Annotated in this window: 53 protein-coding genes, 1 pseudogene and 1 other annotated feature (2 of these 55 only partly in view); of the genes and pseudogenes, 38 read left to right on the top strand and 16 right to left on the bottom strand. The window is 56.1% G+C overall.

Translation table 11 applies throughout. The features are described 5' to 3' along the window. Positions 1-138: the 5' portion of a YtjB family periplasmic protein gene (locus AC2T6E_RS11440; RefSeq protein ID WP_120159180.1), read on the bottom strand. It extends 507 nt beyond the left edge of the window; the window shows 138 of its 645 coding nt (coding positions 1-138); the start codon lies at positions 136-138; the stop codon falls past the left edge of the window. Between the two features lie 117 nt (positions 139-255). Between AC2T6E_RS11440 and serB the strand changes: the two genes are divergently transcribed. Genes serB through nadR form a run of 3 tightly spaced genes read left to right on the top strand, consistent with a single transcriptional unit; the run spans position 256 to position 3,889 of the window. Continuing rightward, positions 256-1,224, top strand: a complete 969-nt coding sequence (gene serB, locus AC2T6E_RS11435) for a phosphoserine phosphatase (RefSeq protein WP_427353443.1) — start codon at positions 256-258, stop codon at positions 1,222-1,224. Between the two features lie 11 nt (positions 1,225-1,235). Then, positions 1,236-2,621, top strand: coding sequence for a DNA repair protein RadA (radA, locus tag AC2T6E_RS11430; protein WP_214605945.1), 1,386 nt, complete (start codon positions 1,236-1,238; stop codon positions 2,619-2,621). 35 nt (positions 2,622-2,656) lie between these two features. Continuing rightward, a complete protein-coding gene (nadR, locus tag AC2T6E_RS11425) occupies positions 2,657-3,889 on the top strand; it encodes a multifunctional transcriptional regulator/nicotinamide-nucleotide adenylyltransferase/ribosylnicotinamide kinase NadR (protein ID WP_010427112.1) in 1,233 nt (410 codons plus the stop codon). Between the two features lie 65 nt (positions 3,890-3,954). On the opposite strand, the gene AC2T6E_RS11420 is transcribed toward nadR, so the two are convergent. Continuing rightward, positions 3,955-4,956 carry a zinc-binding alcohol dehydrogenase family protein gene (locus tag AC2T6E_RS11420; protein ID WP_214605944.1) on the bottom strand — a complete coding sequence of 334 codons (1,002 nt, stop codon included), beginning with the start codon at positions 4,954-4,956 and terminating at the stop codon, positions 3,955-3,957. A 108-nt stretch (positions 4,957-5,064) separates the two neighbouring features. Here AC2T6E_RS11420 and AC2T6E_RS11415 point away from each other — a divergent pair, with 108 nt between their 5' ends. After that, a complete protein-coding gene (locus tag AC2T6E_RS11415) occupies positions 5,065-5,964 on the top strand; it encodes a LysR family transcriptional regulator (RefSeq protein ID WP_486691793.1) in 900 nt (299 codons plus the stop codon). 91 nt (positions 5,965-6,055) lie between these two features. On the opposite strand, the gene ettA is transcribed toward AC2T6E_RS11415, so the two are convergent. Continuing rightward, positions 6,056-7,723, bottom strand: coding sequence for an energy-dependent translational throttle protein EttA (gene ettA / locus AC2T6E_RS11410; RefSeq protein ID WP_042716511.1), 1,668 nt, complete (start codon positions 7,721-7,723; stop codon positions 6,056-6,058). Between the two features lie 226 nt (positions 7,724-7,949). Here ettA and sltY point away from each other — a divergent pair, with 226 nt between their 5' ends. Further along, positions 7,950-9,887, top strand: a complete 1,938-nt coding sequence (sltY, locus tag AC2T6E_RS11405) for a murein transglycosylase (RefSeq protein WP_214605942.1) — start codon at positions 7,950-7,952, stop codon at positions 9,885-9,887. A 55-nt stretch (positions 9,888-9,942) separates the two neighbouring features. Next, complete coding sequence (trpR, locus tag AC2T6E_RS11400) at positions 9,943-10,269, top strand: trp operon repressor (RefSeq protein ID WP_021240574.1); 327 nt, start codon at positions 9,943-9,945, stop codon at positions 10,267-10,269. Here the strand turns inward: trpR and yjjX are convergent. Continuing rightward, entirely contained in the window at positions 10,266-10,781 is a 516-nt protein-coding gene (gene yjjX, locus AC2T6E_RS11395) for an inosine/xanthosine triphosphatase (protein ID WP_108417134.1), read from the bottom strand. The genes trpR and yjjX overlap by 4 nt on opposite strands. A gap of 49 nt (positions 10,782-10,830) precedes the next feature. Between yjjX and gpmB the strand changes: the two genes are divergently transcribed. Continuing rightward, entirely contained in the window at positions 10,831-11,478 is a 648-nt protein-coding gene (gpmB, locus tag AC2T6E_RS11390; RefSeq protein WP_008502057.1) for a 2,3-diphosphoglycerate-dependent phosphoglycerate mutase GpmB, read from the top strand. Here the strand turns inward: gpmB and robA are convergent. After that, entirely contained in the window at positions 11,475-12,344 is an 870-nt protein-coding gene (robA, locus tag AC2T6E_RS11385; protein WP_010427100.1) for an MDR efflux pump AcrAB transcriptional activator RobA, read from the bottom strand. The two genes, gpmB and robA, sit on opposite strands and share 4 nt — an antisense overlap. A 211-nt stretch (positions 12,345-12,555) precedes the next feature. On the opposite strand from robA, the gene creA reads away from it, so the two are divergent. Genes creA through creD form a run of 4 tightly spaced genes read left to right on the top strand, consistent with a single transcriptional unit; the run spans position 12,556 to position 16,563 of the window. Continuing rightward, positions 12,556-13,026, top strand: a complete 471-nt coding sequence (creA, locus tag AC2T6E_RS11380; RefSeq protein ID WP_108417133.1) for a protein CreA — start codon at positions 12,556-12,558, stop codon at positions 13,024-13,026. 14 nt (positions 13,027-13,040) lie between these two features. Continuing rightward, complete coding sequence (gene creB, locus AC2T6E_RS11375; protein WP_260662853.1) at positions 13,041-13,730, top strand: two-component system response regulator CreB; 690 nt, start codon at positions 13,041-13,043, stop codon at positions 13,728-13,730. Then, positions 13,730-15,154, top strand: a complete 1,425-nt coding sequence (gene creC, locus AC2T6E_RS11370) for a two-component system sensor histidine kinase CreC (protein ID WP_260662854.1) — start codon at positions 13,730-13,732, stop codon at positions 15,152-15,154. The genes creB and creC overlap by 1 nt, the downstream gene beginning before the upstream one ends. A gap of 56 nt (positions 15,155-15,210) precedes the next feature. Beyond that, the gene (creD, locus tag AC2T6E_RS11365) at positions 15,211-16,563 is read left to right on the top strand and encodes a cell envelope integrity protein CreD (protein ID WP_260662855.1); all 1,353 of its coding nucleotides are present in this window, start codon (positions 15,211-15,213) and stop codon (positions 16,561-16,563) included. A 46-nt stretch (positions 16,564-16,609) separates the two neighbouring features. Here creD and arcA read toward each other — a convergent pair whose 3' ends face one another. Then, entirely contained in the window at positions 16,610-17,326 is a 717-nt protein-coding gene (gene arcA, locus AC2T6E_RS11360) for a two-component system response regulator ArcA (protein WP_003856501.1), read from the bottom strand. Between the two features lie 95 nt (positions 17,327-17,421). Between arcA and yjjY the strand changes: the two genes are divergently transcribed. From yjjY to AC2T6E_RS11325, 7 genes are all read left to right on the top strand, one after another. Further along, the gene (gene yjjY / locus AC2T6E_RS11355; RefSeq protein WP_085928893.1) at positions 17,422-17,562 is read left to right on the top strand and encodes a YjjY family protein; all 141 of its coding nucleotides are present in this window, start codon (positions 17,422-17,424) and stop codon (positions 17,560-17,562) included. A gap of 399 nt (positions 17,563-17,961) precedes the next feature. Further along, entirely contained in the window at positions 17,962-18,648 is a 687-nt protein-coding gene (locus AC2T6E_RS11350) for a tRNA/rRNA methyltransferase (RefSeq protein WP_148401104.1), read from the top strand. A 211-nt stretch (positions 18,649-18,859) separates the two neighbouring features. Beyond that, on the top strand, positions 18,860-18,928 hold the full coding sequence (gene thrL, locus AC2T6E_RS11345) for a thr operon leader peptide (RefSeq protein WP_015572623.1): 69 nt from the start codon (positions 18,860-18,862) through the stop codon (positions 18,926-18,928). Further along, positions 18,867-18,983, top strand: a sequence feature (Thr leader region). It overlaps the preceding gene by 62 nt. Positions 18,984-19,007: 24 nt before the next feature. Continuing rightward, positions 19,008-21,470 (top strand): bifunctional aspartate kinase/homoserine dehydrogenase I, encoded by a 2,463-nt coding sequence (gene thrA, locus AC2T6E_RS11340; RefSeq protein WP_174341073.1) that lies wholly within the window; start codon positions 19,008-19,010, stop codon positions 21,468-21,470. A 1-nt stretch (position 21,471) separates the two neighbouring features. Continuing rightward, positions 21,472-22,401, top strand: coding sequence for a homoserine kinase (gene thrB / locus AC2T6E_RS11335; protein WP_119935609.1), 930 nt, complete (start codon positions 21,472-21,474; stop codon positions 22,399-22,401). A 3-nt stretch (positions 22,402-22,404) separates the two neighbouring features. Further along, positions 22,405-23,691: a threonine synthase gene (gene thrC, locus AC2T6E_RS11330; protein WP_120159192.1), complete on the top strand. Its 1,287-nt coding sequence runs from the start codon at positions 22,405-22,407 to the stop codon at positions 23,689-23,691. Between the two features lie 249 nt (positions 23,692-23,940). Beyond that, a complete protein-coding gene (locus AC2T6E_RS11325; RefSeq protein WP_089599221.1) occupies positions 23,941-24,243 on the top strand; it encodes a DUF2502 domain-containing protein in 303 nt (100 codons plus the stop codon). A gap of 32 nt (positions 24,244-24,275) precedes the next feature. On the opposite strand, the gene yaaA is transcribed toward AC2T6E_RS11325, so the two are convergent. Next, positions 24,276-25,049, bottom strand: coding sequence for a peroxide stress protein YaaA (yaaA, locus tag AC2T6E_RS11320; RefSeq protein ID WP_278435195.1), 774 nt, complete (start codon positions 25,047-25,049; stop codon positions 24,276-24,278). A 66-nt stretch (positions 25,050-25,115) separates the two neighbouring features. Next, entirely contained in the window at positions 25,116-26,546 is a 1,431-nt protein-coding gene (locus AC2T6E_RS11315; RefSeq protein ID WP_454539788.1) for an alanine/glycine:cation symporter family protein, read from the bottom strand. A gap of 262 nt (positions 26,547-26,808) precedes the next feature. Between AC2T6E_RS11315 and tal the strand changes: the two genes are divergently transcribed. The 3 genes from tal (at position 26,809) to AC2T6E_RS11300 (ending at position 29,905) form a co-directional block, all read left to right on the top strand. Then, entirely contained in the window at positions 26,809-27,762 is a 954-nt protein-coding gene (tal, locus tag AC2T6E_RS11310; RefSeq protein ID WP_120159195.1) for a transaldolase, read from the top strand. A gap of 110 nt (positions 27,763-27,872) precedes the next feature. Beyond that, positions 27,873-28,460, top strand: coding sequence for a molybdopterin adenylyltransferase (mog, locus tag AC2T6E_RS11305; RefSeq protein ID WP_010427076.1), 588 nt, complete (start codon positions 27,873-27,875; stop codon positions 28,458-28,460). Positions 28,461-28,582: 122 nt separating this feature from the next. Beyond that, the gene (locus AC2T6E_RS11300) at positions 28,583-29,905 is read left to right on the top strand and encodes an MFS transporter (RefSeq protein ID WP_042716550.1); all 1,323 of its coding nucleotides are present in this window, start codon (positions 28,583-28,585) and stop codon (positions 29,903-29,905) included. On the opposite strand, the gene satP is transcribed toward AC2T6E_RS11300, so the two are convergent. Further along, on the bottom strand, positions 29,882-30,448 hold the full coding sequence (satP, locus tag AC2T6E_RS11295) for an acetate uptake transporter (protein ID WP_486691769.1): 567 nt from the start codon (positions 30,446-30,448) through the stop codon (positions 29,882-29,884). The two genes, AC2T6E_RS11300 and satP, sit on opposite strands and share 24 nt — an antisense overlap. Positions 30,449-30,744: 296 nt before the next feature. Here satP and dnaK point away from each other — a divergent pair, with 296 nt between their 5' ends. From dnaK to nhaR, 4 genes are all read left to right on the top strand, one after another. Beyond that, positions 30,745-32,658, top strand: coding sequence for a molecular chaperone DnaK (dnaK, locus tag AC2T6E_RS11290; RefSeq protein ID WP_486691767.1), 1,914 nt, complete (start codon positions 30,745-30,747; stop codon positions 32,656-32,658). An 84-nt stretch (positions 32,659-32,742) separates the two neighbouring features. Then, on the top strand, positions 32,743-33,888 hold the full coding sequence (gene dnaJ / locus AC2T6E_RS11285) for a molecular chaperone DnaJ (RefSeq protein WP_010427068.1): 1,146 nt from the start codon (positions 32,743-32,745) through the stop codon (positions 33,886-33,888). Between the two features lie 173 nt (positions 33,889-34,061). Further along, positions 34,062-35,237, top strand: a complete 1,176-nt coding sequence (gene nhaA, locus AC2T6E_RS11280) for a Na+/H+ antiporter NhaA (protein ID WP_486691762.1) — start codon at positions 34,062-34,064, stop codon at positions 35,235-35,237. Positions 35,238-35,295: 58 nt separating this feature from the next. Next, positions 35,296-36,195 (top strand): transcriptional activator NhaR, encoded by a 900-nt coding sequence (gene nhaR, locus AC2T6E_RS11275; protein ID WP_003856462.1) that lies wholly within the window; start codon positions 35,296-35,298, stop codon positions 36,193-36,195. 57 nt (positions 36,196-36,252) lie between these two features. Here nhaR and rpsT read toward each other — a convergent pair whose 3' ends face one another. Further along, positions 36,253-36,516, bottom strand: coding sequence for a 30S ribosomal protein S20 (rpsT, locus tag AC2T6E_RS11270; RefSeq protein ID WP_003856458.1), 264 nt, complete (start codon positions 36,514-36,516; stop codon positions 36,253-36,255). A 101-nt stretch (positions 36,517-36,617) separates the two neighbouring features. Between rpsT and AC2T6E_RS11265 the strand changes: the two are divergent. The 13 genes and pseudogenes from AC2T6E_RS11265 to folA all read left to right on the top strand — a co-directional run bounded on the left by AC2T6E_RS11265 (position 36,618) and on the right by folA (position 51,984). Beyond that, positions 36,618-36,836: pseudogene (locus AC2T6E_RS11265) on the top strand (DUF2575 domain-containing protein). A 7-nt stretch (positions 36,837-36,843) separates the two neighbouring features. Next, complete coding sequence (ribF, locus tag AC2T6E_RS11260; RefSeq protein WP_010427064.1) at positions 36,844-37,770, top strand: bifunctional riboflavin kinase/FAD synthetase; 927 nt, start codon at positions 36,844-36,846, stop codon at positions 37,768-37,770. Positions 37,771-37,815: 45 nt separating this feature from the next. After that, entirely contained in the window at positions 37,816-40,632 is a 2,817-nt protein-coding gene (gene ileS / locus AC2T6E_RS11255) for an isoleucine--tRNA ligase (protein ID WP_486691759.1), read from the top strand. Beyond that, the gene (gene lspA, locus AC2T6E_RS11250; protein ID WP_108417119.1) at positions 40,632-41,132 is read left to right on the top strand and encodes a signal peptidase II; all 501 of its coding nucleotides are present in this window, start codon (positions 40,632-40,634) and stop codon (positions 41,130-41,132) included. The genes ileS and lspA overlap by 1 nt, the downstream gene beginning before the upstream one ends. Positions 41,133-41,250: 118 nt before the next feature. Continuing rightward, the gene (fkpB, locus tag AC2T6E_RS11245; RefSeq protein ID WP_015572634.1) at positions 41,251-41,700 is read left to right on the top strand and encodes an FKBP-type peptidyl-prolyl cis-trans isomerase; all 450 of its coding nucleotides are present in this window, start codon (positions 41,251-41,253) and stop codon (positions 41,698-41,700) included. 1 nt (position 41,701) lies between these two features. Next, a complete protein-coding gene (gene ispH, locus AC2T6E_RS11240; RefSeq protein ID WP_010427054.1) occupies positions 41,702-42,652 on the top strand; it encodes a 4-hydroxy-3-methylbut-2-enyl diphosphate reductase in 951 nt (316 codons plus the stop codon). 205 nt (positions 42,653-42,857) lie between these two features. Continuing rightward, positions 42,858-43,679: a 4-hydroxy-tetrahydrodipicolinate reductase gene (gene dapB / locus AC2T6E_RS11235; protein ID WP_486691747.1), complete on the top strand. Its 822-nt coding sequence runs from the start codon at positions 42,858-42,860 to the stop codon at positions 43,677-43,679. 454 nt (positions 43,680-44,133) lie between these two features. Continuing rightward, entirely contained in the window at positions 44,134-45,282 is a 1,149-nt protein-coding gene (gene carA / locus AC2T6E_RS11230) for a glutamine-hydrolyzing carbamoyl-phosphate synthase small subunit (RefSeq protein ID WP_010427050.1), read from the top strand. An 18-nt stretch (positions 45,283-45,300) separates the two neighbouring features. Next, positions 45,301-48,525, top strand: a complete 3,225-nt coding sequence (gene carB, locus AC2T6E_RS11225) for a carbamoyl-phosphate synthase large subunit (RefSeq protein ID WP_024907428.1) — start codon at positions 45,301-45,303, stop codon at positions 48,523-48,525. Between the two features lie 139 nt (positions 48,526-48,664). Continuing rightward, positions 48,665-48,898: a YgdI/YgdR family lipoprotein gene (locus AC2T6E_RS11220; protein ID WP_010427047.1), complete on the top strand. Its 234-nt coding sequence runs from the start codon at positions 48,665-48,667 to the stop codon at positions 48,896-48,898. Positions 48,899-49,001: 103 nt separating this feature from the next. Continuing rightward, the gene (gene kefF, locus AC2T6E_RS11215; RefSeq protein WP_108417116.1) at positions 49,002-49,532 is read left to right on the top strand and encodes a glutathione-regulated potassium-efflux system oxidoreductase KefF; all 531 of its coding nucleotides are present in this window, start codon (positions 49,002-49,004) and stop codon (positions 49,530-49,532) included. Next, positions 49,525-51,390, top strand: coding sequence for a glutathione-regulated potassium-efflux system protein KefC (gene kefC, locus AC2T6E_RS11210; protein WP_108417115.1), 1,866 nt, complete (start codon positions 49,525-49,527; stop codon positions 51,388-51,390). Before kefF ends, kefC begins: the two co-directional genes overlap by 8 nt. Positions 51,391-51,504: 114 nt before the next feature. Further along, positions 51,505-51,984 (top strand): type 3 dihydrofolate reductase, encoded by a 480-nt coding sequence (folA, locus tag AC2T6E_RS11205; protein ID WP_003856431.1) that lies wholly within the window; start codon positions 51,505-51,507, stop codon positions 51,982-51,984. A 39-nt stretch (positions 51,985-52,023) separates the two neighbouring features. Here the strand turns inward: folA and apaH are convergent, their stop codons facing one another. The 6 genes in view from apaH to lptD are tightly spaced (at most 53 nt apart) and all read right to left on the bottom strand, a layout consistent with a single transcriptional unit that may run on beyond the window. Continuing rightward, positions 52,024-52,872 carry a bis(5'-nucleosyl)-tetraphosphatase (symmetrical) ApaH gene (gene apaH / locus AC2T6E_RS11200; RefSeq protein WP_029484936.1) on the bottom strand — a complete coding sequence of 283 codons (849 nt, stop codon included), beginning with the start codon at positions 52,870-52,872 and terminating at the stop codon, positions 52,024-52,026. 4 nt (positions 52,873-52,876) lie between these two features. Continuing rightward, positions 52,877-53,254, bottom strand: coding sequence for a Co2+/Mg2+ efflux protein ApaG (apaG, locus tag AC2T6E_RS11195; protein ID WP_089599206.1), 378 nt, complete (start codon positions 53,252-53,254; stop codon positions 52,877-52,879). A gap of 3 nt (positions 53,255-53,257) precedes the next feature. Continuing rightward, positions 53,258-54,079, bottom strand: a complete 822-nt coding sequence (gene rsmA / locus AC2T6E_RS11190) for a 16S rRNA (adenine(1518)-N(6)/adenine(1519)-N(6))-dimethyltransferase RsmA (RefSeq protein ID WP_010427042.1) — start codon at positions 54,077-54,079, stop codon at positions 53,258-53,260. After that, positions 54,076-55,062, bottom strand: coding sequence for a 4-hydroxythreonine-4-phosphate dehydrogenase PdxA (gene pdxA, locus AC2T6E_RS11185; RefSeq protein WP_042717204.1), 987 nt, complete (start codon positions 55,060-55,062; stop codon positions 54,076-54,078). The genes rsmA and pdxA overlap by 4 nt, the downstream gene beginning before the upstream one ends. Beyond that, complete coding sequence (gene surA / locus AC2T6E_RS11180) at positions 55,062-56,348, bottom strand: peptidylprolyl isomerase SurA (protein WP_108417113.1); 1,287 nt, start codon at positions 56,346-56,348, stop codon at positions 55,062-55,064. The genes pdxA and surA overlap by 1 nt, the downstream gene beginning before the upstream one ends. A 53-nt stretch (positions 56,349-56,401) precedes the next feature. Further along, positions 56,402-57,060 carry the final stretch of an LPS assembly protein LptD gene (gene lptD / locus AC2T6E_RS11175; protein WP_126815994.1) on the bottom strand. Its footprint extends 1,693 nt past the window's final position, so the window shows 659 of its 2,352 coding nt (coding positions 1,694-2,352); its start codon lies off the right edge, out of view — the gene reads right to left on this strand; it ends in the stop codon at positions 56,402-56,404.

Raw genomic sequence — 57,060 nt, 5'->3', positions numbered from 1 at the left:
TTCAAACTGCGGGTTACGTTGCCGTTGATGGTTTTGGCTAAACCACGATGCCCCTTGCATCAGCGCCACCAGAAGTGCGAGACAGATCAGGACAATCACGGCGCGATGAAGCCGGAATTTCAGTTTTGCGCGAGCCATATTCCACCTGCTGAAAATTTACGGCTTAATGTTGCCAGAAGTGATGGTTACAGGGTAGCCTCATGCGTTATTTTCCCTCTGGAACCTTCCGGCGCGAACGAATTTACAGGAGCTTTAATGCCGAACATTACCTGGTGCGACCTGCCAACGGATGTCTCTTTATGGCCAGGATTGCCGCTCTCTTTAAGTGGCGATGAGGTGATGCCTCTGGATTACCACGCCGGTCGTAGCGGCTGGCTGCTGTACGGACGCGGTCTGGACAAGCAACGCCTGACCCAGTACCAAAGCAAACTGGGGGCTGCGATGGTGATTGTCGCCGCCTGGTGTGTGGAAGATTACCAGGTCATCCGCCTTGCGGGTTCCCTGACGCAGCGCGCAACGCGTCTGGCGCATGACGCCGGGCTGGACGTCGCGCCGCTCGGTAAAATTCCGCACCTGAAAACCCCAGGTCTGCTGGTCATGGACATGGACTCTACGGCGATCCAGATCGAATGTATCGACGAGATTGCGAAGCTGGCGGGCAGCGGCGAGCTGGTGGCGGAAGTCACCGAACGTGCGATGCGCGGCGAGCTGGATTTCACCGCCAGCCTGCGCCAGCGCGTGGCGACCCTGAAAGGGGCCGACGCCAACATCCTGCGTCAGGTGCGCGACGTGCTGCCGCTGATGCCAGGGCTGACGCAGCTGGTGCTGAAGCTGCAGTCCCTCGGCTGGAAAGTAGCGATTGCCTCTGGTGGCTTCACCTTCTTCGCGGATTATCTGCGGGAAAAACTGCACCTGACCACCGTGGTGGCCAATGAGCTGGAGATCATGGACGGCAAGCTGACCGGCCAGGTGGTCGGCGATATCGTGGATGCCCAGTACAAAGCCAATACGCTGACGCGTCTGGCGGAAAAATATGAAATTCCGGTCGTCCAGACCGTCGCCATCGGGGACGGCGCGAACGACCTGCCGATGATCAAAGCGGCCGGGCTTGGCATTGCCTACCACGCCAAGCCAAAAGTGAATGAAAAGACGGAAGTGACTATCCGTCACGCTGACCTGATGGGGGTGTTCTGCATTCTCTCCGGCAGCCTTAATCAGAAATAACGAGGTAAACCGTGGCGAAAGCTCCAAAACGCGCATTTGTCTGTAATGAATGTGGTGCGGATTATCCGCGCTGGCAGGGGCAATGCAGCGCCTGTCATGCCTGGAACACCATCACCGAAGTGCGTGGTGTGGCGGCTTCGCCGAGCGTGGCCCGCAACGAGCGCCTGAGCGGCTATGCCGGTAACGCGGGCGTAGCGAAGGTGCAAAAGCTCTCGGACATCAGCCTGGAAGAGCTGCCGCGCTTCTCCACCGGCTTCAAAGAATTTGACCGCGTGCTCGGCGGCGGCGTGGTGCCGGGCAGCGCCATCCTGATTGGCGGTAATCCGGGCGCGGGTAAATCGACCCTGCTGCTGCAAACGCTCTGCAAGCTTGCCGAACAGATGAAAACCCTGTACGTCACGGGCGAAGAGTCACTTCAGCAGGTGGCGATGCGCGCGCACCGCCTGGGTCTGCCAACCGCCAACCTGAACATGCTCTCCGAAACCAGCATCGAGCAGATCTGCATGATCGCCGAAGAAGAGCAGCCGAAGCTGATGGTGATCGACTCCATCCAGGTGATGCACATGGCGGACATTCAGTCCTCGCCGGGCAGCGTCGCGCAGGTGCGTGAAACCGCGGCATACCTGACGCGCTTTGCCAAAACGCGCGGCGTGGCGATTGTGATGGTCGGCCACGTGACCAAAGACGGCTCGCTGGCCGGGCCGAAGGTGCTTGAACACTGTATCGACTGCTCCGTGATGCTTGACGGCGACGCGGATTCCCGCTTCCGTACCCTGCGCAGCCATAAAAACCGCTTTGGGGCGGTGAACGAACTGGGCGTGTTTGCCATGACCGAACAGGGGCTGCGCGAAGTCAGCAACCCGTCGGCCATCTTCCTGAGCCGTGGCGATGAGATCACCTCCGGCAGCTCGGTGATGGTGCTGTGGGAAGGGACGCGCCCTCTGCTTGTCGAAATTCAGGCGCTGGTGGATGTGTCGATGATGGGCAACCCGCGGCGCGTGGCGGTCGGTCTGGAACAAAACCGTCTGGCGATCCTGCTGGCGGTACTGCACCGTCACGGCGGGCTGCAGATGGCGGATCAGGACGTTTTCGTCAACGTGGTCGGCGGCGTCAAAGTTACTGAGACCAGCGCAGACCTGGCGCTGCTACTGGCGATGGTCTCCAGCCTGCGCGACAGACCGCTGCCGCAGGATCTGGTCGTCTTCGGCGAAGTGGGCCTGGCCGGGGAAATCCGTCCGGTGCCCAGCGGTCAGGAGCGTATCTCCGAGGCGGCAAAACACGGCTTCCGCCGGGCGATCGTTCCCGCCGCCAACGTGCCGAAAAAAATCCCGGAAGGGATGCAGGTATTTGGCGTGAAGAAACTCGCAGATGCGTTAAATGTCTTTGACGACTTATAATTACGTATTCGATTTTGCAGGAGGCACCGTAATTTATGTCATCATTTGACTATATCAAGACCGCAATCCGCCAGAAGGGCTGCACGCTGCAGCAGGTGGCGGACGCCAGCGGCATGACCAAAGGCTACCTGAGCCAGCTGCTGAACGCCAAAATCAAAAGCCCCAGCGCGCAGAAGCTCGAAGCGCTGCACCGCTTTCTCGGACTGGAATTCCCGCGTATGCAAAAGAACATCGGCGTGGTGTTCGGCAAGTTTTACCCGCTGCATACCGGGCATATCTATCTGATCCAGCGCGCCTGTAGCCAGGTAGACGAGCTCCACATCATCATGGGCTACGACGAAACCCGCGACCGTCAGCTGTTCGAAGACAGCGCCATGTCGCAGCAGCCCACGGTGTCAGACCGCCTGCGCTGGCTGCTTCAGACCTTTAAGTATCAGAAAAACATTCGTATTCATGCCTTTAACGAAGAGGGCATGGAGCCGTATCCGCACGGCTGGGACGTGTGGAGCAACGGTGTAAAAACCTTTATGGAAGACAAGGGGATTGCGCCGAACTGGATCTACACCTCTGAAGAGTCCGATGCGCCGCAGTTCCGCGAGCATCTGGGCATCGAGACGGTGCTGATCGATCCGAAACGCACCTTTATGAACATCAGCGGGGCGCAGATCCGCGAAAACCCGTTCCGCTACTGGGATTACATTCCGACCGAAGTGAAGCCGTTCTTTGTGCGTACGGTGGCGATTCTGGGCGGCGAGTCGAGCGGCAAATCAACGCTGGTCAATAAGCTGGCGAACATCTTCAACACCACCAGCGCGTGGGAGTACGGCCGCGATTATGTCTTCTCGCACCTCGGCGGCGACGAGATGGCACTGCAGTATTCCGACTATGACAAAATCGCGCTTGGTCATGCCCAGTACATTGATTTTGCCGTGAAATATGCCAACAAGGTGGCGTTTATCGATACCGATTTCGTGACCACGCAGGCGTTCTGTAAAAAGTACGAAGGGCGCGAGCACCCGTTCGTGCAGGCGCTGATTGACGAATACCGCTTTGACCTGGTGATCCTGCTGGAGAACAACACCCCGTGGGTGGCTGACGGCATGCGCAGCCTCGGCAGCTCCGTGGACAGGCGGGAATTCCAGTCCATGCTGGTGGAGATGCTCAACGAAAACAACGTTGAGTTTGTGCATGTGGAAGAGTCGGACTACGACTCCCGTTTCCTGCGCTGCGTCGAGCTGGTGAAGGAGATGATGGGGGAGCAGGGGTAAAAAACTAACCCCTCACCCTAACCCTCTCCCTTTGGGAGAGGGCCGGGGTGAGGGCATCAAACCACTCAGAACTCAACCACCACTTTCCCACGCATATGCCCCTCCAGCACTTTGCGGTGCGCCTCGGTAATGCTTTCCACGCTCAGCCCGTGCAGCGTTTCGCTAAGCGAGCTTTCGACCACGCCGTTATCCACCAGCTTCGCGACCTCGTCTAAGATCTCTCCCTGACGCGCCATATCCGCCGTCTGATACATGCTGCGGGTATACATAAATTCCCAGTGCAGCGCGGCGGATTTGGATTTCAGCTTGTCCTGGTTCAGCGGATGCGCATTCTCGACGATGGAACAAATATGCCCCTGTGGCGCAATCAGTTCGCTAACTGCATCCCAGTGCCCGTCGGTGTCGTTGAGGATGAAAATGTAATCCACGAAGGTCAGCCCCTGTTTCGCCAGCTCGCCTTTCAGGTCGCGGTAGTTAACGACAACGTCAGCCCCGCGATCGCGACACCACTGGGCAGAATCTTCTCGCGAAGCGGTTGCGATGATTTTCACCCTGCTGTTGTGTTTCGCAAAGGGGATCGCCAGCGATCCCACGCCGCCCGCGCCGCCAATGATCAGCAGCGTTTTGTCCGCCCCTGCATCCTGAATGTTCAGCCGTTCAAACAGGCCTTCCCACGCGGTGAGCGCGGTTAAGGGCAGTGCGGCGGAAGCCGCCCAGCCCAGGCTTGCAGGCTTGTGCCCGACAATCCGCGCATCGATCAGCTGATGCGTGGTATTGCTGCCCGGGCGGGTGATGTCGCCCGCGTACCATACTTCGTCACCCGGTTTGAATCCGGTCACGCCAGCCCCCACGGCTTTGACGATCCCGCTGGCATCCCAGCCGAGCACGCGCGGCTCGTTCAGCCCATTTTTGGCAATGCCTGCATGCACCTTGGTGTCTACAGGGTTTATGGAGACGGCTTTCACCTCCACCAGCAGATCGTGCTCGCCGGGCTGCGGCATCGGCGAGGTGATTTCAATAAAAACAGCAGGGTTTGCTGGGTTAACGGCAATGGCTTTAACAGACATGGTGTGCTCCTCAATGGAATGCGTTTTGTTGAGGCTAGTCTATAAAGTGGACAGCTGCGTGATAAGATGGACAATCAAGAACTCAGCGTTCGTACAAGGTGAACAATCATGTTTAAACAGCTGCAGGATATGGCGCTGTTCGCGCTGGTGGCGGAGATGGGCAGCTTTACGGCTGCCGCTCAGAAAGCGGAACTGCCAAAATCCAGCGTGAGCCAGCGAATTAGCCAGCTGGAGCAGCAGGTGGGGATCCGCCTGCTCAACCGCACCACGCGCAGGATCAGCCTCACGTTTGCGGGCGAGCACTATCTGGTGCACTGTCGCGAGATGCTGGCGGCCAGCGAGCGGGCGGAGTACGCCATTCAGCGGCTGCGCGAAAACCCGAGCGGGCGGCTGCGGATCACCTGTCCGGCGGGGATTGGCGCGACGCTGCTGGCGCATATGAATGCCGAGTTCCAGCTTCGCTATCCTGACGTGTCGCTGGATGTGTCGATCTCTGACGACGTGGTGGACCTGGTCGAATCCGGCTTTGACGTGGCGCTGCGTACCGGCAAGCCGCAGGACTCCTCCCTGATTGGCAGAATGATCGGGCACTGCCCGCGTTATATGCTCGCTTCGCCGGACTATCTGGCGCGTCGGGAGCCGTTAATTCATCCCCGTCAGCTGGTGGAACACCGCTGCATTACGCACCGGGCGTGGTCAGAGTGGCTTCTGCGAAGCGAGAGCGAAGATTACCGCTACCTGCCGGATAACGCACACATGACCGATAATCTGGTCTACGCCCGCGAATGTGCGATTGCCGGTGCGGGGATCACGCTGTTACCCGCGTTTCTGCTGGAGGATAAGATCGATAAGGGTGCGCTGGTGAAGGTGCTACCTGAGTGGAATGTTGAAGGTAACGATCTGTGGCTGGCGTATTCAAGCCGCAAGCTGAATTCACCTGCGCTGATGAGCTATATCGAGTTTGCAATGCAGTTTGATGAGGTGAAGCGGTATTACGTGGGCGGGTGATTTTGTGCGGCCTGATGCCCTCACCCTGACCCTCTCCCACAGGGAGAGGGAACAAACATAAAAAACGGCAACCGAAGTTGCCGTTTTGCTTTTATTTCGAAATACGCTTGTACTTAATACGCTTCGGCTCCAGCGCATCGGCGCCCAGCGTGCGTTTCTTGTACTCTTCGTATTCGGTGAAGTTACCTTCGAAGAACTCCACTTTACCTTCGTCCTGATAGTCCAGGATGTGGGTCGCGATACGGTCCAGGAACCAGCGGTCGTGCGAGATAACCATCGCGCAGCCCGGGAACTCCAGCAGGGCGTTTTCCAGCGCGCGCAGGGTTTCGATGTCCAGGTCGTTGGTTGGTTCATCGAGCAGCAGCACGTTACCGCCCACCTGCAGCAGCTTCGCCAGGTGCAGACGACCGCGCTCACCGCCGGACAGCTCGCCCACGCGTTTGCCCTGGTCGGTGCCTTTGAAGTTAAAGCGGCCAACGTAGGCACGGCTTGGCATCTCGGTGTTGCCGATACGCATGATATCCAGACCGCCGGAGACTTCTTCCCACACGGTTTTGCTGTTGTCCATCGCGTCACGGAACTGATCAACGGACGCCAGCTTCACGGTTTCACCCAGGGTGATAGAACCGCTGTCAGGCTGTTCCTGACCGGACATCATGCGGAACAGGGTTGATTTACCCGCGCCGTTCGGACCGATGATCCCGACGATAGCGCCTTTCGGTACGGAGAAGCTCAGGTCGTCAATCAGCAGGCGGTCGCCGTAAGACTTACGCAGATTGCTGACTTCAACCACTTTATCCCCCAGACGTGCTCCAGGTGGAATAAACAGTTCGTTGGTTTCGTTACGTTTCTGGTATTCGGTGTTGTTCAGCTCTTCGAAGCGTGCCAGACGGGCTTTGCCCTTAGACTGACGGCCTTTCGCGCCCTGACGCACCCACTCCAGCTCTTTCTCGATAGACTTACGACGCGCCGCTTCCTGAGAAGCTTCCTGCGCCAGACGCTGATCTTTCTGCTCAAGCCAGGAGGAGTAGTTGCCTTCCCACGGAATACCTTCACCACGGTCCAGTTCCAGGATCCAGCCCGCGACGTTGTCGAGGAAGTAACGGTCGTGGGTAATCGCCACAACGGTGCCTTCGAAGTCGTGCAGGAAGCGTTCCAGCCAGGCGACAGATTCTGCATCCAGGTGGTTCGTTGGTTCGTCGAGCAGCAGCATGTCTGGTTTTTCCAGCAGCAGGCGGCACAGCGCGACGCGGCGACGTTCACCCCCGGAGAGCTTCTCAACTTTTGCATCCCAGTCCGGCAGACGCAGGGCATCAGCCGCGCGCTCCAGCTGCACGTTCAGGTTGTGACCGTCGTGCGCCTGGATAATCTCTTCATACTTGCCCTGCTGAGCGGCCAGCTTGTCGAAGTCCGCATCCGGCTCGGCGTATTTGGCATACACTTCATCCAGACCTTTCAGCGCGTTAACCACTTCGGACACCGCTTCTTCAACGGATTCGCGAACGGTGTGTTCCGGGTTCAGTTGAGGTTCCTGCGGCAGGTAACCAATCTTGATGCCAGGCTGCGGACGGGCTTCACCTTCGATGTCTGTATCGATGCCCGCCATGATGCGCAGCAGGGTGGACTTACCGGCACCGTTGAGACCCAGAACACCGATTTTTGCGCCCGGGAAGAAGCTCAGCGAGATATTTTTAAGAATATGACGTTTCGGCGGGACAACTTTGCCGACACGATGCATGGTATAAACGAATTGAGCCACGTTGGACTTCGCCTCTTTTATCGTAATGAGAAGGAATTTCAGCCTCGAAGTGTAGCCTTTTTCATGCCCTAATCCCAGTCAGGAACGCCGGGAGTGTTAAAACGCGCAGGAAAGGTAAAAAAGTGTCCATAACGTGGCGCGTTGCAGGATGCCTGGTTAGCATAAGTGAATGCAACATTGACGTGGCAAGACGCTGCAACTAACGAAAAACAATGAGGAAGAGCGTGTGGAAAAAGCCAAACGGGTGGTCTGGCGTCTGCTGGCTGCCAGCGTATGCGTAATGGCGGTAAGCCAGGCGGTGCATGCCGATTCACTGGATGAACAACGTAACCGCTACGCCCAGATTAAACAGGCGTGGGACAACAAGCAGATGGATACCGTGCAGGCCCTGATGCCGACGCTAAAGGATTATCCGCTGTATCCGTATCTGGAGTACCGCCAGATAACCGACGATCTCATGAACCAACCCACCGTCACCGTGAACAACTTCATTCAGGCGAACCCGACCCTGCCGCCTGCCCGTAATCTCCAGTCTCGTTTTGTGAATGAGCTGGCGCGTCGTGAAGACTGGCGCGGGCTGCTGGCGTTTAGCCCGGAAAAACCGGGCACGACGGAAGCACAGTGTAATTACTACTACGCCAAATGGGCCACAGGACAGCAGGAAGAGGCCTGGGTCGGTGCCAAAGATCTCTGGCTGACGGGCAAAAGCCAGCCTAACGCCTGTGATTCGCTCTTCGGCGCATGGCGCGCATCGGGCAAACAGGATCCGCTGGCTTATCTTGAACGCATTCGCCTGGCGATGAAGGCCGGGAACACGCGTCTGGTCACTGCGCTGGCGGGGCAGATGCCGTCCGACTATCAAACCATTTCGTCTGCCGTCATTGGTCTGGCAAACGATCCGAACAGCGTGCTGACCTTTGCCCGCAGTACGGGCGCGACAGATTTCACGCGACAAATGGCGGCGGTCGCCTTTACCAGCGTGGCGCGTGACGATGTGGAAAATGCGCGGCTGATGATCCCGCAGCTGGTGCAGGCGCAGCAGCTTAATGAAGAACAAACGCAGGAATTGCGCGACATAGTGGCGTGGCGACTGATGGGCACCGATGTGACCGACGAACAGGCGCGCTGGCGTGACGACGCGATCATGCGTTCAAACTCCACCTCGCTTGTCGAGCGCCGCGTGCGAATGGCGCTGGGCACGGGCGATCGTCGTGGGCTGAATACCTGGCTTGCGCGTCTGCCGATGGATGCCAAAGAGAAAGATGAATGGCGCTACTGGCAGGCCGACCTGCTGCTGGAGCGTGGCCGTGACGATGAGGCCAAAGCAATCCTCCACGCTCTGATGCAACAGCGCGGATTCTACCCGATGGCGGCGGCGCAGCGGCTGGGGGAGGAGTACACGCTTAAGATCGACAAAGCGCCCGCCAACGCGAACCCGGCGCTGACGCAGGGGCCGGAGATGGCGCGCGTGCGCGAGCTGATGTACTGGAATATGGACAACACCGCGCGCAGCGAGTGGGCTAATCTGGTTACCAGCCGCACCACCGACGAGAAAGCCCAGCTTGCCCGCTACGCGTTCGATAATCGCTGGTGGGATCTGAGCGTGCAGGCGACGATCGCCGGTAAACTGTGGGATCATCTCGAAGAGCGTTTCCCGCTGGCGTACAAGGATCTGTTCGATCGCTACACCAGCGGCAAAGACATTCCGAAAAGCTACGCGATGGCGATAGCCCGTCAGGAGAGCGCCTGGAACCCGAAAGTGCGATCCCCGGTGGGGGCCAGCGGCCTGATGCAAATCATGCCGGGAACGGCCACGCACACGGTGAAGATGTTTAATATTCCTGGGTACAGCAGCCCGTCGCAGCTTCTCGATCCGGATACCAACATCAACATCGGTACCAGCTATTTGCAGTACGTCTACCAGCAGTTCGGCAATAACCGCATCTTCTCTTCGGCAGCGTATAACGCGGGGCCGGGACGCGTGCGCACCTGGCTTGGCAACAGCGCCGGACGCATCGACGCGGTGGCGTTTGTCGAGAGCATCCCGTTCTCGGAAACGCGCGGCTATGTGAAGAACGTGCTGGCCTATGACGCCTACTATCGCTACTTCATGGGGCAGAAAGATACCCTGATGAGCGATGGCGAGTGGCAGAGGCGTTACTGATCGGCGCGGGTTGTGTTATGCTGTACTCGCTAATGAGTACAAGAGGCAGCATAACATGACCCAGCATTCCCCGTATTCCTCGGCAATGGCCGAACAACGTCATCAGGAGTGGCTTCGTTTTGTGGAGCTGCTTCGCCAGTCTTACGAGCAGGATTTGCACTTACCTCTCATGCAGCTGATGCTCACGCCGGACGAGCGTGAGGCGCTGGGCACGCGCGTGCGGATCATTGAAGAGCTGCTGCGCGGCGAGATGAGCCAGCGTGAGCTGAAAAATGAGCTTGGTGCGGGTATCGCAACGATCACCCGTGGCTCCAACAGCCTGAAGTCGGCACCGGTTGAGCTGCGCCAGTGGCTGGAAGCGGTGTTGTTGAAAAACGCCTAACGATAAATCGCGTTATGGAACGGGCTTAACGCCAAAATCACCGCCTGGTGGTAAACGCCAGAACGCGTCAGCGCGCCTGCGGTAAAGACGCCAATCGCCCCTTCTTTACGACCAATCTCATCAATGCCGGTGTACTGCGACATCACCGGCCCGAGCGCTTCACCCGCACGCACTTTTTCAAGAATGACGTCTGGCAGCGGCAGGGTGGCCGAGCGCGCTTCACCGCGCTGCTCGCGGCTTTCGATGACCACCCAGCTAAAGGTTGCGCCTTCGTCGATACCTGCTTCAATCGCCACCCAAAAGTCCGCATTCGGTGCGGCAGCCCTGGCGTTTGCCACGCGATTTCGTGCGCCAGCGCGCGTTTCCTCGCTGCCAAACGGCTGTTCAGGAACGCCACTCTCGACGCCGATGGCCTCAATATGGCAGGATCCTGCGCCGAAGATCTCGTCAAATGCCCTTAGAATTGCCTGAATTTTGGCAGGATTAGTGGTAGCAGAGACAACATGGTGCATAATTAAGCTCGATTCAAAAAAAACTCATCGCAGTATAACGGAAAAAAACATGTTACAGGTTTACCTTGTTCGCCACGGTGAAACGCAGTGGAACGCCGAGCGACGTATTCAAGGCCAGTCGGACAGTCCTCTCACCGAAAAGGGTGTGCAGCAAGCGTGGCAGGTGGCGGAACGCGCCAGAACGCTGGGCATTACTCACGTGATTACCAGCGATTTAGGTCGCACACAGCAGACGGCGCGCATCATCGCAGATGCCTGCGGCTGTGATGTCATGCTGGAGCCGCGCCTGCGCGAGCTGGATATGGGCGTGCTGGAAAAACGCCATATCGATACGCTGACGGAAACGGAAGAGGGCTGGCGTCGCACGCTGGTGAACGGTACCGAAGATGGCCGTATTCCAGAAGGGGAATCCATGCAGGAGCTGAGCGTGCGTATGCATGCCGCACTGGCGGAATGCCTGAAGCTCCCGGCGGGAAGCCGTCCGCTGCTGGTGAGTCACGGGATTGCGTTGGGCTGCCTGGTGAGCACTATTCTGGGGTTACCGGCTTACGCTGAGCGCCGTTTGCGTCTGCGCAACTGCTCCATTTCCCGAATTGATTATCAGGAAAGCGCATGGCTGGCGTCGGGCTGGGTAGTGGAGATGGCAGGGGACATTTCGCATCTCGATGCCCCTGCGCTTGACGAACTGCAGCGTTAACGGCGGATAGGAATCAAGAATTCCATACGCAGATTGATTGGGCCTTCTTCCGGTTTGGCATCCTGCGCCGGGTAGTAGCGCTCAATGTCCTGACCTTTACGGCGATTAAGATTCAGCATTGGCATGCAGGTCCCGTAAACGGTCAGGATAAACTCCTGAACGCCCGTTCCCAGCCCTTCATACGAGAACATCACGTACTCGCCGCCTTCCAGCACGACCGGTTTCGAACCCTGAATATAACCATTCGCCATCTCTGGCGTCAGCGCGGTGGTGTAGAACACCTCCTGCTCGTCGTCTTTTTCCTGGCTTGGGCGCGTTTCGTTCAGACCGTACAGAATTGGCGGGATTGCCGGTGCATGGCTCAGGAAGTCGCGCCAGAACTGGACGCGCATCTGATGACGGAACTCAGAAATCTGCTCCAGAGAACAGGAGTAGCTCTGGGTTGTGCCGATCAGATGGGTTTCCGGCAACGCGACAATTTCATATTTCGGCATCGCGAACTCGCCCAGACGCAGCGGCGGACGCATGCCAAACGAGCTCCAGTCAGGCGAACGACGATAAAGCGCTGGCGTCAACGAGAACTGTTTTTTAAAGGCGCGGGTGAACGTTTGCTGCGAATCAAAACGATACTGCAGGGCAATATCCAGAATCGGCCGCGCGGTCAGGCGCAATGCCACAGCAGATTTAGATAAACGACGTGCGCGAATATAGGCACCGATAGCATGACCGGTGACATCCTTGAACATCCTTTGCAGATGCCACTTGGAATAGCCTGCTTTAGCCGCCACATTATCCAGTGACAAAGGCTGGTCGAGATGACCTTCCAGCCAGGTTAGCAGGTCGCGAATAATTCCAGCCTGATCCATATACTATCCTCATCCTTAAAACAGCAGGTGCCTGATAACAGGTTAGCGGATAATAGCATTTTTTGATGTTTTAGCATTCAGTGTTTTTTTTGCGCATTAATGCCTTTTACGGCTCGTTTTGGGCGAATATATTCTAATCCTGTGATCTTGCTACATTTTTGTCTAAAGTGTTGAATAATCGCCCAGTGCAATTTTAAAGAATGGTAACAATATGAAATACAAGACTTTGATCTTCACCGCGTTGCTGCTGATGGTCGGCCGCGCCGCGCAGGCGGAACAGATTGGTTCCGTCGATACCGTGTTCAAAATGTTTGGCCCGGACCACAAAATCGTTGTGGAGGCGTTTGACGATCCGGACGTGAAAAACGTCACCTGCTACGTGAGCCGCGCGAAAACGGGCGGTATCAAAGGCGGGCTGGGGCTGGCGGAAGATACTTCCGATGCGGCGATCTCCTGCCAGCAGGTGGGGCCGGTTGAGCTGAGCGATAAAATTAAAAACGGCAAAGCGCAGGCCGACGTGGTATTCCAGAAACGGACCTCGCTGGTGTTTAAAAAGCTGCAGGTGGTGCGTTTCTATGATGCCAAACGTAACACCCTGGCTTACCTCGCCTATTCCGACAAAGTGGTGGAAGGCTCGCCGAAAAACGCGATCAGCGCGGTGCCGATTATGCCGTGGCATTAATTCAGGGATGAACCATGCAACAACCTGTGGTCTGGCTGGTTGAAGACGAAACCAGTATCGCCGATACGCTGATCTACATGCTTCAGCAGGAAGGATTCGCGGTAAAGGCGTTTGAGCGCGGTTTACCGGTGCTGGAGGCAGCGCGGCGGCAGGCTCCGGCGCTCGCCATTCTGGACGTCGGGCTGCCGGACATCAGCGGCTTCGAGCTGTGCCGCCAGCTGCTGGCCCAGCATCCGTCACTGCCGGTGCTGTTTCTGACGGCGCGCAGCGATGAAGTGGATAAACTCCTCGGCCTGGAAATGGGCGCTGACGACTACGTTGCCAAGCCTTTCTCCCCACGGGAAGTGTGCGCCCGGGTAAGGACCATTTTACGGCGGATGCAAAAATCGGCTGCGCCTTCTGACACCGTCCGAATCGGGCAGTTTGAGCTGAATGAGCCAGCCGCGCGGATTAGCTGGTGCGGTGAAGCACTGCCCCTGACCCGCTATGAATTCTTGCTGCTCAAAACCTTGTTACAGGCCCCCGGACGGGTCTTTTCTCGTCAGCAGCTCATGGACAAGGTATGGGGTGAAGACGGCGACAGTTTCGACCGTACCGTGGACACCCACATCAAAACCCTGCGCGCCAAGCTGCGGGCGGTAAACGAGGAACTTTCACCCATCAGCACCCATCGCGGTATGGGCTACAGTCTGGGTCTTTACTGATGCGCATTGGGATGCGGTTGCTGCTGGGGTACTTCCTGATCGTGGCCATCGCCGCGTGGTTCGTGCTGTCGATCTTTGTTCAGGAAGTAAAGCCCGGCGTGCGCAGGGCAACCGAGGGCACGTTAATCGATACTGCGACCTTACTCGCCGAAGTCGGGCGTGAGGATCTCCTTTCGGGCAATGCGCAGCAGGGCAAACTGGCACAGGCCTTTTCTCAGCTTCATCAGCGCCCTTTCCGCGCCAATATCGGCGGCATTCATAAAGTGCGTAACGAGTATCACGTCTACATGACCGATGCGCAGGGCAGAGTGGTGTTTGATTCCGCTGGTCTGGCCGTGGGGAAAGATTACTCGCGCTGGAACGATGTCTGGCTGACGCTTCGCGGTGAATACGGCGCGCGCAGTACCCAGAGCCATCCCGACGATCCGGAGAGCACGGTGATGTATGTTGCCGCACCGGTTGTGGAGCAGGGCAAGATTATCGGCGTGCTGTCGGTCGGGAAACCTAACAGCGCGATGGCACCGGTTATCCATCGCAGCGAGCGAAGGATCCTGTGGGCAGGCGGAGCGCTGCTCGGCATTGCCCTGCTGATCGGTCTTCTCGTCGCCTGGTGGATCAATCGTTCTATCAGTACGTTATCGCGCTATGCCGACTCGGTGACCACGGATACGCCTCTCCCGCTGCCTAATCCTGGCAGCAGCGAACTGCACAAGCTGGCCCAGGCGCTGGAGAATATGCGCATTCGCCTGGAAGGGAAAAACTACATTGAACACTATGTCCATGCGCTGACCCACGAGCTGAAAAGCCCCATCGCCGCGATACGCGGCGCGGCGGAAATTCTCGCCGAGCAGCCGCCGCCGCAGGTGGCCGCGCGGTTTATCGATAATATTCTGGTGCAAAACGCGCGCATGCAGTCGCTGGTCGAAAAGCTGCTTACCCAGTCGCGGCTTGAAAATCGGGTCGAGATCGTGCCGGTCAGCGTCGACGTCGACACGCTATTTACCCGCCTGGCCGACGCGCGTTCGGCGGTTCTGACAGCGAAAAATATCACGCTGACGATCCAAAGCACCTCTCTGTGTGTTGCGGGCGATCCCGAACTGCTCGAACAGGCTCTGGGTAATTTGCTGGATAACGCCATCGACTTCACGCCGCCCGGCGGGGTTATTGCACTGGCCGCGTATGAAGCGCCAACGCAGGTTCTGCTCACGGTGACCGATAACGGAAGCGGTATCCCGGATTATGCGCTGGCGCGTATTTTTGAGCGCTTTTATTCCCTGCCGCGCGAGAACGGGCTGAAGAGCAGCGGACTCGGGCTGGCGTTTGTCCAGGAGGTGGCGCGTCTGCATCAGGGAGCGATTACATTGCGTAATCGCGATGAAGGTGGCGTGATGGCCACGCTGGCACTTCACCGTCCCTTCACATAGCTTCAAACTGACCCCACACGGCCTGGTTACGCTCTCCTCATCACAAAGGAGACGTAATGATGAAATCCCCCCTGTTCTGGAAAGTAAGCACCCTGCTGGGGTGCATCCTGCTGCTGTTAGTTCCGTTGTTTATGGTCAGTAATCTCATTTCAGAGCGTGAAAGCTATCGTAACGATGTCGAAAATACGCTTCGCCAGAGCACCAGCGGACCGCAAAAACTGGTCGGCCCGCTGATTGCCATTCCGGTGACGGAGATTTTTTACAAGCTGGAGGACGAGAAGAAGGTCGAATACAAGAAAAGCTATATGCATTTCATTCTGCCGGACTCTCTGGTTGTGGAAGGGAACCAGCGCGTGGAGTCCCGAAATATTGGCATCTACGACGGGCAAATCTGGAACACTGACCTGAAGATAAAAGCGCAGTTTAATACCGAAGCGCTGAAGCAGTTGAAAGGAGAAACGATCGCGACAGGGCAGCCGTTTATCGTGACGGGCGTTGGCGACGCGCGGGGTATTGGCACGGTCAGTATCTCTAAAATCAACGGTGAGACGCTAAGCGTGGAACCCGGTTCAGGTGTCTACGGGGCGCTTGCGGGGATCCACATCCCGCTGACCGACAACGCGCTGGAATCCAAAACGTTTGCACTTGAGATGTCACTCAATCTGGCGGGAACCGGCAGTTTTGCGGTGGTACCGGTAGGGCGTAATAGCGAAATGACGCTCAACAGCAACTGGCCGCATCCGGGCTTTATGGGCAACTATCTGCCGGTTAAGCACAAAATTGGCGAGTCTGGTTTCCAGGCGAACTGGAAGAGCAGCTGGTTTGCGAACAACCTTGAGAGCTGGTTCAGCGGGAGCGAATCGCCATCGTGGGAGTCGATCCCTGCCTTTAGCGTCACGGTAGCCACGCCCGCCGATCAGTATCAGCTGACTGACCGGGCGATCAAGTACGCCATTTTGCTGATTGCGCTGACGTTTATGGCCTTCTTTGTCTTCGAAACCTTAACCGGGCTGCGCCTGCACCCAATGCAGTATCTGCTGGTGGGGTTGTCGCTGGTGCTGTTCTATCTGGTGTTGCTGGCGTTGTCTGAACACGTTGGGTTTACGCCAGCCTGGGTTGTTGCAAGTCTGGTGGGCGCAGCGATGAACGGAATGTACCTGCAGGCCGTGCTGAAAAGCTGGAAGCGCAGCGGGCTATTTGTGCTGGCCTTGCTGGGGCTGGACGTGGTGATGTGGTTCTTGCTGCGCTCGGAGGACAGCGCACTGCTGTTGGGGTCAGCGGTTCTCGCGCTGGCGCTGTTCGCCGTCATGTACCTGACCCGTCATTTCGACTGGTACTCGCTCTCTCAGCCGAAGCAACCCGAGCCACCCGCAGCACCGGATGACGATACGGTGCGGATCTGGAAATAAAAAAAACGGCGCAAATGCGCCGTTTTTTAATGCGTTAACTGCGGGATTACTCCTGCAGATCGCCGCAGAAACGGTACCCTTCGCCGTGGATCGTGGCGATGATTTCCGGCGTATCTGGCGTAGATTCGAAATGCTTACGAATACGACGGATGGTCACGTCTACGGTACGGTCATGCGGCTTCAGCTCGCGACCGGTCATTTTCTTCAGCAGTTCTGCACGGGACTGAATTTTGCCCGGGTTTTCGCAGAAGTGCAGCATCGCGCGGAATTCACTGCGCGGCAGTTTATACTGCTCACCGTTCGGGCTGATCAGTGAACGGCTATTGATATCAAGTTCCCAGCCGTTGAATTTGTAGCTGTCTACGCTACGACGCTCTTCGCTGACCGTTCCCAGATTCATGGTGCGGGACAGCAGGTTGCGCGCACGAATGGTTAACTCGCGTGGGTTAAACGGTTTGGTGATGTAGTCATCCGCACCGATTTCCAGGCCAAGAATTTTATCAACTTCGTTGTCACGGCCTGTAAGGAACATTAACGCGACGTTCGCCTGTTCACGCAGTTCGCGTGCCAGAAGAAGGCCGTTTTTGCCTGGCAGGTTAATGTCCATAATGACCAGGTTGATATCATTTTCAGAAAGGATCTGATGCATCTCTGCGCCATCGGTCGCTTCAAAGACATCGTAGCCTTCTGCTTCGAAAATGCTCTTTAACGTGTTGCGTGTTACCAACTCGTCTTCAACGATAAGAATGTGCGGGGTCTGCATGTTTGCTACCTAAATTGCCAACTAAATCGAAACAGGAAGTACAAAAGTCCCTGACCTGCCTGATGCATGTCGCAAATTAACATGATCGGCTTAACGTGACTAAAGTACGTAATTGCGTTCTTGATGCACTTTCCATCAACGTCAACAACATCATTAGCTTGGTCTTGGGTACTTTCCCTTTGGACCCGACAGTGTCAAAAACGGCTGTCATCCTAACCATTTTAACAGCAACATAACAGGCTAAGTGACACCGGACACCCAATAAAACTACGCTTCGTTGACATATATCAAGTTCAATTGTAGCACGTTAACAGTTTGATGAAATCATCGTATCCGAATGCTAGCCTTTGTCACAAATTTTCAATAAACCAACTAGTTGCGGACATTGATTGATAAACAATACGAATCCAATTAAGAATAGGCATTCACACAGTCATTATCATTATAAAACATAGGGATAATATCTGTCTGTTAACATTCTAACTGATTGTTCAGCCACAAAATAGTTTAGCGTTTTTAATTTGTTATGAAACGCTATTTCGGTGATTTGTGTTGCAATTTTGTAAATTCGTGCTGCGTAATATGTTGAGGCGCATCACATTTTTACCCGCTAACTGCTTAAAAAGAGAGCATAAATGCATCTGTCGATTGTGCTGGTGGCCCCAGCAAGACCCGAAAACATAGGCGCTGCGGCGCGTGCCATGAAGACCATGGGTTTTACCGATTTACGTATTGTGGACAGCGCCGCGCACCTGGAGCCTGCGGCACGTTGGGTCGCGCACGGTTCGGGAGATATTCTCGATAATATAACCACTTACGCTACGCTTGCCGACGCGCTTCACGACATCTCCTTTACCGTTGCGACCACGGCGCGCAGCCGGGCGAAGTTCCATTACTACGCCACACCCGCGGAGCTGGTGCCGATGCTGGAAGAGAAAAGCCAGTGGCTGGAGAAAGCCGCGCTGGTGTTTGGGCGTGAAGATTCCGGGCTGACCAATGAAGAGCTGGAACTGGCGGATGTGCTGACAGGCGCGCCGATGGTTGCAGATTATCCTTCACTCAATTTAGGCCAGGCGGTGATGGTCTATTGCTATCAATTAGCATCCTTAATACAAATTCCGCAGCCGCCTGTTACAGGCACCGATGAAAACCAGCTGGCTGCACTTCGCGCGCGCGTGGAAAACCTGCTCATGCAGCTGGGTGTGGCTGACGATCAAAAAATGGTCGACTGGCTACAGCAGCGTTTGGGCCGTCTTGAGCAACGCGACACGGCAATGCTGCACCGTTTGCTGCACGATATTGAAAAAAAACTGGCCGAGTAAAGTGCTGTCATACATTTTTATTATGGTGTAATCATCTGAGGCTAAGGGTTGCTTTTGGGGTATTCGGATGAAAATAAATCCGACGGCAGCGGGACGTGAGAGTCCTCCGAATTGTGATCAAATTAAAAATTCGTTGACTTAAGGTGCCCGATCCTTTAACCCTAAAAGAATACAGCACAGACAGATAATAATGACAGAGTACACAACATCCATGAAACGCATCAGCATCACCACCATTACCACAACCATCATCATTACCACGGGTAACGATGCGGGCTGACGCGTACAGGAAAAACAAAAAAAGCCCGCACCTAGACAGTGCGGGCTTTTTTTTCGGCTAAAGGAAACGAGGTAGAACCATGCGAGTGTTGAAGTTCGGCGGTACATCAGTGGCAAATGCAGAACGTTTTCTGCGTGTTGCCGATATCCTGGAAAGCAATGCCAGGCAGGGGCAGGTTGCTACCGTGCTCTCTGCCCCGGCAAAAATCACGAACCATCTGGTGGCGATGATTGAAAAAACCATCGGTGGCCAGGATGCACTCCCGAACATCAGCGACGCCGAGCGTATCTTCGCTGACCTACTGCAAGGGCTTGCAGAGGCGCTGCCCGGCTTCCCGCACGCTCAGCTGAAGTCCTTCGTTGAGCAGGAATTTGCGCAAATCAAACACGTCCTGCACGGCATCAGCCTCCTCGGCCAGTGCCCGGACAGCATCAACGCGGCGCTGATCTGCCGGGGCGAAAAACTCTCAATCGCCATCATGGCGGGCGTGCTGGAAGCGCGCGGCCATAACGTGACCGTGATCGACCCGGTTGAAAAACTGCTGGCGGTTGGCCACTACCTCGAATCCACCGTTGATATTGCCGAATCAACCCGCCGTATCGCCGCGAGCAAAATCCCGTCTGACCACATGATCCTTATGGCAGGCTTCACCGCCGGTAACGAGAAGGGCGAGCTGGTGGTGCTGGGCCGTAACGGCTCCGACTACTCCGCCGCCGTGCTGGCCGCCTGTTTACGCGCGGACTGTTGTGAGATCTGGACTGATGTTGACGGCGTCTATACCTGCGACCCGCGCCAGGTTCCGGACGCCAGGCTGCTCAAGTCGATGTCGTACCAGGAAGCGATGGAGCTTTCCTACTTCGGCGCTAAAGTGCTTCACCCGCGTACCATCTCCCCGATTGCCCAGTTCCAGATCCCTTGCCTGATTAAAAACACCGGTAACCCACAGGCGCCGGGTACGCTGATTGGCGCAAGTACCGATGAAGACGGTCTGCCGGTGAAAGGCATCTCCAACCTCAACAATATGGCGATGTTCAGCGTCTCCGGCCCGGGGATGAAAGGGATGGTCGGCATGGCGGCGCGCGTCTTTGCAGCCATGTCCCGCAACGGTATCTCAGTGGTGCTGATCACCCAATCCTCTTCCGAATACAGCATCAGCTTCTGCGTACCGCAGGCGGATTGCCTGCGCGCCCGTCGCGCGCTGGAGGAAGAGTTCTATCTGGAGCTGAAAGAGGAACTGCTGGAGCCGCTGTACATTCAGGAGCGTCTGGCGGTTATCTCAGTCGTCGGTGACGGCATGCGCACGCTGCGCGGCATCTCCGCTAAATTCTTTGCCGCGCTGGCGCGCGCCAATATTAACATCGTGGCGATTGCGCAGGGCTCGTCTGAGCGTTCGATTTCCGTTGTCGTGGACAACGATGACGCCACCACCGGCGTGCGCGTCGTTCACCAGATGCTGTTCAACACCGACCAGGTGATCGAGCTGTTCCTGATTGGCGTGGGCGGCGTAGGCGGCGCGCTGCTGGAGCAGGTGAAGCGTCAGCAGGAGTGGCTGAAGAAGAAACATATCGATTTGCGCGTCTGCGGGATTGCCAACTCCAGAGCGTTGCTGACCAACGTTCACGGTCTGAACCTGGAAAACTGGCAGGCCGAGATGAACGAGGCGAAAGAGCCGTTCAACCTGGGCCGCCTGATCCGTCTGGTGAAAGAGTATCACCTGCTTAACCCGGTGATTGTTGACTGTACCTCCAACCAGGCGGTGGCCGATCAGTACGCCGACTTCCTGCGCGAAGGTTTCCACGTGGTGACGCCAAACAAAAAGGCCAACACCTCGTCGATGGATTACTATCACCAGCTGCGTCTGGCGGCGAGCAAATCGCGCCGCAAGTTCCTGTATGACACTAACGTCGGCGCAGGCCTGCCGGTTATCGAAAATCTGCAAAACCTGCTCAACGCGGGCGATGAACTGCAGCGTTTCTCCGGCATTCTCTCCGGCTCGCTGTCCTTTATCTTCGGCAAGCTGGATGAGGGGATGAGCCTGTCGGAAGCCACTCGCGCCGCGCGCGAGCTGGGCTATACCGAGCCGGATCCGCGTGACGACCTTTCCGGGATGGACGTGGCGCGCAAGCTGCTGATCCTCGTGCGTGAAACGGGCCGCGAGCTTGAGCTTTCGGATATCGTGATTGAGCCGGTGCTGCCAGCAGAGTTTGATGACAGCGGTGACGTCAGCGCCTTTATGGCGAATTTGCCGCAGCTTGACGATGCTTTTGCCGCCCGTGTGGCGAAAGCCCGTGATGAAGGTAAGGTATTGCGCTATGTTGGCAACATTGAAGAAGATGGCGTGTGCCGGGTGAAGATTGCCGAAGTGGATGGCAACGATCCGCTGTACAAAGTCAAAAACGGCGAGAATGCGTTGGCGTTCTACAGCCACTATTATCAGCCATTGCCGCTAGTGCTTCGCGGCTATGGCGCAGGGAACGATGTTACGGCGGCGGGTGTGTTTGCCGATCTGCTGCGTACCCTGTCATGGAAGTTAGGAGTTTAACATGGTCAAAGTTTATGCCCCGGCTTCCAGCGCCAATATGAGCGTCGGATTTGACGTGCTGGGCGCGGCGGTCACGCCGGTGGATGGTTCGCTGTTGGGCGATACGGTTACGGTGGAAGCGGCAGAGAGCTTCAGCCTGAATAACGTGGGCCGCTTCGCCAGCAAACTGCCGTCTGAGCCGCGCGAAAATATCGTTTATCAGTGCTGGGAACGCTTTTGTCAGGAGATCGGCAAAAACGTGCCGGTCGCCATGACGCTGGAAAAAAGCATGCCGATTGGCTCAGGCCTGGGCTCCAGCGCGTGTTCCGTGGTCGCCGCGCTGGTGGCGATGAACGAGCACTGCGGCAAGCCGCTGAACAATAATCGCCTGCTCGGCCTGATGGGCGAGCTGGAAGGGCGCATTTCGGGCAGTATTCATTATGATAACGTGGCGCCGTGCTTCCTCGGCGGCATGCAGCTGATGATCGAAGAAAATGGCATCATCAGCCAGCAGGTGCCAGGGTTTGATGAGTGGCTGTGGGTGCTGGCCTATCCGGGCATTAAGGTCTCTACCGCGGAAGCGCGTGCGATCCTGCCTGCGCAGTATCGTCGTCAGGACTGTATCGCCCACGGGCGTCACCTGGCAGGCTTTATTCACGCCTGCTACACCCGTCAGCCGCAGCTGGCGGCGAAGCTGATGAAAGACGTCATTGCCGAGCCGTACCGTACGAAGCTGCTGCCCGGTTTTAACGAGGCGCGACAGGCCTCGATGGATATCGGCGCGCAGGCGTGCGGCATCTCCGGCTCAGGCCCGACGCTGTTCGCCCTGTGCGACAAGCCAGACACCGCGCAGCGCGTGGCGGACTGGCTCTCTAAACACTACCTGCAAAATCAGGAAGGCTTTGTTCATATTTGCCGTCTGGACACGGCTGGCGCACGAGTACTGGGATAATTAATGAAACTCTACAACCTTAAAGATCATAACGAGCAGGTCAGCTTCGCGCAGGCGGTAACTCAGGGGCTGGGCAAAAATCAGGGGCTGTTTTTTCCCCATGACCTGCCGGAATTTCAGCTGACCGACATCGACGAACTGCTGAAGCAGGACTTTGTCACCCGCAGCACTAAAATTCTGTCGGCGTTTATCGGCGACGAAATCCCGCAGGAGCTGCTGGAAGAGCGCGTGCGTGCGGCGTTTGCTTTCCCGGCACCGGTGAAGCAGGTTGAGCCTGACGTTGGCTGCCTGGAGCTTTTCCACGGCCCGACGCTGGCGTTCAAAGACTTCGGTGGCCGCTTCATGGCGCAGATGCTGACCCACATCAGCGGCGACAAACCGGTGACCATCCTGACGGCGACATCCGGTGATACCGGTGCGGCGGTGGCGCACGCGTTCTACGGACTGAAAAACGTCCGCGTAGTGATCCTCTACCCGAAAGGCAAAATCAGCCCGCTGCAGGAAAAACTGTTCTGTACGCTCGGCGGCAACATTGAAACCGTGGCGATTGACGGCGATTTCGATGCCTGCCAGGCGCTGGTCAAGCAGGCCTTCGACGACGAAGAGCTGAAGATCGCCCTGGGGCTGAACTCTGCTAACTCCATCAACATCAGCCGTCTGCTGGCGCAGATTTGCTACTACTTCGAAGCGGTGGCGCAGCTGCCGCAGGAAGCGCGCAACCAGTTGGTGGTTTCCGTACCAAGCGGTAACTTCGGCGACCTGACGGCGGGCCTGCTGGCGAAATCTCTGGGTCTGCCGGTGAAACGCTTTATCGCCGCCACCAACGCCAACGACACCGTGCCGCGCTTCCTGAAAGACGGGAAGTGGGCGCCGAACGCTACGCAGGCGACGCTCTCTAACGCAATGGATGTATCGCAGCCAAACAACTGGCCGCGCGTGGAAGAGCTGTTCCGCCGTAAGATCTGGCGTCTGGGTGACCTGGGCTACGCCGCGGTGACGGATGAAACCACCAAAGCGACCATGCGCGAGCTGAAAGCTGTGGGGTACACCTCTGAACCGCACGCGGCGATTGCTTACCGCGCGCTGCGCGATCAGCTCAATCCGGGTGAATATGGCCTGTTCCTGGGCACTGCGCATCCGGCGAAGTTCAAAGAGAGCGTGGAAGAGATCCTGGGCGAAACGCTGTCGCTGCCGAAAGAGCTGGCCGAGCGTGCCGATCTGCCGCTGCTGTCACATGAACTACCGGCAGATTTTGCCGCGCTGCGTAAGCTGATGATGGCTCGCGCGTGATTGTGTTGCCCGGTGGCGGCTTCGTCTTACCGGGCCTACAACGGCGAACTCATCGTAGGCCGGGTAAGCGCAGCGCCACCCGGCTTTTTTTGTGAAGAAATTAAGGAGAAAGTAAGCAGGAAAAAAGTAGAAATTCCCAATAAATGCGGTCACTTAGCGTTTAGGATTGCAGAGAATAACATCCCCCGTTCCCCTCGCGTAATCTCCTTACATCGGCCCACGTTGGGCAAGTATAAGAAGGAGTCACCTATGTCTACCCTGAAACCTGCACTCATCGCGCTTTCACTGATGCTGGTCGCTCCCATGGCGGTACAGGCATCCGAAATCACCCTCGTCCCCGCGGTAAAACTGCAGATTGGCGACCAGGATAACAACGGACATTACTGGGACGGCGGCCGCTGGCGCGACCACGACTGGTGGAAGGCGCACTATGACTGGCGCGATAACCACTGGCGTCCGCATGATGAAAAGCGTAAGCATGACAATCGCCATGATGACCATCACCACGATGACCGCCGCGACGACCGCGGCCCGGACTGGAAACACCATTAATGCAAAACCCCGCCAGCTGGCGGGGTTTGTTTTTACTGCTCGTGGCGCTTAAACACCAGCTCGCCTTTCCCCGACGACGCCTCGTCAAAGAAATAGCCTTCGCTGTTAAATCCGGTCAGCTGCTCCGGCTTCGTCAGGCGGTTCTGGATGATGTAGCGGCTCATCAACCCGCGTGCTTTCTTGGCGTAGAAGCTGATCACTTTGAACTTACCGTTCTTCTCGTCGAGGAACACCGGTTTGATGATCTCTGCATCCAGCTTTTTCGGTTTCACTGACTTGTAGTATTCGTCTGAGGCCAGGTTAATTACTACGTTATCGCCCTGGGCGCGCAGCGCCGCGTTCAGCTTGTCGGTAATGATATCGCCCCAGAAATGGTAAAGATCTTTGCCTTTGGTGTTTTCCAGGCGGATCCCCATCTCCAGACGATACGGCTGCATAAGGTCCAGCGGGCGCAGTACGCCGTACAGGCCTGACAGCATACGCAGATGCTGCTGGGCAAAATCGAAATCGGCTTCGCTAAAATCTTCCGCCTGCAGGCCGGTATAGACATCACCTTTAAAGGCCAGAATCGCCTGGCGAGCGTTAGCCGGGGTGAAATCCGGGTGCCATTCGTGAAAGCGGGTCGCGTTAAGATCGGCCAGCTTGTCGCTGATGCTCATCAGCGAGGCGATTTGCGGCGCAGAGAGTTTACGCGCTTCGCGGATCAGCTGTTGCGAGTGGTCCAGCAGTTCAGGCTGGGTATAGCGCTCGGTGGCGAGCGGGCTCTGGTAATCGAGCGTTTTTGCAGGTGAAATCAGAATCAGCATATCCAGTCCTTGCAGGAAATTTAGAGCGACTTTAGCAAAAAATCGCCCTGAATTGATCGATAGCTGTTATTGCCGCGGCAAATCATCCCAGGAGCCGGGGGCAATTTGCGCCTCAATTTCGGGGTAGCGGGTGGGATCAAACACGGGTTTAAGGCCCAGCTTGCGCTGACGCAGATAGTCCTGAGCAATGAGCGTCACCACCGGAGAAAGCAGCAAAATTGCCGTCAGGTTGGTGATCGCCATCAGCGCCATAATCACGTCGGCCAGTTGCCAGACCACCGGCATGCTGAGCAGGGCACCCGTCATTATCATGGCGATGACACACACGCGAAGCACGTTGCGCGAATGTCGTGAATCAAGCTTCAGGAAGATCAGGTTGTTCTCCGCGTAGAGATAGTTCACCGTGATCGAACTAAAGGCAAAAAGACCCACGATCAATGAGACAAAACCGGCTCCCCAGCCACCCACAAGATTGACCAGCGCCTGCTGAACCAGCTGTATCCCGACGGTGCCAGAGGGATGGGGAAGGGGCCCCGACAGCAGAATGATCATCGCGCTGGCGGAGCAGATAATAATGGTGTCCGTGAACACACCAATCATCTGCACAATGCCCTGCGCCGCAGGATGGGGAGGCCAGGACGCCGCCGCCGCAGCTGCGTTGGGCGTTGAACCCATACCGGCTTCGTTCGAGAACATGCCCCGCTGAAACCCTGCCGTGAGTGCCTGACTGACGGTATAACCCAGCGCGCCCGAGGCCGCTTCGCGCCAGCCGAACGCGCTCTTAAAGATAGCGGCGATGACGTCCGGAAACTGATCGATGTGCAGTACGGTAACGAACAGACTGGCGGCTACCCACAGGAGGGCCATAACCGGAACCAGCCACTGCATCAGGCGGGCCACGCCTTTGAGACCGGCATATATCGTCAGCAGGGTGAGAAGCGCTAAAACAGCACCGGTTATCCATTCCGGGCAGGCAAAGGCATATCGCATGGCATGCGCCACGGAGTTTGCCTGGACGGTGTTAAAAATCAGGCCATAGGCGATGAGTAAGAAGAGCGAAAACAGGACGCCCATCCAGCGCATCCCCAGTCCACGGGCCATATACCAGGCCGGACCGCCGCGAAACTGACCGTTTTTGCCTTTCTCTTTATAGAGTTGAGCGAGCGAGCATTCAGCGAACGAGGTCGCCATGCCGATAATCGCCGTGGCCCACATCCAGAATACAGCGCCAGGCCCCCCCGCACTGATGGCCAGCGCAACGCCCGCCAGATTACCGCTGCCGACCCGCGCGGCGAGACTGGTGCAGAGTGCCTGAAATGAGGTTAATCCGCCCGGCTGTGGGGTGAGGCTATTTTTCAGACTTCTGCCAAATTTGCGAATATAACGAAACTGGATAAAACCACTGCGCAGCGTGAACCAGATACCTGCTCCCAGGAGCAGATATATCATTATCGAACCCCAGAGAATTTCGTTAATAAAGAACAGGAAATCAGGCATTAACATCCCTCTTGTTGATGCCAAAGTGAATATGTAAGCGCTACCACTGATTGGACATGCTGTTGATTAGCAGCCTGTTAATATTCTCAGTTTATCATACTCTGCCTAAGCGCACTGTCTGCGGTTGCGCTGCCTCTCACTCGTGTTATCATCAGGGCAGACCGGTTACATCCCCCTAACAAGTAAACCTGTCATTTTTCCGCTGCAGGCATGCTGTCGGTAGCGTGAATTATCCAGGGCACGTTAAAAGAGAAACACTATCATGACGGATAAATTGACCTCCCTTCGTCAGTTCACCACTGTCGTAGCTGACACCGGAGATATCGCGGCAATGAAGCTGTACCAGCCGCAGGATGCCACAACCAACCCTTCTCTGATCCTTAACGCCGCACAGATCCCTGAGTATCGCAAACTGATTGACGACGCAGTGACCTGGGCGAAAGCACAGAGCAGCGACCGCGCGCAGCAGGTTGTGGACGCTACCGACAAGCTGGCAGTAAACATCGGTCTGGAAATCCTGAAACTGGTTCCTGGCCGTATCTCTACCGAAGTGGATGCACGTCTCTCCTACGACACCGAAGCGTCTATCGCGAAAGCGAAACGTCTGATCAAAATGTACAACGATGCTGGCATCAGCAACGACCGTATCCTGATCAAACTGGCTTCTACCTGGCAGGGCATCCGCGCTGCAGAGCAGCTGGAAAAAGACGGTATCAACTGTAACCTGACCCTGCTGTTCTCCTTCGCGCAGGCGCGTGCATGTGCAGAAGCGGGCGTATACCTGATTTCTCCGTTCGTGGGCCGTATTCTGGACTGGTACAAAGCCAACACCGACAAGAAAGAGTACGCACCGGCTGAAGATCCAGGCGTGGTTTCTGTTACTGAAATCTACGAATACTACAAACAGCACGGCTATGAGACCGTGGTTATGGGCGCAAGCTTCCGTAACGTCGGTGAAATCATCGAGCTGGCTGGCTGTGACCGTCTGACCATCGCCCCTGCGCTGCTGAAAGAGCTGGCTGAAAGCGAAGGTACCCTGGAGCGTAAGCTGTCCTACACCGGTGAAGTGAAAGCACGCCCAGAGCGCATCACGGAATCCGAGTTCCTGTGGCAGCACAACCAGGATCCAATGGCAGTAGACAAACTGGCGGACGGTATCCGTAAGTTTGCTGTTGACCAGGGCAAACTGGAAAAAATGATCGGCGACCTGCTGTAATCATTCCGCGTGACCGGGCTCCCGGTCACGCCTCTTACCCCCGCCTCTGTCTGAATTTCCTCTCTGCGTGTATCATTCCCTTTAATCAGTACTTTTTGAATGGAATGGATATGAATACCTTACGCATCGGCCTGGTGTCGATTTCTGACCGCGCCTCCAGCGGTGTTTATCAGGATAAAGGCATCCCTGCTCTTGAAGAGTGGCTGGGCAGCGCGCTGACCACCCCGTTTGAGATCCAGACTCGCCTGATCCCGGACGAGCAGCCGATCATCGAGCAGACCCTGTGTGAGCTGGTGGATGAGATGAGCTGTCATCTTGTTCTGACGACGGGCGGAACCGGCCCCGCGCGGCGTGACGTGACGCCGGATGCGACGCTGGCGGTTGCCGATCGCGAAATGCCGGGCTTCGGTGAACAGATGCGGCAGATCAGTCTACACTTTGTTCCGACGGCCATTCTTTCCCGCCAGGTGGGGGTGATCCGCAAGCAGGCGTTGATCCTGAACCTGCCGGGCCAGCCGAAGTCGATCAAAGAGACGCTGGAAGGGCTGAAAGCAGAAGATGGCAGCGTCATTGTGCACGGTATTTTTGCAAGTGTACCGTATTGTATACAGCTGCTTGACGGCCCCTATGTGGAAACCGATGAAAAAGTAGTAGCAGCTTTTCGTCCCAAAAGCGCTCGCCGCGAAACAATCTCCTGAAAATAAAGAAAGTGTGACATTAGCGTCAGCCGCAGTAGCGTGTAAACGGATTTACGATATAGTAATTTTTTCTTTACGATCGCTGTAAAAATAAATCCACAACACACGCATAATGGTTCGCTATGTCACATAACACCCGACCTCTGAATCGACAGGACTACAAAACCCTCACGCTTGCGGCCTTAGGTGGCGCGCTGGAATTTTACGATTTCATCATCTTTGTCTTCTTCGCCGCCGTGGTGGGGGAACTCTTCTTCCCGGCGGATATCCCGGAATGGCTGCGTCAGGTGCAAACCTTCGGCATTTTTGCCGCCGGGTATCTGGCGCGTCCGCTGGGTGGCATTGTGATGGCGCACTTTGGCGATCTGGTCGGGCGTAAGAAGATGTTTACCCTCAGTATCCTGCTGATGGCCGTGCCCACGCTGGCTATTGGTCTGCTGCCCACCTATGCCTCGATGGGTATCCTTGCGCCGTTGCTGCTATTGCTGATGCGTATTCTCCAGGGGGCGGCCATCGGTGGTGAAGTTCCAGGAGCGTGGGTATTTGTGTCCGAGCATGTGCCTGCCCGTCGCATCGGGATCGCCTGTGGAACCTTAACCGCGGGGCTCACCGTCGGGATCTTACTGGGGTCGGTGGTGGCGACGATTGTGAATACCAGCATGACGCAACAGGCCGTTCATGAGTGGGGCTGGCGTCTTCCGTTCCTGCTGGGCGGGGCGTTTGGCCTGGTGGCGATGTACCTGCGACGCTGGCTGCAGGAGACGCCGATATTCCTGGAGATGCAGCAGCGCAAAGCGCTGGCGGATGAGCTGCCGGTGAAGGCGGTTGTGGTACGCCATAAAAAAGCGGTGGTGGTGTCGATGCTGCTCACCTGGCTGCTCTCGGCGGGCATTGTGGTGGTGATATTGATGTCCCCGGTGTGGCTGCAGAAACAGTATGGATTCGCCCCGGCGGTGACGCTGCAGGCGAACAGTATCGCGACAATCATGCTCTGCTTTGGCTGTCTTGCCGCCGGGCTGGCGGCGGATCGGTTTGGGGCCAGCGTGACCTTTATCGTCGGCAGCCTGTTGCTGGCCGCGTCGAGCTGGGCATTTTACCATCTGGCGGGCAGCCATCCTGAACAGCTGTTCCTGCTGTACGGCGTGGTAGGGCTGTGCGTGGGCGTCGTGGGTGCAGTGCCTTACGTGATGGTGCGAGCCTTCCCGCCGGAAGTCCGTTTCAGCGGCATCTCTTTCTCTTACAACGTGTCGTATGCCATTTTCGGTGGACTGACGCCGATTGCGGTGACGGTATTGATGGGCGTGTCTCCCATGGCTCCGGCCTGGTACGTGCTGGCGCTCTCGCTGATGGGGCTGGGATTAGGGATTTGGCTGAGGCAGACGCGGGGATGTCGTGCCCGCGAGGCGGGCACGACAGAGGGATCAGTGTTTTTCACCAATCGGTAGAATGGTGTGGCCGAACTGTTCGTTCAGCACTTCGCCCATTGCCAGGTAAATAGCGCTTGCGCCGCACACCAGGCCAATCCAGCCCGCAACGTGTACGATGCCTTCGTTATCCACCAGGTGGCCGATGGCCAGCAGGGCGAACAGCACGGTCAGGCTCAGGAAGACGAACTGCAGCGCGCGGTTACCTTTCAGGGTGCCGAAGAACATGAACAGGGTGAACACGCCCCACAGACCCAGGTAAACGCCCAGGAAATGCGCGTTTGCCGCGTCTGCCAGGCCCATTTTAGGCAGCAGCAGAATGACAACCAGCGTCAGCCAGAAAGAGCCGTAAGAGGTAAAGGCGGTTAAGCCGAAGGTGTTGCCTTTCTTATATTCCAGCAGGCCCGCGAAGATTTGCGCGATACCGCCGTAAAAAATGCCCATCGCCAGAATAATGCCATCCATCGGGAACATCCCGATGTTGTGCAGGTTCAGCAGGATAGTGGTCATGCCAAAACCCATCAGGCCCAGCGGAGCCGGATTAGCCAACTTAGTGTTGCCCATAAGTCCTCAAAAAAATCATCATTTATATGGTGAAATGGTTAAACCCGCGTCAATACTCCCTGACGGGGCGCGGCATAATAAGGGGCGCAATCGATGCCGTCTATGATCTCATCAGGGGGAAATTAAAATTTTTTTTATACGTCCCCCTTGATGGATGCCGTTGCGACCCCATCTTGTAAGCAACCGCAGTGTGTGGACCTGAAAAAAATCAAATCTGGGCAGTTGAAAAAGCACGTTCTGCCCTTATTACAGGTACACAACCACATGTTGACTGAATTTTTAGTGGAGACGTTTAGATGGGTAAAATTATTGGTATCGACCTGGGTACTACCAACTCTTGTGTAGCGATTATGGATGGCACTACTGCACGTGTGCTGGAGAACGCCGAGGGCGATCGCACCACGCCTTCTATCATTGCTTATACCCAGGATGGTGAAACTCTGGTTGGTCAGCCGGCTAAACGTCAGGCAGTGACAAACCCGCAAAACACCCTGTTTGCGATCAAACGCCTGATTGGCCGCCGCTTCCAGGACGAAGAAGTTCAGCGTGACGTTTCCATCATGCCTTACAAAATCATCGCGGCAGATAACGGCGATGCATGGCTTGATGTGAAAGGCACCAAAACTGCACCACCGCAGATTTCTGCTGAAGTGCTGAAGAAAATGAAGAAAACCGCTGAAGATTACCTGGGTGAGCCGGTAACTGAAGCTGTTATCACCGTACCTGCCTACTTCAACGATGCTCAGCGTCAGGCAACCAAAGATGCTGGCCGTATCGCAGGTCTGGAAGTAAAACGTATCATCAACGAACCAACCGCGGCTGCACTGGCTTACGGTCTGGATAAAGAAGTTGGCAACCGCACTATCGCGGTTTACGACCTGGGTGGTGGTACCTTCGATATCTCTATCATCGAAATCGACGAAGTTGACGGCGAAAAAACCTTCGAAGTTCTGGCAACCAACGGTGATACCCACCTGGGTGGTGAAGACTTCGATACCCGTCTGATCAACTACCTCGTTGACGAGTTCAAGAAAGATCAGGGCATTGACCTGCGTAACGATCCGCTGGCGATGCAGCGCCTGAAAGAAGCCGCTGAGAAAGCGAAGATCGAGCTCTCTTCCGCTCAGCAGACCGACGTGAACCTGCCGTACATCACTGCAGACGCGACCGGTCCTAAACACATGAACATCAAAGTGACCCGTGCGAAACTGGAAAGCCTGGTAGAAGACCTGGTGAACCGTTCCATCGAGCCGCTGAAAGTTGCACTGCAGGACGCTGGCCTGTCCGTGTCTGACATTCAGGACGTTATCCTGGTGGGTGGTCAGACCCGTATGCCAATGGTTCAGAAGAAAGTTGCTGAATTCTTTGGTAAAGAGCCACGTAAAGATGTTAACCCGGACGAAGCGGTCGCAATCGGTGCTGCGGTTCAGGGTGGCGTACTGACCGGTGAAGTGAAAGACGTACTGCTGCTGGACGTTACCCCGCTGTCTCTGGGTATCGAAACCATGGGCGGTGTGATGACTGCGCTCATCAACAAAAACACCACCATCCCGACGAAACACAGCCAGGTGTTCTCTACCGCTGAAGACAACCAGTCTGCGGTAACCATCCATGTGATTCAGGGTGAGCGTAAGCGCGCGGCGGATAACAAATCTCTGGGTCAGTTCAACCTGGACGGTATCAACCCGGCACCGCGCGGCATGCCGCAGATCGAAGTCACCTTCGACATCGATGCTGACGGTATCCTGCACGTGTCTGCGAAAGACAAAAACAGCGGTAAAGAGCAGAAGATCACCATCAAGGCATCTTCTGGCCTGAACGAAGCGGAAATCGAAAAAATGGTTCGTGATGCCGAAGCTAACGCGGAATCAGACCGTAAATTCGAAGAGCTGGTTCAGACCCGCAACCAGGGTGACCATCTGCTGCACAGCACCCGTAAGCAGGTTGAAGAAGCAGGCGATAAACTGCCAGCGGAAGACAAGACTGCTATCGAAGCTGCACTGACTGCGCTGGAAACCTCACTGAAAGGTGAAGATAAAGCGGATATCGAAGCGAAGATGCAGGGGCTGGCGCAGGCTTCCCAGAAGCTGATGGAAATCGCTCAGCAGCAGCACGCTCAACAGCAGGCGGGCGCTGATGCATCTGCGAACAACGCGAAAGACGACGACGTTGTCGACGCTGAGTTCGAAGAAGTGAAAGACAAAAAATAATCGCCCTTTGAACGGGTAATTACTGGCACGGGCGAAGAGGTTTCCTCTCCGCCCGTGCACGCATGTTAGGGGCAGATAAAAAAGATGGCTAAGCAAGACTATTACGAGATTTTAGGCGTTTCCAAAACAGCGGAAGAGCGTGAAATCAAAAAGGCGTATAAGCGCCTGGCCATGAAATTCCACCCGGACCGTAACCAGGGTGACAAAGAGGCTGAAGCCAAATTTAAAGAGATCAAAGAAGCCTACGAAGTCCTGACCGATGCACAAAAACGTGCGGCCTATGACCAGTATGGTCACGCAGCCTTTGAACAGGGCGGCATGGGTGGCGGTGGATTCGGTGGCGGCGGCTTTGGCGGTGGCGCTGATTTCAGCGATATCTTTGGCGATGTATTCGGCGACATCTTCGGCGGTGGGCGTGGTCGTCAGCGCGCAGCGCGCGGCGCGGACCTGCGTTATAACATGGATCTGACGCTGGAAGAGGCCGTTCGCGGCGTCACCAAAGAGATCCGCATCCCGACGCTGGAAGAGTGTGACGTTTGCCATGGCAGCGGCGCGAAGGCGGGTACGCAGCCACAGACCTGTCCAACCTGTCACGGTTCCGGTCAGGTGCAGATGCGCCAGGGCTTCTTCGCGGTACAGCAGGCCTGTCCGCATTGTCACGGTCGCGGTACGCTGATTAAAGATCCGTGCACCAAATGCCACGGCCACGGTCGCGTTGAGAAAACGAAAACCCTGTCCGTTAAAATCCCGGCTGGCGTTGATACGGGCGACCGCATCCGTCTGGCAGGTGAAGGCGAAGCGGGCGAGCATGGCGCACCGGCAGGCGATCTGTATGTTCAGGTTCAGGTGAAGCAGCACGCTATTTTCGAGCGTGAAGGCAACAACCTGTACTGCGAAGTGCCGATCAACTTCGCGATGGCGGCGCTGGGCGGTGAAATCGAAGTGCCGACGCTGGATGGTCGCGTAAATCTGAAGGTACCAGGCGAAACCCAGACCGGCAAACTGTTCCGCATGCGCGGGAAAGGCGTTAAATCCGTTCGCGGTGGTGCGCAGGGTGACCTGCTGTGCCGCGTAGTTGTGGAAACGCCGGTTGGCCTGAACGACAAGCAGAAACAGCTGCTGAAAGAGCTGCAGGAAAGCTTTGGCGGCCCGACGGGTGAGAAAAACAGCCCGCGCTCCAAAAGCTTCTTCGATGGCGTCAAAAAATTCTTCGATGATTTAACGCGCTAATCCGTTAGCTGTTAAGTGTCCTTAAAAAGCCCGGAAGCGATTCCGGGCTTTTTCTATTTGAAGATATAGCTCGGTAAAACTGAATCTATACTCAATATTAATCTGTTTTTGCCGAGTTGTTTGGCTTGGTATTATGGTTTTATCGAGGTATTGTTGTAAAAGAGAGAACTTAAATGAAATTACTACACCGTTTCTTTAGCAGTGAAGCGTCCGGTGGCGTGATCCTGATTATTGCTGCAGCGGCCGCGATGGTGTTGGCGAACGTAGGATTAACACGCGATCTCTACCATGCATTTCTGGAAACGCCCGTTGAGCTGAAGGTCGGGGCGCTGGAAATCAACAAGAACATGCTGCTGTGGATCAACGATGCGCTGATGGCGGTGTTTTTCCTGCTGGTGGGGCTTGAGGTTAAGCGTGAACTGGTGTTGGGCTCGCTTGCCAGTCGCCAGCGCGCCGCGTTTCCGGTGATTGCCGCGCTCGGTGGGATGGTTGTTCCGGCGTTACTTTTCCTTGCATTCACCTGGCAGGATCCGATGGCGCGCCACGGCTGGGCTATTCCGGCCGCGACGGATATCGCCTTTGCCCTCGGTGTATTAGCCCTGCTGGGTAGCCGCGTGCCGGTGGCGCTAAAAATCTTCCTGATGGCGCTGGCGATCATCGATGACCTGGGCGCTATCGTCATTATCGCGCTCTTCTATACCAGCGATCTGTCAATCCTGTCGCTGAGCGTGGCCGCTGGGGCAATTGCGGTGCTGGCACTACTGAACATCTTTAACATCCGCCGCATTGGTATCTACATCCTGGTGGGGATGGTGCTTTGGACGGCGGTGCTGAAATCGGGCGTGCATGCCACGCTGGCGGGCGTAATTGTGGGCTTCCTTGTGCCGCTTAAGCCGCAGGATGGCAAATCTCCGGCAAAACAGTTGGAGCATGTGCTGCACCCGTGGGTCGCCTTTATGATCCTGCCGCTGTTTGCGTTTGCCAACGCGGGCGTTTCCCTCGGCGGCGTGACGCTGGACGGCCTGACATCCGTGCTGCCGCTGGGCATCATTGCTGGCTTGTTTATCGGTAAGCCATTGGGGATCAGCCTCTTTTGCTGGCTGGCGATTAAACTGAAGCTGGCGTCTTTACCGAATGGCACTACGTTTAAGCAGATTATGGCCGTGGGCGTGCTCTGCGGAATCGGGTTTACGATGTCGATCTTTATCTCGACGCTGGCGTTTGGGGCGCATGCGCCTGAGCTTATCGTCTGGGCAAAACTCGGCATTCTCATCGGGTCATTACTGGCTGCGGTCATCGGTTATACCTTGTTGAAGGCGAAATTGCCCGGACAGGCTGTTCAGGCATAACAGGAAACCGGGAGGAGGGGCTCCTTCTCCCGATACACACTCAGGGAGAGAACACGCGATGTCTCATTTAAATTACAACCATCTGTACTACTTCTGGCACGTCTATAAACAGGGCTCGGTGGTGGGGGCGGCAGAGGCGCTCTATCTGACGCCGCAAACCATCACCGGGCAAATCAAGGCGCTTGAAGAGCGTCTACAGGGCAAGCTGTTCAAGCGTAAAGGTCGCGGCATTGAACCCAGCGAACTGGGCGAGCTGGTGTTTCGCTATGCTGACAAGATGTTCACCCTGAGCCAGGAGATGCTGGACATCGTCAACTACCGCAAAGAGTCGAACCTGCTCTTTGACGTAGGTGTGGCGGATGCGCTGTCGAAACGGCTGGTGAGCGGCGTGCTGGATGCGGCGGTGGTAGAAGACGAGCAAATCCACCTGCGCTGCTTTGAATCCACTCACGAGATGCTGTTGGAACAGCTGAGCCAGCATAAGCTGGACATGATTATCTCGGACTGCCCGATCGACTCCACCCAGCAGGAAGGGCTGTTCTCGGTGAAAATTGGCGAATGCGGCGTCAGCTTCTGGTGCATTAACCCGCCGCCGGAAAAACCGTTCCCCGCGTGCCTTGAAGAGCGTCGCCTGCTGGTGCCGGGAAGGCGCTCCATGCTCGGACGCAAGCTGTTGAACTGGTTTAACTCGCAGGGGCTGAACGTGGAAATACTCGGTGAGTTCGACGACGCTGCGTTAATGAAAGCCTTTGGCGAAGCGCATAACGCGATCTTCGTTGCGCCAACGCTGTACGCGCACGATCTCTATTCAGACGACAAGATTACGGAGATTGGCAGGGTAGATAACGTGATGGAGGAGTACCACGCGATATTCGCCGAAAGAATGATTCAGCACCCGGCGGTGCAGCGTATCTGCAACCGTGATTACTCGGCACTGTTTACGCCACCGGCAATCTGAAGGCATAAAAAAACCCGCGTTAAGCGGGTTCTTTAAACAAGCAACAACAAGTAGCGATTAAGCCAGTTTGTTGATCTGCGCGGTCAGGTTTGCTTTATGACGCGCTGCTTTGTTTTTGTGGATCAGACCTTTAGCAGCCTGACGATCCACGATTGGTTGCATTTCGTTAAATGCGTTCTGCGCTGCAGCTTTGTCGCCAGCTTCGATTGCTGCGTATACTTTCTTGATGAAAGTACGCATCATAGAGCGACGGCTTGCGTTGTGCTTACGAGCCTTTTCAGACTGAACGGCACGTTTCTTAGCTGATTTGATATTAGCCAAGTCCAACTCCCAAATATGTTCTATGTGGACAATTCAAAGGCCGAGGAATATGCCCTCTTTGCCTTCTTTTGTCAATGGATTTGTGCAAATAAGCGCCGTTAATTAGCGACGCTACGTTACGTAGTGATGGCGCAGGATTCTACCAGCTTGTCTTCCGTGAATACAGCCTTTCGGCATAAAAATCGCAGTTCCCGGACAGATTTTTTCGCTGTGAAAGGTCAGCCTGATGAAATCATTACGGCTTTCTGTTTTGCGTGAACAATCGCCGGTTAACCTTAACCGCTGTACAAGGTATACTTTGGCGATTTTCACTGTTTTGAGCCAGACATGAAGCTGATACGCGGCATACATAATCTCAGCAAAGCCCCGCATGGGTGCGTGCTGACCATTGGTAATTTCGACGGCGTGCATCGTGGTCATCAGGCGCTGTTGCAGGGATTGCGTAAAGAAGGGGAGGCCCGTGGCCTGCCCGTTGTGGTGATGATTTTTGAGCCGCAGCCGCTTGAGCTGTTTGCGGGCGAAAAGTCTCCCGCCCGTCTGACTCGCCTGCGCGAGAAGTTGCGCTATCTGGCAGAGTCCGGCGTGGACTACGTATTGTGCGTGCGTTTCGATCGCCGCTTTGCCGCGCTGACAGCACAAACGTTTGTCAGCGACCTGCTGGTGAAGCGTCTTGGCGTGCAGTTTCTTGCCGTGGGTGATGATTTCCGCTTTGGCGCTGGTCGTCAGGGCGATTTCTTGCTATTACAGAAGGCTGGTCTGGAGTACGGATTTGACGTCACCAGCGCAATGACTTTCTGTGAAGGCGGCGTGCGCGTCAGCAGCACGGCGGTACGCCAGGCGCTGGCCAATGATGAACTGGACACCGCAGAAAATTTGCTGGGTCATCCGTTCACCATCTCTGGCCGCGTGGTCCATGGCGATGCGCTGGGCCGCACGATAGGTTTCCCGACGGCGAATATACCGCTGCGTCGTCAGGTCTCCCCGGTTAAAGGGGTGTATGCGGTAGAAGTGGCAGGACTGGGCGATAAACCATTTTACGGTGTCGCCAATATCGGCACGCGTCCTACCGTTGCCGGTGTGCGTCAACAGTTAGAAGTGCACCTGCTGGACGTTGTAATGGACCTTTATGGTCGCCATATAGATGTAATACTGCGTAAAAAGATACGCAACGAGCAGCGATTTGGTTCGCTGGATGAACTCAAAGCGCAAATTGCGCGAGATGAATTGACGGCCCGCGAGTTTTTTGGGCTTTAGAACCGGCTTAACTGCCTACGTGATAAATACGGAACCGAGAATCTGATGAGTGACTATAAATCAACCCTGAATTTGCCGGAAACAGGGTTCCCGATGCGCGGCGATCTCGCCAAGCGTGAACCGGGAATGCTGGCGCGTTGGACCGATGATGACCTGTACGGCATCATTCGTGCAGCCAAAAAAGGCAAAAAAACCTTCATTCTGCATGATGGCCCTCCATATGCGAATGGCAGCATTCATATTGGTCACTCGGTTAACAAGATTCTGAAAGACATTATCGTGAAGTCCAAAGGCCTCACGGGATATGACTCGCCTTACGTTCCGGGCTGGGACTGCCACGGTCTGCCAATCGAGCTTAAAGTGGAGCAAGAGTTTGGCAAGCCGGGTGAGAAGTTCACCGCCGCCGAGTTCCGTGCGAAGTGCCGCGAATATGCCGCTACGCAGGTTGACGGTCAGCGCGCTGACTTCATCCGTCTGGGCGTGCTGGGCGACTGGTCGCACCCGTACCTGACCATGGACTTCAAAACTGAAGCCAACATCATCCGTGCGCTGGGTAAAATCATCGGTAACGGACACCTGCACAAAGGCGCGAAGCCGGTGCACTGGTGCGTGGACTGCCGCTCTGCGCTGGCAGAAGCGGAAGTGGAGTATTACGACAAAACCTCTCCATCTATCGACGTGGCGTTCCATGCCGTCGATCAGGATGCGGTGAAGGCTAAATTTGGCGTCTCCGCCGTTAACGGTCCGATCTCTCTGGTGATCTGGACCACCACCCCGTGGACCCTGCCAGCCAACCGCGCGATCTCCCTTTCCGGTGAGTTCGAATACGCGCTGGTGCAGGTTGACGGTCAGGCGGTTATCCTGGCGAAAGATTTGGTTGAGAGCGTGCTGAAACGCGCGCACATCGCCGACTACACCGTGCTGGGCACCGTGAAAGGCGACGCGCTGGAGTTGATGCGCTTCAAGCACCCGTTCCTGGACTTCGACGTTCCGGCGATCCTGGGCGACCACGTAACGCTGGAAGCGGGTACCGGTGCGGTACATACCGCCGGTGGCCACGGTCCTGACGACTACAACATCAGCCTGAAATACGGTCTGGAAATCGCTAACCCGGTTGGCCCGGACGGCTCTTACCTGCCAGGCACCTACCCGGCGCTGGACGGTATCAACGTCTTCAAAGCGAACGACATCATCGTTGACATGCTGCGCACCAGCGGCGCGCTGCTGCACGTTGAAAAAATGCAGCACAGCTATCCGTGCTGCTGGCGCCACAAGTCGCCGATCATCTTCCGTGCGACCCCGCAGTGGTTCGTCAGTATGGATCAGAAAGGCCTGCGCGAGCAGTCTCTGAAAGAGATCAAAGGCGTGCAGTGGATCCCTGACTGGGGCCAGGCGCGTATTGAATCCATGGTGGCTAACCGTCCTGACTGGTGTATCTCCCGTCAGCGTACCTGGGGCGTGCCGATGTCTCTGTTCGTACATAAAGAGACGCAGGAGCTGCACCCAAACACGCTGGAACTGATGGAAGAAGTGGCGAAGCGCGTCGAAGTTGACGGCATTCAGGCGTGGTGGGATCTCGACTCGCGCGACATCCTGGGCGCTGACGCAGACAGCTACGAGAAAGTGCCGGATACCCTGGACGTGTGGTTCGACTCCGGGTCTACCCACTCCTCCGTGGTTGATGTGCGTCCTGAGTTTGCCGGTCACGCTGCGGACATGTATCTGGAAGGCTCTGACCAACACCGCGGCTGGTTCATGTCATCCCTGATGATCTCCACCGCCATGAAGGGTAAAGCACCTTACCGCCAGGTACTGACTCACGGCTTCACCGTGGATGGTCAGGGCCGTAAGATGTCCAAGTCCATCGGTAACACCGTTTCTCCGCAGGATGTGATGAACAAACTGGGCGCAGACATTCTGCGTCTGTGGGTGGCATCCACCGATTACACCGGCGAAATGGCGGTGTCTGACGAGATCCTGAAACGTGCTGCCGACAGCTATCGTCGTATCCGTAACACCGCGCGCTTCCTGCTGGCGAACCTGAACGGGTTCGATCCGGTGAAAGATATGGTGAAACCGGAAGAGATGGTCGTGCTGGACCGCTGGGCGGTAGGCTGCGCGAAAGCGGCGCAGGACGATATCCTGAAAGCCTATGAGTCTTACGACTTCCACGAAGTGGTGCAGCGCCTGATGCGCTTCTGCTCCATTGAGATGGGTTCGTTCTACCTCGACATCATCAAAGACCGCCAGTACACCGCGAAAGCGGACAGCGTGGCGCGTCGTAGCTGCCAGACCGCGCTGTTCCACATTGCAGAAGCGCTGGTGCGCTGGATGGCACCGATCATGTCCTTCACCGCGGATGAAATCTGGGGCTACCTGCCGGGCGATCGTGAGAAGTATGTCTTCACGGGCGAGTGGTACGAAGGTCTGTTCGACCTCTCCAGCACTGAAGCAATGAACGACGCCTTCTGGGACGAGCTGCTGAAAGTGCGCGGCGAAGTGAATAAGGTTATCGAGCAGGCGCGTGCTGACAAGAAAGTCGGTGGCTCTCTGGAAGCGGCAGTGACCCTGTACGCGGAACCGGAGCTGGCGGCCAAACTGACCGCGCTGGGCGATGAATTACGATTTGTCCTGTTGACCTCCGGTGCGAAAGTTGCGGATTATGCCGACGCTACTGCTGATGCTCAGCAGAGTGAACTGCTCAAAGGCCTGAAAGTCGCACTGAGCAAAGCCGACGGTGAGAAATGCCCGCGTTGCTGGCATTACACCACCGATGTTGGCCAGGTGGCGGAACACGCAGACATCTGCGGACGCTGTGTAAGCAACGTCGCCGGTGACGGCGAAAAACGTAAGTTTGCCTGATGAGTAAAACTCTCTGTTCAACAGGACTGCGCTGGCTGTGGCTGGTTGTGGTGGTGCTGATTATCGATCTGGGCAGCAAGTTCCTGATCCTCCAGAATTTTTCTCTGGGGGATACGGTTCCGCTGTTCCCGTCGCTTAACCTGCACTACGCCCGCAACTACGGCGCGGCGTTCAGTTTCCTTGCCGACAGCGGTGGCTGGCAGCGCTGGTTCTTCGCGGGTATCGCTCTCGGTATCTGTGTGATCCTGGCGGTGCTGATGTACCGCTCGAAGGCCACGCAAAAGCTGAATAACATCGCCTACGCGCTGATCATTGGCGGCGCGCTGGGTAACCTGTTTGACCGCCTGTGGCACGGCTTTGTGGTCGATATGATCGACTTCTACGTCGGCGACTGGCACTTCGCGACCTTTAACCTGGCCGATACGGCAATTTGTATCGGTGCGGCGTTAATCGTGCTGGAAGGCTTCCTGCCGAAACCGGCGGCGAAAGAGCAGGCGTAACAAAACCAGCCGGGTGACGCGTAGCGATCCCGGCCTACCGAATATGCCGACACTTGTAGGCCGGGTAAGCGCAGCGCCACCCGGCACACAGGCGAGACAACATTAAAGAGCAATGTGTATGTCTAAATCCGTACAGAGCAACAGCGCGGTTCTCGTTCACTTCACGCTGAAGCTGGATGATGGCTCAACGGCTGAATCCACCCGCAATAACGGCAAACCGGCCCTGTTTCGTCTTGGCGATACCTCACTTTCTGAAGGTCTTGAGCAACAGCTTCTGGGTCTGAAAGAGGGCGAGAAAAAAGCGTTTTCGCTGGAGCCGGATGCGGCATTTGGCGTGCCAAGCCCGGACCTGATCCAGTATTTCTCGCGCCGTGAGTTCATGGACGCGGGCGAGCCAGAAATCGGGGCGATTATGCTCTTTACCGCTATGGACGGCAGCGAAATGCCTGGCGTGATCCGCGAAATCAACGGCGATTCTATCACCGTCGATTTCAACCATCCGCTTGCCGGGCGTACCGTTCATTTTGATGTCGAAGTGCTGGAGATCGATCCGGCACTGGAGGAGTAAAATGCAGATCCTGTTGGCTAACCCGCGCGGCTTCTGCGCCGGTGTAGACCGCGCTATCAGCATTGTTGAAAACGCGCTGGAGATTTACGGCGCGCCGATTTACGTGCGTCACGAAGTGGTGCACAACCGCTACGTGGTCGACAGCCTGCGCGAGCGCGGCGCCATCTTTATTGAGCAGATCAGCGAAGTGCCGGACGGTGCGATCCTGATCTTCTCCGCGCACGGCGTCTCTCAGGCGGTACGCAACGAGGCGAAAAGCCGCGATCTGACCGTATTTGATGCCACCTGTCCTTTGGTGACAAAAGTGCATATGGAAGTGGCGCGCGCCAGCCGTCGCGGTGAAGAGTCGATTCTGATTGGCCATGCCGGTCATCCGGAAGTTGAAGGCACCATGGGTCAGTACAGTAACCCGGAAGGGGGGATGTATCTGGTCGAGTCGCCTGAAGATGTCTTTACGCTGAACGTGAAAAACGAAGCGCGACTGTCGTTTATGACGCAGACGACGCTCTCCGTAGACGATACCTCGGACGTGATTGACGCCCTGCGCCAGCGCTTCCCGAAAATCGTCGGGCCGCGTAAGGATGACATCTGCTACGCCACCACTAACCGTCAGGAAGCAGTGCGTGCGCTGGCTGAACAGGCGGACGTGGTGCTGGTCGTCGGCTCCAAAAACTCCTCTAACTCTAACCGTCTGGCCGAACTGGCGCAGCGGATGGGGAAAGCAGCGTTTCTGATTGACGATGCGACGGACATTCAGGAAGCGTGGGTCAAAAATGCGGCCTGCGTTGGCGTTACCGCAGGCGCTTCCGCGCCGGATATCCTGGTGCAGAACGTGATTACCCGTCTGCAGGAGCTGGGCGGTGGCGACGCGGTTCCGCTGGAAGGGCGCGAAGAGAACATCGTGTTTGAAGTTCCGAAAGAACTGCGAATTGATGCCCGCGAAGTGGAATAATCCCTCTTCTGATGAAAGGCCAGCACCTCCTGTGCTGGCCTTTTTTTTACCCGTTACTTTATCGTGACCACAAAATCATGTCTTTTACTGATATTTAAGCCGGTTTCACGTTAAATTCTAATTATCGGTGTTTTCAGTTGGCAGCCTCAGCGAAGGCTGGTTAATCTGAAAACGGTTTACATCATTTTAACGTAAGAGAATAACTATGCATGATGCACAGATCCGTGTCGCTATTGCGGGCGCGGGTGGACGTATGGGCCGCCAGCTGATTCAGGCGGCGCTACAGATGGATGGTGTGGCACTTGGCGCGGCGCTGGAGCGTGAAGGTTCATCACTACTTGGCTCCGACGCGGGTGAACTGGCGGGCGCAGGCCACACGGGCGTAACCGTGCAGAGCAGCCTGGAGGCGGTAAAAGATGACTTTGACGTGTTCATCGATTTTACGCGCCCTGAAGGTACATTGAATCACCTGGCGTTTTGCCGTCAGCATGGCAAAGGGATGGTGATCGGCACGACCGGTTTTGACGAGGCGGGTAAACAAGCCATTCAGGAGGCATCAAACGAGATTGCGATCGTCTTCGCTGCCAACTTTAGCGTAGGCGTTAACGTGATGCTGAAGCTGCTGGAAAAGGCGGCGAAAGTGATGGGCGACTATACCGACATTGAAATTGTTGAAGCGCATCACCGCTATAAAGTCGACGCGCCATCAGGCACGGCACTGGCAATGGGCGAAGCGATTGCTTATGCAATGGATAAAGAGTTAAAAGACATCGCGGTCTATTCTCGCGAAGGTCATACCGGCGAACGCGTTCCGGGAACCATTGGCTTCGCAACTGTGCGAGCGGGCGATATCGTCGGCGAACATACCGCGATGTTCGCCGATATTGGCGAACGCATAGAAATCACGCATAAGGCATCTAGCCGAATGACATTTGCAAATGGCGCAGTGCGCTCCGCGTTGTGGTTAAAAGGCAGGCGAAATGGTCTTTTTGATATGCGAGATGTACTCGATCTCAACAATTTGTAAGCATTATTACCCATCGTGATGTGGTTATTGCAGTCGTAATGTATTGATTGCATAGGGCAATAATTTATTGCCCTTTTATTTTATCATCTTTGTGAGTGTTATCCTGTTAAAGCTGTAAAACAATATCTCTTCTCTCTTTTTTGCGTTGCGTAATTGTAAATTTTGACCGTATGGTCCACTTTTTATTGTCCTGCGCACGAAATTCCCATTAAACTTAACGCGCAAGCGTTTTCCAGAATGATTTGCCTGATCTTTTTGCCCGTTAAATCGCATTCCAGCCGCCAGGCTCGCAAAAGAATAAACAAAATATCCGTTTTGAGTTGACTTTTACCCACCAAATCCCCAGAATGCCGCCGTTTGCCAAAAATCCGCTGGCAACACATTTGCATTGATTTATGACGTGGTTGTGAATTAATATGCAAATAAAGTGAGTGAATATTCTCTGGAGGGTGTTTTGATTAAGTCAGCGCTATTGGTTCTGGAAGACGGAACCCAGTTTATCGGTCGGGCCATAGGGGCAACAGGTTCGGCGGTTGGGGAAGTCGTTTTCAATACTTCAATGACCGGTTATCAAGAAATCCTCACTGATCCTTCCTATTCTCGCCAAATCGTTACTCTTACTTATCCTCATATCGGCAATGTCGGCACCAATGCTGCTGACGAAGAATCTTCTCAGGTACATGCGCAAGGCCTGGTCATCCGCGACCTGCCGCTGATTGCCAGCAACTTCCGCAATACCGAAGACCTCTCTTCTTACCTGAAGCGCCATAACATTGTGGCGATTGCCGATATCGATACCCGTAAGTTAACGCGTCTGCTGCGCGAGAAGGGTGCACAGAACGGCTGCATCATCGCGGGTGACAACCTCGATGCGACGCTGGCGCTGGAAAAAGCGAAAGCCTTCCCGGGCCTGAACGGCATGGACCTGGCGAAAGAAGTGACTACCGCTGAGGCCTACAGCTGGACGCAGGGTAGCTGGACGCTGGAAGGCGACCTGCCGGAAGCGAAAAAAGAGAGCGAGCTGCCGTTCCACGTGGTGGCCTACGATTTCGGCGCCAAGCGCAACATCCTGCGCATGCTGGTTGACCGCGGCTGCCGCCTGACGGTGGTTCCGGCACAAACGTCTGCCGAAGACGTGCTGAAGATGAATCCGGACGGTATTTTCCTGTCCAACGGTCCTGGTGACCCGGCGCCGTGCGATTACGCCATCGCCGCCATTAAGTCCTTCCTGGAAACAGACATTCCGGTATTCGGCATCTGCCTCGGCCATCAGCTGCTGGCGCTGGCGAGCGGTGCTAACACCGTTAAGATGAAGTTCGGCCACCACGGTGGTAACCACCCGGTGAAGGACATCGATAACAACACGGTGATGATCACCGCGCAGAACCACGGCTTTGCCGTCGATGAAGCCTCGATGCCGGCTAACCTGCGCGTGACCCATAAGTCGCTGTTCGATGGCACCCTTCAGGGCATTCATCGTACCGATAAGCCAGCGTTCAGCTTCCAGGGCCACCCTGAAGCCAGCCCGGGCCCACACGACGCCGCGCCGCTGTTCGATCACTTCATCGAACTTATCGAGCAATACCGTAAGACCGCTAAATAATCAGGAGCCGAGAAGACAATGCCAAAACGTACAGACATAAAAAGCATCCTGATCCTTGGCGCTGGCCCGATCGTCATCGGCCAGGCCTGCGAATTCGACTACTCCGGCGCGCAGGCGTGTAAAGCCCTGCGTGAAGAGGGTTACCGCGTTATCCTGGTGAACTCTAACCCGGCGACCATCATGACCGACCCGGAAATGGCTGATGCAACCTACATCGAGCCGATTCACTGGGAAGTGGTGCGTAAAATCATCGAGAAAGAGCGTCCGGACGCGGTGCTGCCAACCATGGGCGGCCAGACGGCGCTGAACTGCGCGCTGGAGCTGGAGCGTCAGGGCGTGCTGGCTGAGTTCGGCGTGACCATGATTGGTGCGACCGCCGACGCGATTGATAAAGCAGAAGACCGTCGCCGCTTCGACGTGGCGATGAAGAAAATCGGCCTCGACACCGCGCGTTCCGGTATCGCACACAACATGGAAGAAGCGCTGGCCGTCGCGGCTGACGTGGGCTATCCGTGCATTATCCGTCCATCGTTCACCATGGGCGGTACCGGCGGCGGTATCGCCTACAACCGCGAAGAGTTCGAAGAGATTTGCGAACGCGGTCTGGATCTCTCCCCAACCAAAGAGCTGCTGATTGATGAATCGCTGATTGGCTGGAAAGAGTACGAGATGGAAGTGGTACGTGATAAAAACGACAACTGCATCATCGTCTGCTCCATCGAAAACTTCGATGCGATGGGTATCCACACCGGTGACTCCATCACCGTTGCGCCAGCCCAGACCCTGACCGACAAAGAGTATCAAATCATGCGTAACGCCTCGATGGCGGTACTGCGTGAAATCGGCGTGGAAACCGGCGGTTCTAACGTACAGTTCTCCGTGAACCCGAAAACCGGCCGTCTGATTGTTATCGAAATGAACCCGCGCGTGTCCCGTTCCTCCGCGCTGGCCTCTAAAGCGACCGGCTTCCCGATTGCGAAAGTGGCGGCGAAGCTGGCGGTGGGTTATACCCTCGACGAGCTGATGAACGACATCACCGGTGGCCGCACCCCTGCGTCCTTCGAGCCGTCCATCGACTACGTTGTGACTAAAATTCCTCGCTTTAACTTCGAGAAATTTGCGGGCGCGAACGACCGTCTGACCACCCAGATGAAATCTGTCGGTGAAGTGATGGCGATTGGCCGCACGCAGCAGGAATCCCTGCAGAAAGCGCTGCGCGGCCTCGAAGTGGGCGCGACCGGCTTCGACCCGAAAGTGAGCCTGGACGACCCGGAAGCACTGACGAAAATCCGCCGCGAGCTGAAGGACGCGGGCGCTGAGCGTATCTGGTACATCGCCGATGCCTTCCGTGCTGGCCTCTCCGTCGACGGCGTGTTCAACCTGACCAACATCGACCGCTGGTTCCTGGTGCAGATTGAAGAGCTGGTGCGTCTGGAAGAACAGGTCGCTGAGCTGGGCATCACCGGTCTGGACGCTGACTTCCTGCGCGTGCTGAAGCGTAAAGGCTTCGCCGATGCGCGTCTGGCTAAGCTGGCGGGCGTACGTGAAGCGGAAATCCGCAAGCTGCGCGACCAGTACGACCTGCACCCGGTCTACAAGCGCGTGGACACCTGTGCGGCAGAGTTCTCAACTGACACCGCCTACATGTACTCCACCTATGAAGACGAGTGCGAAGCGAACCCGTCCGTCGACCGCGACAAGATTATGGTGCTGGGCGGCGGTCCAAACCGTATCGGCCAGGGCATCGAGTTCGACTACTGCTGCGTGCACGCCTCCCTGGCGCTGCGTGAAGACGGTTACGAGACCATCATGGTCAACTGTAACCCGGAAACCGTATCGACCGACTACGACACCTCTGACCGCCTGTACTTCGAGCCGGTGACCCTGGAAGACGTGCTGGAAATCGTGCGCATCGAGAAGCCAAAAGGCGTTATCGTGCAATACGGCGGCCAGACCCCGCTGAAGCTGGCGCGCGCGCTGGAAGCAGCAGGCGTGCCGGTTATCGGCACCAGCCCGGACGCGATTGACCGTGCGGAAGACCGCGAGCGTTTCCAGCAGGCGGTTGACCGTCTGAAGCTGAAGCAGCCTGCGAACGCCACTGTGACCGCCATTGAAATGGCCGTTGAGAAGGCGAAAGAGATTGGCTACCCGCTGGTGGTGCGTCCTTCCTACGTGCTGGGCGGCCGCGCGATGGAAATCGTCTACGACGAAGCCGACCTGCGCCGCTACTTCCAGACTGCGGTAAGCGTCTCCAACGATGCGCCAGTGCTGCTCGACCGCTTCCTCGACGACGCGGTGGAAGTGGACGTTGACGCCATCTGCGACGGCGAAATGGTGCTGATTGGCGGCATCATGGAGCACATCGAGCAGGCGGGCGTGCACTCCGGTGACTCCGCTTGTTCTCTGCCAGCGTACACCCTGAGCCAGGAGATTCAGGACGTGATGCGTCAGCAGGTGCAGAAACTGGCCTTCGAGCTGCAGGTTCGCGGCCTGATGAACGTCCAGTTCGCGGTGAAAGACAACGAAGTCTACCTGATTGAAGTGAACCCGCGTGCGGCACGTACCGTACCGTTCGTCTCAAAAGCCACCGGCGTCCCGCTGGCGAAAGTGGCGGCGCGCGTGATGGCGGGCCAGACGCTGGCGCAGCAGGGTGTGACCAAAGAGATTATCCCACCGTACTACTCGGTGAAAGAAGTGGTGCTGCCGTTCAACAAATTCCCTGGCGTTGACCCGCTGTTAGGGCCAGAAATGCGCTCTACCGGGGAAGTGATGGGCGTGGGCCGCACCTTCGCAGAAGCGTTCGCGAAGGCGCAGCTGGGCAGTAGCTCCACCATGAGAAAATCAGGCCGCGCGCTGCTCTCCGTTCGCGAAGGCGACAAAGAGCGCGTGGTTGACCTGGCCGCCAAGCTGCTGAAACAGGGCTTCGAGCTGGATGCAACCCACGGTACGGCGATTGTGCTGGGTGAAGCCGGTATCAACCCGCGTCTGGTGAACAAGGTGCATGAAGGTCGTCCGCACATTCAGGACCGTATCAAGAATGGCGAATACACCTACATCATCAACACCACCGCAGGACGTCAGGCGATTGAAGATTCCAAGCTGATTCGCCGCAGCGCGCTGCAGTACAAAGTGCACTACGACACCACCCTGAACGGCGGTTTCGCAACGGCCATGGCGCTGAACGCGGATGCCACCGAGAAGGTGATTTCAGTGCAGGAAATGCACGCGCAGATTAGCAAGTAAGTTCACATGCCCGGTGCCGTTCGGTTGCCGGGCATTCTCCCCATCTTCAGAACCTTCTGGTTTTTCATCCGCTTTCAGTCAGTTAGCCTAAAATGGTTAAGTCGATAACGAAATTCAACTGAGAGCAGGGGAAAACACCATGCAAAATAAATTACTGATCGCTTCCGTTCTGGCTGCCACTGCAATGTTCACCGTTGCGGGCTGTTCGTCTAATCAGGCAGTTAAAACCACCGATGGCCGCACCATTGTCACTGACGGCAAACCGCAGGTGGATGATGATACCGGACTGGTGTCGTACAAAAACGCCGAAACCGGTCAGACCGAGCAGATTAACCGCGACCAGGTGAAATCCATGGGTGAGCTGGATAACTAATTCAGAATTCTGACGTAAGCCCGTCAATAATATTCACTATTAGCCTGTTGAATTACTGACTACACTCTTTTGTTAAAAGAAAGCAGTAACAACAGGCTAATCAATGATTCTGATAATTTATGCCCATCCCTATCCGCAGCACTCGCATGCGAATAAGCGGATGCTTGAGCAGGTAAGGACGCTTGATAACGTAGAGATACGTTCCCTCTATCAACTCTATCCCGATTTTAATATCGATATCGCCGCCGAACAGGAGGCGCTTTCTCGTGCCGATCTGATTATCTGGCAGCATCCGATGCAGTGGTACAGCACGCCTCCGCTGTTGAAGCTGTGGATCGATAAAGTCTTCTCTCACGGTTGGGCATATGGTCATAACGGCCATGCGCTGAAGGGGAAAAGCCTGATGTGGGCCGTGACGACCGGCGGCGGTGAAAGCCACTTTGATATCGGCTCCTTCCCCGGCTTTGATGTGCTGGCGCAGCCGCTACAGGCGACCGCGCTCTATTGTGGTTTGAACTGGCTGCCTCCTTTTGCGATGCACTGTACCTTTATTTGCGACGATGAAACCTTGCAGGCACAGGCTCGCCACTACAAACAACGCTTACTTGAGTGGCAGGAGACGCACAATGGATAGCCATACGCTGATACAGGCACTGATTTATCTCGGCGCGGCGGCATTGATTGTCCCTGTGGCGGTTCGACTGGGGCTGGGATCCGTGCTCGGCTATCTGATTGCCGGGTGCGTGATTGGACCCTGGGGCCTTCGTCTGGTCACCGATGCTGAAGCGATACTGCATTTCGCTGAAATTGGCGTGGTGCTGATGCTGTTTGTGATTGGTCTGGAGCTGGATCCGCAGCGCTTATGGAAATTGCGTGCTTCCGTGTTTGGCGGCGGCGCGCTACAGATGGTGGCGTGTGGCCTGCTGCTGGGCGGGTTCTGCATCCTGCTGGGGATGGACTGGAAAGTGGCCGGGCTGATCGGCATGACGCTGGCGCTCTCCTCGACGGCCATTGCCATGCAGGCGATGAATGAGCGTAACCTGACGGTCTCCCAGATGGGCCGCAGCGCGTTCTCGGTGCTGCTGTTCCAGGACATTGCCGCCATTCCGCTGGTGGCGATGATCCCGCTGCTGGCTGCCAGCGGAGCATCAACGACGCTTGGCGCATTTGCACTCTCGGCGCTGAAAGTCGTCGGTGCTCTGATGCTGGTGGTCCTGCTTGGCCGATACGTCACCCGTCCACTGCTGCGCTTTGTTGCGCGCTCGGGCCTTCGCGAAGTGTTCAGTGCCGTTGCGTTATTCCTGGTGTTTGGCTTCGGTCTGCTGCTGGAAGAAGCCGGGCTGTCTATGGCAATGGGCGCCTTCCTGGCAGGCGTTCTGCTGGCAAGCTCCGAATACCGCCACGCGCTGGAAAGCGATATCGAGCCGTTTAAAGGCTTGCTGCTGGGGCTGTTTTTCATCGGCGTCGGGATGTCCGTCGACTTCGGCACGCTGGCCACGCATCCGCTGCGGATTGTTATCCTGCTGGTGGGTTTCCTGGTCATTAAAATGGCGGTACTGTGGCTGGTTGCCCGTCCGCTGAAGGTGCCAGGTAAACAACGTCGCTGGTTTGCCGCGCTGCTGGGACAGGGAAGTGAATTCGCATTTGTGGTGTTTGGTGCAGCGCAGATGGCGAAGGTGCTCGATCCCGAGTGGGCCAAAGCGTTAACGCTGGCCGTGGCATTATCGATGGCCGCCACGCCTATCCTGCTGGTGCTGCTGACGCGTCTGGAAAAATCGGACAGCGAACAGGGGCGTGAAGCCGATGAGATTGACGAAGAACAGCCGCGAGTGATTATCGCTGGATTCGGGCGCTTCGGGCAGATCACCGGCCGTTTGCTGCTCTCCAGCGGCGTTAAAATGGTCATTCTCGATCACGATCCTGATCACGTAGAAACCCTGCGTAAATTCGATATGAAAGTATTCTATGGTGATGCTACCCGCGTCGATTTGCTGGAGTCGGCCGGGGCTGCGAAAGCCGAGGTGCTGATCAACGCCATTGACGATCCGCAAACCAGTCTGCAGCTGGTTGAGCTGGTCAAAGAGCATTTCCCTGACCTGACGATTATCTCCCGCGCGCGCGATGTGGATCACTACATCCAGCTGCGACAGGCTGGCGTCGTAGCGCCGGAGCGTGAAACCTTCGAAGGTGCGCTTAAATCTGGGCGAATGGCGCTGGAAAGCCTGGGGCTGGGGGCGTATGAGGCGCGCGAGCGTGCCGATCTGTTCCGCCGCTTTAACACCGGAATGGTCGAGGAGATGGTGGAGATGGCGAGCAGCACGGCTTCAGACCGGGCAGCCGTGTTTAAACGTACCAGCGCGATGCTGACTGAAATTATTAACGAAGACCGCAATCACCTGTCGCTTACCCAGCGTCACGGCTGGCAAGGAACGGAAGAGGGCAAGCACACCGGGGATCCTCAGGATGAACCGGAAAGTAAACCGTCCGCGTGAAGTGGAGTTGCCAGCAATATTAAAAAATTTCTGTTTCTTTACCCTGCCGCCAGTCGACGAAAGATTAAGCTTTCCGTATAGTGGCGGCAATTTTTTGCATCCGGGAAATTTTCAATGATCAGTCTGATTGCAGCGCTGGCGGTGGACCGCGTTATCGGCATGGAAAATGCCATGCCGTGGAACCTGCCTGCCGATCTCGCATGGTTTAAACGTACGACGTTAAACAAGCCGGTAGTGATGGGCCGCCTGACCTGGGAGTCGATTGGTCGTCCATTACCGGGCCGTAAGAATATTGTGATCAGTAGCCAGCCAGGCACTGACGATCGCGTGCAGTGGGTGAAATCCGTTGATGAAGCGATTGCCGCCTGTGGTGATGCTGAAGAGATCATGGTGATCGGCGGCGGACGCGTGTATGAGCAGTTCCTGCCGAAAGCGCAGAAATTGTATCTGACCCACATTGATGCGGAAGTAGAAGGGGATACCCATTTCCCGGATTACGATCCGGACGAGTGGGAATCCGTTTTCAGCGAATTCCACGACGCGGATGCACAGAACTCACATAGCTACTGCTTCGAAATTCTGGAACGTCGTTAAGTGATTTTCCCTCTCCCGGCCGGGAGAGGGAATAACGTATCAGGAGGCGACAGCCTCACCTTCTCCTAAGTCCAGCTGTCGGTTGGACGGCTGTACGAAGTACGTTTTATCTTCCCACCGTAAGCAGGTTAACTCCCCACCCCAGCAGCATCCGGTATCAAGACCGTAGATCCCCTCCGGCGTCCCTTTACCTTCCAGAGCCGCCCAGTGACCAAACACGACGCTGTACTCACTTGTCACCGGTCCCGGAATGGCAAACCACGGTTTCAGCGGTGCAGGCGCGCTTTCCGGCGTCTCTTTGGAATACATGTCCAGCTGTCCGTTCGGGAAGCAGAAACGCATGCGGGTGAAGGCGTTGGTGATAAAACGCAGACGGGCCAGACCGCTGAGATCCTCGCTCCAGTGGTTCGGCATATCGCCGTACATGGCATCGAGGAAGAAAGGATACGAGTCGCTTGCCAGCACCGCCTCAACATCGCGCGCGCAGGCTTTTGCCGTCTCGAGATCCCATTGTGGCGTGATCCCGGCATGGGCCATGACCAGCTTTTTCTCTTCATCGATCTGCAGTAGCGGCTGACGACGCAGCCAGTTGATCAGATCGTCCGCGTCCGGTGCTTCAAGCAGGGGGGTAATACGATCTTTCGGTTTATTGCGGCTGATCCCGGCGAATACCGCCAGCAGATGCAGATCGTGATTGCCCAGAACCATGCGCACGCTGTCGCCCAGTGATTTAACGAAACGTAAAACCTCAAGGGAGCCCGGGCCACGCGCCACTAAATCGCCCGTCAGCCACAGCATGTCCTGTCCTGGCGTAAAGTCGACCTGCTTTAATAATGCGATCAGTTCATCGTAGCAACCGTGAACGTCGCCAATCAGATATGTAGACATTGGATTAATGAATGAATGTTGTAACGGCGAGACGGAATACGGGAATGGCAACGCGGAAGCCATTGCCATCGACGTCGACCATTTCATAATGGCCTTGCATGGTACCCATTGGCGTTTCGATCACCGCGCCGCTGGTGTACTGATATTCTTCGCCAGGAGCGATATGCGGTTGTTCACCCACCACGCCTTCGCCCTGGACTTCAATTTCACGACCATTGCCGTTCGTGATAAGCCAATAGCGCCCGCGCAGCTGCACGGGCATCCGCCCCAGATTGCGGATGGTCACGGTGTAAGCAAAGACAAAACGTTCTTCATCCGGTGAGGACTGCGATTCAACATAGACGCTTTGTACATGGACACATACGCGGGGCGAATCAATCATGGCTTAACTCTCCTTCGGCGGCGCATTTTCGCTGATGTAATTAGCCAGCTTGCAGTACTGCTCTACGGAAATGTTTTCCGCTCGCATTGCCGGGTCGATCCCCAGCTCGGCTAACACCTCAACGGTAAATGAGTTGCTCAGGCTGTTACGGATCGTTTTACGACGCTGGTTAAAGGCCTCTGTGGTGACGCGGCTCAGTACACGCAGATCTTTTACCGGGTACGGTTTCGTTTTGTGCGGCACAAGGCGCACAACCGCAGAGTCTACTTTCGGTGGCGGTGTGAACGCTGACGGCGGTACTTCGAGTACCGGGATCACGTTGCAGTAATATTGTGCCATCACGCTTAAACGACCATACGCTTTACTGTTCGGGCCTGCAACCAGACGGTTAACAACCTCTTTTTGCAACATGAAGTGCATGTCGGCAATGGCATCAGTATAGCTAAACAGGTGGAACATCAGCGGGGTGGAAATGTTGTACGGCAGGTTACCGAACACGCGCAGCGGCTGGCCCATTTTCTCTGACAGTTCGCCAAAGTTCATGGTCATGGCATCCTGCTGATAAATGGTCAACTTCGGCCCGAGGAACGGGTGCGTTTGCAGGCGTGCGGCCAGATCGCGGTCCAGCTCGATAACCGTGAGTTCGTCAAGGCGTTCGCCTACTGGCTCGGTCAGTGCGGCAAGGCCCGGGCCGATTTCGACCATCGCCTGACCTTTTTGCGGATTAATAGCCGAGACAATGCTTTCGATCACGAACTGATCGTTAAGGAAGTTTTGCCCGAAACGTTTACGGGCTAAGTGGCCCTGATGGACTCGATTAGTCATTGAGTATTAACAATCATTTTGATGGCGAGATTAAGCGCCGTAATAAAACTGCCGACATCCGCTTTCCCCTGGCCTGCCAGATCCAGCGCAGTACCGTGGTCAACGGACGTTCGAATAAAGGGTAAACCGAGGGTGATATTCACGCCGCGGCCAAAGCCCTGGTATTTTAGCACGGGGAGGCCCTGATCGTGGTACATCGCGAGCACGGCGTCGGCATTATCCAGGTATTTGGGCTGGAAAAGGGTGTCCGCAGGCAGTGGCCCGCTGAGATTCATCCCTTTTTCCCGCATTTCGTTGAGCACCGGAATGATGGTGTCGATCTCTTCGGTGCCCATGTGTCCGCCTTCGCCCGCATGCGGATTCAGGCCACAAACCAGCACGTGCGGCTGCGGGATGCCGAATTTCGTCTGCAGATCGTGATGCAAAATCCCGATGATCTCGCGCAGGAGTTCAGGGGTGATGGCATCAGGAATGGCTTTGATGGGCAGATGGGTTGTCACCAGCGCGACACGCATCTCTTCCGTCGCCAGCATCATCACCACTTTCGGACTGTGCGAACGTTCTTCAAAGAACTCGGTGTGTCCGGTAAAGGGGATCCCCGCGTCGTTGATAACGCCTTTATGCACCGGACCGGTGATCAGCGCCGCGAACTCGCCGTTCAGGCAGCCGTCGCAGGCGCGCGCCAGCGTCTCGACAACGTAGCGCCCGTTTTCAGTGCTGAGTTGACCGGGGACGACAGGGGTGCGAAGAGGAACCGACAGAAGCGTGAGGGTGCCCGCTTGCTGCGGTACGGGCTGCTGGCCTTCAACATAAGGGAGGAGCGTTAAAGGCAGACCGAGCAATGTTGCCCGGTCTTGTAACAGTGTTGCATCTGCGCAGACAACCAGTTCCACCGGCCAGCTGCGCTGGGCGAGCTGGACGACGAGGTCAGGCCCAATCCCGGCGGGCTCGCCGGGCGTGATCACAACACGATGCTGTTTCATCAGTTGCTCAGCACTTTCACGTAAGCGCTGGCGCGTTGTTCCTGCATCCAGGTTGCCGCTTCTTCAGAGAATTTGCGGTTGAACAGCATACGGTAGGCTCTGTCTTTCTGGGCCGCATCGGTTTTATCGACGTTGCGGGTATCCATCAGTTCAATCAGATGCCAGCCGAAGGAAGAGTGCACAGGTGCGCTCAGCTGACCTTTGCTCATTCTCGTCAACGCGTCGCGGAAAGCCGGATCGTAGATATCGGCCGCAGCCCAGCCCAGATCGCCACCCTGGTTAGCAGAGCCTGGATCCTGAGAGAACTCTTTTGCCGCATTCGCAAAGGAGGTTTTGCCGCTCTTGATGTCAGCTGCAATCTGTTCCAGCTTCGCACGCGCCTGATCGTCAGTCATGATCGGAGACGGTTTCAGCAGAATGTGGCGAGCGTGAACTTCCGTGACGGAAATGCTCTGGCTCTGACCGCGCAGATCGTTCACTTTCAGAATGTGGAAGCCTACACCTGAACGGATTGGACCGACGATGTCCCCTTTCTTCGCCGTGCTCAGCGCCTGGGCAAAGAGGGATGGCAGTTCCTGAATACGGCCCCAGCCCATCTGGCCGCCTTTCAGCGCCTGCTGGTCAGCGGAATAGGTGATGGCCAGCTTGCCAAAGTCACCGCCGTTACGCGCCTGCTCAACGATAGAACGCGCCTGGCTTTCCGCTTCAGCCGCCTGATCGGAGGTTGGGTTTTCCGGCAGTGGGATCAAAATGTGGCTCAGGTTCAGTTCGGTGCTGGCATCGTTCTGGTTACCCACCTGCTTAGCCAGCGCGTCCACTTCCTGAGGCAGGATGGTGACGCGGCGACGCACTTCGTTGTTACGCACTTCTGAAATCAGCATCTCTTTACGGATCTGATTACGGTAAGTGGCGTAGCTGATGCCATCGTAGGCCAGACGGCTGCGCATCTGGTCCAGGGTCATGTTGTTCTGTTTCGCAATGTTCGTGATCGCCTGATCGAGCTGCTCGTCAGAGACCTTCACACCCATTTTTTGACCCATCTGCAGGACGATCTGATCCATGATCAGACGTTCCAGGATCTGGTGGCGCAGCGTTGCGTCATCCGGAAGCTGCTGACCTGCCTGGCCCGAATTGAGCTTTACAGACTGCATTAAACCGTCAACGTCACTTTCAAGCACGACGCCGTTGTTAACCACAGCGGCGACTTTATCAACAACCTGGGGTGCCGCGAAGCTAGTATTCGCAACCATGGCGACACCGAGCAGCAGCGTTTTCCAGTTCTTCATACTTTTTCCATTTCAATTAACCGCAAAGCGGATTATGTTGCAAATCAAGCACATTACAAGGAACTGCGGTAAGGCAGAATGTTCGAGCGCAGCATCTGCTGCGTGCCCAGACCGTAGTTGGAACTCAGGCCGCGCAGCTCGACATTAAAGCCAATCACGTTATCGTATTTGCCCTGACTGTTTTGAGTATCCCAGCCGTTAAGTTTGCGTTCGTAGCCGACACGCAGCGCGTAACAGCAGGAGTTATATTGCAGACCTAGCATCTGGTCAGCGGGTTTTTGGGCATTCGTGTCATAGTAGTAGGCTCCGACGATTGACCAACGATCGGCGATTGGCCAGCTCGCGGCGCCACCCACCTGCGAAATCCCGTCTTTGTACTGGTCAGCATTGGCGTAGTTCGGCAATGTCGCCTGAATATATTCCGGGCTGGCATAACGGTACGTCAACTGCACCATACGGTCTTCATCACGACGGTATTCAATGGCAGCACTGCCCGTTGCGATGTTATCCAGTCGAGTATCGTACTGAACACCACCGCGCAGACCCCAACGATCGGTCATGCGCCAGTAGGTATCACCTGCCCACACCAGTGAACCCGTTTTGTTGTCTTTCTCCCAGTTAATGTCGTCATCACCGGTACGAGACTCGGTGAAATAGTAGATTTGACCAACAGAAACGTTAAAACGTTCAACGGCAGATTCATCATAAACGC

It is taken from the genome of Enterobacter sp. B79-1 (assembly GCF_057444735.1).
This window is presented reverse-complemented; position numbering and strand designations above follow the sequence as displayed.

What these genes read in the sequence shown, in the direction of transcription:
- serB (WP_427353443.1), top strand. Translation starts at nt 256, where the DNA reads ATGCCGAACATTACCTGGTGCGACCTGCCAACGGATGTCTCTTTATGG.
- nadR (WP_010427112.1), top strand. Translation starts at nt 2,657, where the DNA reads ATGTCATCATTTGACTATATCAAGACCGCAATCCGCCAGAAGGGCTGC.
- AC2T6E_RS11420 (WP_214605944.1), bottom strand. Translation starts at nt 4,956, where the DNA reads ATGTCTGTTAAAGCCATTGCCGTTAACCCAGCAAACCCTGCTGTTTTT.
- AC2T6E_RS11415 (WP_486691793.1), top strand. Translation starts at nt 5,065, where the DNA reads ATGTTTAAACAGCTGCAGGATATGGCGCTGTTCGCGCTGGTGGCGGAG.
- trpR (WP_021240574.1), top strand. Translation starts at nt 9,943, where the DNA reads ATGACCCAGCATTCCCCGTATTCCTCGGCAATGGCCGAACAACGTCAT.
- yjjX (WP_108417134.1), bottom strand. Translation starts at nt 10,781, where the DNA reads ATGCACCATGTTGTCTCTGCTACCACTAATCCTGCCAAAATTCAGGCA.
- gpmB (WP_008502057.1), top strand. Translation starts at nt 10,831, where the DNA reads ATGTTACAGGTTTACCTTGTTCGCCACGGTGAAACGCAGTGGAACGCC.
- robA (WP_010427100.1), bottom strand. Translation starts at nt 12,344, where the DNA reads ATGGATCAGGCTGGAATTATTCGCGACCTGCTAACCTGGCTGGAAGGT.
- creA (WP_108417133.1), top strand. Translation starts at nt 12,556, where the DNA reads ATGAAATACAAGACTTTGATCTTCACCGCGTTGCTGCTGATGGTCGGC.
- creB (WP_260662853.1), top strand. Translation starts at nt 13,041, where the DNA reads ATGCAACAACCTGTGGTCTGGCTGGTTGAAGACGAAACCAGTATCGCC.
- creC (WP_260662854.1), top strand. Translation starts at nt 13,730, where the DNA reads ATGCGCATTGGGATGCGGTTGCTGCTGGGGTACTTCCTGATCGTGGCC.
- creD (WP_260662855.1), top strand. Translation starts at nt 15,211, where the DNA reads ATGATGAAATCCCCCCTGTTCTGGAAAGTAAGCACCCTGCTGGGGTGC.
- arcA (WP_003856501.1), bottom strand. Translation starts at nt 17,326, where the DNA reads ATGCAGACCCCGCACATTCTTATCGTTGAAGACGAGTTGGTAACACGC.
- AC2T6E_RS11350 (WP_148401104.1), top strand. Translation starts at nt 17,962, where the DNA reads ATGCATCTGTCGATTGTGCTGGTGGCCCCAGCAAGACCCGAAAACATA.
- thrA (WP_174341073.1), top strand. Translation starts at nt 19,008, where the DNA reads ATGCGAGTGTTGAAGTTCGGCGGTACATCAGTGGCAAATGCAGAACGT.
- thrB (WP_119935609.1), top strand. Translation starts at nt 21,472, where the DNA reads ATGGTCAAAGTTTATGCCCCGGCTTCCAGCGCCAATATGAGCGTCGGA.
- thrC (WP_120159192.1), top strand. Translation starts at nt 22,405, where the DNA reads ATGAAACTCTACAACCTTAAAGATCATAACGAGCAGGTCAGCTTCGCG.
- AC2T6E_RS11325 (WP_089599221.1), top strand. Translation starts at nt 23,941, where the DNA reads ATGTCTACCCTGAAACCTGCACTCATCGCGCTTTCACTGATGCTGGTC.
- yaaA (WP_278435195.1), bottom strand. Translation starts at nt 25,049, where the DNA reads ATGCTGATTCTGATTTCACCTGCAAAAACGCTCGATTACCAGAGCCCG.
- AC2T6E_RS11315 (WP_454539788.1), bottom strand. Translation starts at nt 26,546, where the DNA reads ATGCCTGATTTCCTGTTCTTTATTAACGAAATTCTCTGGGGTTCGATA.
- tal (WP_120159195.1), top strand. Translation starts at nt 26,809, where the DNA reads ATGACGGATAAATTGACCTCCCTTCGTCAGTTCACCACTGTCGTAGCT.
- mog (WP_010427076.1), top strand. Translation starts at nt 27,873, where the DNA reads ATGAATACCTTACGCATCGGCCTGGTGTCGATTTCTGACCGCGCCTCC.
- AC2T6E_RS11300 (WP_042716550.1), top strand. Translation starts at nt 28,583, where the DNA reads ATGTCACATAACACCCGACCTCTGAATCGACAGGACTACAAAACCCTC.
- satP (WP_486691769.1), bottom strand. Translation starts at nt 30,448, where the DNA reads ATGGGCAACACTAAGTTGGCTAATCCGGCTCCGCTGGGCCTGATGGGT.
- dnaK (WP_486691767.1), top strand. Translation starts at nt 30,745, where the DNA reads ATGGGTAAAATTATTGGTATCGACCTGGGTACTACCAACTCTTGTGTA.
- dnaJ (WP_010427068.1), top strand. Translation starts at nt 32,743, where the DNA reads ATGGCTAAGCAAGACTATTACGAGATTTTAGGCGTTTCCAAAACAGCG.
- nhaA (WP_486691762.1), top strand. Translation starts at nt 34,062, where the DNA reads ATGAAATTACTACACCGTTTCTTTAGCAGTGAAGCGTCCGGTGGCGTG.
- nhaR (WP_003856462.1), top strand. Translation starts at nt 35,296, where the DNA reads ATGTCTCATTTAAATTACAACCATCTGTACTACTTCTGGCACGTCTAT.
- ribF (WP_010427064.1), top strand. Translation starts at nt 36,844, where the DNA reads ATGAAGCTGATACGCGGCATACATAATCTCAGCAAAGCCCCGCATGGG.
- ileS (WP_486691759.1), top strand. Translation starts at nt 37,816, where the DNA reads ATGAGTGACTATAAATCAACCCTGAATTTGCCGGAAACAGGGTTCCCG.
- lspA (WP_108417119.1), top strand. Translation starts at nt 40,632, where the DNA reads ATGAGTAAAACTCTCTGTTCAACAGGACTGCGCTGGCTGTGGCTGGTT.
- fkpB (WP_015572634.1), top strand. Translation starts at nt 41,251, where the DNA reads ATGTCTAAATCCGTACAGAGCAACAGCGCGGTTCTCGTTCACTTCACG.
- ispH (WP_010427054.1), top strand. Translation starts at nt 41,702, where the DNA reads ATGCAGATCCTGTTGGCTAACCCGCGCGGCTTCTGCGCCGGTGTAGAC.
- dapB (WP_486691747.1), top strand. Translation starts at nt 42,858, where the DNA reads ATGCATGATGCACAGATCCGTGTCGCTATTGCGGGCGCGGGTGGACGT.
- carB (WP_024907428.1), top strand. Translation starts at nt 45,301, where the DNA reads ATGCCAAAACGTACAGACATAAAAAGCATCCTGATCCTTGGCGCTGGC.
- AC2T6E_RS11220 (WP_010427047.1), top strand. Translation starts at nt 48,665, where the DNA reads ATGCAAAATAAATTACTGATCGCTTCCGTTCTGGCTGCCACTGCAATG.
- kefF (WP_108417116.1), top strand. Translation starts at nt 49,002, where the DNA reads ATGATTCTGATAATTTATGCCCATCCCTATCCGCAGCACTCGCATGCG.
- kefC (WP_108417115.1), top strand. Translation starts at nt 49,525, where the DNA reads ATGGATAGCCATACGCTGATACAGGCACTGATTTATCTCGGCGCGGCG.
- folA (WP_003856431.1), top strand. Translation starts at nt 51,505, where the DNA reads ATGATCAGTCTGATTGCAGCGCTGGCGGTGGACCGCGTTATCGGCATG.
- apaH (WP_029484936.1), bottom strand. Translation starts at nt 52,872, where the DNA reads ATGTCTACATATCTGATTGGCGACGTTCACGGTTGCTACGATGAACTG.
- apaG (WP_089599206.1), bottom strand. Translation starts at nt 53,254, where the DNA reads ATGATTGATTCGCCCCGCGTATGTGTCCATGTACAAAGCGTCTATGTT.
- rsmA (WP_010427042.1), bottom strand. Translation starts at nt 54,079, where the DNA reads ATGACTAATCGAGTCCATCAGGGCCACTTAGCCCGTAAACGTTTCGGG.
- pdxA (WP_042717204.1), bottom strand. Translation starts at nt 55,062, where the DNA reads ATGAAACAGCATCGTGTTGTGATCACGCCCGGCGAGCCCGCCGGGATT.
- surA (WP_108417113.1), bottom strand. Translation starts at nt 56,348, where the DNA reads ATGAAGAACTGGAAAACGCTGCTGCTCGGTGTCGCCATGGTTGCGAAT.